The organism is Mycobacterium hubeiense (assembly GCF_002838065.1).
Lineage (GTDB): Bacteria > Actinomycetota > Actinomycetes > Mycobacteriales > Mycobacteriaceae > Mycobacterium > Mycobacterium hubeiense.
On the sequence record NZ_PIZU01000029.1, the window covers coordinates 1 to 56,282 of the forward strand.

Annotated in this window: 59 protein-coding genes and 1 other RNA gene (1 of these 60 running past the window's edge); 21 read left to right on the top strand and 39 right to left on the bottom strand. The window is 65.9% G+C overall.

From position 1 onward, the window contains the following. The 8 genes from CWS39_RS19940 to CWS39_RS19975 all read right to left on the bottom strand — a co-directional run. Positions 1–341 (bottom strand): NAD(P)H-dependent oxidoreductase subunit E (locus CWS39_RS19940; RefSeq protein WP_199178213.1); only part of this gene is annotated, 341 nt, incomplete at its 3' end. After that, a complete protein-coding gene (gene nuoD, locus CWS39_RS19945; protein ID WP_102144659.1) occupies positions 338–1,672 on the bottom strand; it encodes an NADH dehydrogenase (quinone) subunit D in 1,335 nt (444 codons plus the stop codon). The genes nuoD and CWS39_RS19940, both read right to left, overlap by 4 nt. Beyond that, positions 1,672–2,349 (bottom strand): NADH-quinone oxidoreductase subunit C, encoded by a 678-nt coding sequence (locus CWS39_RS19950; protein WP_233213600.1) that lies wholly within the window; start codon positions 2,347–2,349, stop codon positions 1,672–1,674. The genes nuoD and CWS39_RS19950 overlap by 1 nt, the downstream gene beginning before the upstream one ends. Before the next feature lie 626 nt (positions 2,350–2,975). Further along, positions 2,976–3,530, bottom strand: coding sequence for a NuoB/complex I 20 kDa subunit family protein (locus CWS39_RS19955; protein ID WP_102144660.1), 555 nt, complete (start codon positions 3,528–3,530; stop codon positions 2,976–2,978). A 122-nt stretch (positions 3,531–3,652) separates the two neighbouring features. Then, complete coding sequence (locus CWS39_RS19960; protein WP_102144661.1) at positions 3,653–4,024, bottom strand: NADH-quinone oxidoreductase subunit A; 372 nt, start codon at positions 4,022–4,024, stop codon at positions 3,653–3,655. A gap of 175 nt (positions 4,025–4,199) precedes the next feature. Then, positions 4,200–4,613, bottom strand: coding sequence for an Rv3143 family two-component system response regulator (locus CWS39_RS19965; protein ID WP_102144662.1), 414 nt, complete (start codon positions 4,611–4,613; stop codon positions 4,200–4,202). A 147-nt stretch (positions 4,614–4,760) separates the two neighbouring features. Further along, positions 4,761–5,297, bottom strand: a complete 537-nt coding sequence (locus CWS39_RS19970; protein ID WP_102144663.1) for a YceI family protein — start codon at positions 5,295–5,297, stop codon at positions 4,761–4,763. Between the two features lies 1 nt (position 5,298). Beyond that, on the bottom strand, positions 5,299–5,706 hold the full coding sequence (locus CWS39_RS19975; RefSeq protein ID WP_102144664.1) for a nuclear transport factor 2 family protein: 408 nt from the start codon (positions 5,704–5,706) through the stop codon (positions 5,299–5,301). 57 nt (positions 5,707–5,763) lie between these two features. Here CWS39_RS19975 and CWS39_RS19980 point away from each other — a divergent pair, with 57 nt between their 5' ends. Beyond that, a complete protein-coding gene (locus CWS39_RS19980) occupies positions 5,764–6,393 on the top strand; it encodes a class I SAM-dependent methyltransferase (protein WP_102144665.1) in 630 nt (209 codons plus the stop codon). Between the two features lie 17 nt (positions 6,394–6,410). Here CWS39_RS19980 and CWS39_RS19985 read toward each other — a convergent pair whose 3' ends face one another. The 9 genes from CWS39_RS19985 to CWS39_RS20025 form a co-directional block, all read right to left on the bottom strand. Continuing rightward, positions 6,411–6,743, bottom strand: a complete 333-nt coding sequence (locus CWS39_RS19985; protein WP_102144666.1) for a DUF6285 domain-containing protein — start codon at positions 6,741–6,743, stop codon at positions 6,411–6,413. Beyond that, positions 6,740–7,708 (bottom strand): phosphotransferase family protein, encoded by a 969-nt coding sequence (locus CWS39_RS19990; protein ID WP_102144667.1) that lies wholly within the window; start codon positions 7,706–7,708, stop codon positions 6,740–6,742. The genes CWS39_RS19985 and CWS39_RS19990 overlap by 4 nt, the downstream gene beginning before the upstream one ends. Further along, the gene (locus tag CWS39_RS19995; RefSeq protein WP_102144668.1) at positions 7,705–8,943 is read right to left on the bottom strand and encodes an acyl-CoA dehydrogenase family protein; all 1,239 of its coding nucleotides are present in this window, start codon (positions 8,941–8,943) and stop codon (positions 7,705–7,707) included. Before CWS39_RS19995 ends, CWS39_RS19990 begins: the two co-directional genes overlap by 4 nt. 14 nt (positions 8,944–8,957) lie before the next feature. Further along, complete coding sequence (locus CWS39_RS20000; protein WP_199178218.1) at positions 8,958–9,569, bottom strand: TetR/AcrR family transcriptional regulator; 612 nt, start codon at positions 9,567–9,569, stop codon at positions 8,958–8,960. A gap of 7 nt (positions 9,570–9,576) precedes the next feature. Further along, positions 9,577–10,482, bottom strand: coding sequence for a hydroxymethylglutaryl-CoA lyase (locus CWS39_RS20005; RefSeq protein ID WP_102144670.1), 906 nt, complete (start codon positions 10,480–10,482; stop codon positions 9,577–9,579). Then, on the bottom strand, positions 10,479–11,681 hold the full coding sequence (locus CWS39_RS20010; protein WP_102144671.1) for a CaiB/BaiF CoA transferase family protein: 1,203 nt from the start codon (positions 11,679–11,681) through the stop codon (positions 10,479–10,481). Before CWS39_RS20010 ends, CWS39_RS20005 begins: the two co-directional genes overlap by 4 nt. Next, positions 11,678–12,865 carry an alpha/beta hydrolase family protein gene (locus CWS39_RS20015; protein ID WP_102144672.1) on the bottom strand — a complete coding sequence of 396 codons (1,188 nt, stop codon included), beginning with the start codon at positions 12,863–12,865 and terminating at the stop codon, positions 11,678–11,680. Before CWS39_RS20015 ends, CWS39_RS20010 begins: the two co-directional genes overlap by 4 nt. Next, on the bottom strand, positions 12,865–13,968 hold the full coding sequence (locus CWS39_RS20020; protein ID WP_102144716.1) for a homogentisate 1,2-dioxygenase: 1,104 nt from the start codon (positions 13,966–13,968) through the stop codon (positions 12,865–12,867). The genes CWS39_RS20015 and CWS39_RS20020 overlap by 1 nt, the downstream gene beginning before the upstream one ends. Positions 13,969–14,044: 76 nt before the next feature. Continuing rightward, positions 14,045–14,611, bottom strand: a complete 567-nt coding sequence (locus tag CWS39_RS20025; protein ID WP_102144673.1) for a TetR/AcrR family transcriptional regulator — start codon at positions 14,609–14,611, stop codon at positions 14,045–14,047. Positions 14,612–14,929: 318 nt separating this feature from the next. On the opposite strand from CWS39_RS20025, the gene CWS39_RS20030 reads away from it, so the two are divergent. Then, complete coding sequence (locus CWS39_RS20030; protein ID WP_102144674.1) at positions 14,930–15,904, top strand: esterase family protein; 975 nt, start codon at positions 14,930–14,932, stop codon at positions 15,902–15,904. 94 nt (positions 15,905–15,998) lie between these two features. Here the strand turns inward: CWS39_RS20030 and CWS39_RS20035 are convergent, their stop codons facing one another. The 5 genes from CWS39_RS20035 to hisN form a co-directional block, all read right to left on the bottom strand. Then, on the bottom strand, positions 15,999–16,997 hold the full coding sequence (locus CWS39_RS20035) for an oxidoreductase (RefSeq protein ID WP_102144675.1): 999 nt from the start codon (positions 16,995–16,997) through the stop codon (positions 15,999–16,001). A gap of 39 nt (positions 16,998–17,036) precedes the next feature. Next, positions 17,037–18,251, bottom strand: coding sequence for an acyl-CoA dehydrogenase family protein (locus CWS39_RS20040; protein WP_102144676.1), 1,215 nt, complete (start codon positions 18,249–18,251; stop codon positions 17,037–17,039). 17 nt (positions 18,252–18,268) lie between these two features. Further along, positions 18,269–19,654 carry an acyl-CoA dehydrogenase family protein gene (locus CWS39_RS20045; RefSeq protein ID WP_102144677.1) on the bottom strand — a complete coding sequence of 462 codons (1,386 nt, stop codon included), beginning with the start codon at positions 19,652–19,654 and terminating at the stop codon, positions 18,269–18,271. Between the two features lie 173 nt (positions 19,655–19,827). Continuing rightward, positions 19,828–20,907 carry an AmmeMemoRadiSam system radical SAM enzyme gene (gene amrS, locus CWS39_RS20050; protein ID WP_102144678.1) on the bottom strand — a complete coding sequence of 360 codons (1,080 nt, stop codon included), beginning with the start codon at positions 20,905–20,907 and terminating at the stop codon, positions 19,828–19,830. 9 nt (positions 20,908–20,916) lie between these two features. Next, positions 20,917–21,693: a histidinol-phosphatase gene (hisN, locus tag CWS39_RS20055; protein WP_102144679.1), complete on the bottom strand. Its 777-nt coding sequence runs from the start codon at positions 21,691–21,693 to the stop codon at positions 20,917–20,919. Between the two features lie 23 nt (positions 21,694–21,716). Here hisN and CWS39_RS20060 point away from each other — a divergent pair, with 23 nt between their 5' ends. Further along, complete coding sequence (locus tag CWS39_RS20060) at positions 21,717–22,046, top strand: hypothetical protein (protein ID WP_102144680.1); 330 nt, start codon at positions 21,717–21,719, stop codon at positions 22,044–22,046. An 84-nt stretch (positions 22,047–22,130) separates the two neighbouring features. On the opposite strand, the gene CWS39_RS20065 is transcribed toward CWS39_RS20060, so the two are convergent. Continuing rightward, complete coding sequence (locus CWS39_RS20065; protein WP_102144681.1) at positions 22,131–23,510, bottom strand: FAD-dependent oxidoreductase; 1,380 nt, start codon at positions 23,508–23,510, stop codon at positions 22,131–22,133. 165 nt (positions 23,511–23,675) lie between these two features. Here CWS39_RS20065 and prfB point away from each other — a divergent pair, with 165 nt between their 5' ends. The 11 genes from prfB (at position 23,676) to CWS39_RS20120 (ending at position 35,278) form a co-directional block, all read left to right on the top strand. After that, positions 23,676–24,782, top strand: a complete 1,107-nt coding sequence (prfB, locus tag CWS39_RS20070; RefSeq protein ID WP_102144682.1) for a peptide chain release factor 2 — start codon at positions 23,676–23,678, stop codon at positions 24,780–24,782. Further along, on the top strand, positions 24,772–25,752 hold the full coding sequence (locus CWS39_RS20075; RefSeq protein WP_102144683.1) for a mechanosensitive ion channel family protein: 981 nt from the start codon (positions 24,772–24,774) through the stop codon (positions 25,750–25,752). The genes prfB and CWS39_RS20075 overlap by 11 nt, the downstream gene beginning before the upstream one ends. Continuing rightward, complete coding sequence (locus CWS39_RS20080) at positions 25,749–26,201, top strand: Rv3103c family proline-rich protein (protein WP_233213599.1); 453 nt, start codon at positions 25,749–25,751, stop codon at positions 26,199–26,201. Before CWS39_RS20075 ends, CWS39_RS20080 begins: the two co-directional genes overlap by 4 nt. Positions 26,202–26,238: 37 nt before the next feature. Next, entirely contained in the window at positions 26,239–26,928 is a 690-nt protein-coding gene (gene ftsE, locus CWS39_RS20085; RefSeq protein WP_102144684.1) for a cell division ATP-binding protein FtsE, read from the top strand. Next, complete coding sequence (gene ftsX / locus CWS39_RS20090; protein ID WP_102144685.1) at positions 26,929–27,822, top strand: permease-like cell division protein FtsX; 894 nt, start codon at positions 26,929–26,931, stop codon at positions 27,820–27,822. It begins immediately after the preceding gene. A gap of 2 nt (positions 27,823–27,824) precedes the next feature. Then, complete coding sequence (gene smpB, locus CWS39_RS20095; RefSeq protein ID WP_102144686.1) at positions 27,825–28,319, top strand: SsrA-binding protein SmpB; 495 nt, start codon at positions 27,825–27,827, stop codon at positions 28,317–28,319. Between the two features lie 60 nt (positions 28,320–28,379). Then, positions 28,380–29,225 (top strand): maleylpyruvate isomerase family mycothiol-dependent enzyme, encoded by an 846-nt coding sequence (locus CWS39_RS20100; protein ID WP_102144687.1) that lies wholly within the window; start codon positions 28,380–28,382, stop codon positions 29,223–29,225. A 103-nt stretch (positions 29,226–29,328) separates the two neighbouring features. Beyond that, positions 29,329–29,697: a transfer-messenger RNA gene (gene ssrA / locus CWS39_RS20105) on the top strand. A gap of 383 nt (positions 29,698–30,080) precedes the next feature. Continuing rightward, on the top strand, positions 30,081–31,154 hold the full coding sequence (locus tag CWS39_RS20110) for an AAA family ATPase (RefSeq protein WP_102144717.1): 1,074 nt from the start codon (positions 30,081–30,083) through the stop codon (positions 31,152–31,154). Next, complete coding sequence (locus CWS39_RS20115) at positions 31,133–31,534, top strand: hypothetical protein (RefSeq protein WP_102144688.1); 402 nt, start codon at positions 31,133–31,135, stop codon at positions 31,532–31,534. The genes CWS39_RS20110 and CWS39_RS20115 overlap by 22 nt, the downstream gene beginning before the upstream one ends. A gap of 57 nt (positions 31,535–31,591) precedes the next feature. After that, positions 31,592–35,278 carry an AAA family ATPase gene (locus CWS39_RS20120; protein ID WP_102144689.1) on the top strand — a complete coding sequence of 1,229 codons (3,687 nt, stop codon included), beginning with the start codon at positions 31,592–31,594 and terminating at the stop codon, positions 35,276–35,278. Between the two features lie 107 nt (positions 35,279–35,385). On the opposite strand, the gene CWS39_RS20125 is transcribed toward CWS39_RS20120, so the two are convergent. The 3 genes from CWS39_RS20125 to CWS39_RS29250 form a co-directional block, all read right to left on the bottom strand. Beyond that, positions 35,386–35,841: a hypothetical protein gene (locus CWS39_RS20125; RefSeq protein WP_102144690.1), complete on the bottom strand. Its 456-nt coding sequence runs from the start codon at positions 35,839–35,841 to the stop codon at positions 35,386–35,388. Next, on the bottom strand, positions 35,838–36,143 hold the full coding sequence (locus CWS39_RS29245) for a hypothetical protein (protein WP_199178214.1): 306 nt from the start codon (positions 36,141–36,143) through the stop codon (positions 35,838–35,840). Before CWS39_RS29245 ends, CWS39_RS20125 begins: the two co-directional genes overlap by 4 nt. A 117-nt stretch (positions 36,144–36,260) precedes the next feature. Beyond that, the gene (locus tag CWS39_RS29250; RefSeq protein ID WP_199178215.1) at positions 36,261–36,815 is read right to left on the bottom strand and encodes a recombinase family protein; all 555 of its coding nucleotides are present in this window, start codon (positions 36,813–36,815) and stop codon (positions 36,261–36,263) included. A 48-nt stretch (positions 36,816–36,863) separates the two neighbouring features. On the opposite strand from CWS39_RS29250, the gene CWS39_RS20135 reads away from it, so the two are divergent. Further along, positions 36,864–37,292 (top strand): alpha/beta fold hydrolase, encoded by a 429-nt coding sequence (locus CWS39_RS20135; RefSeq protein ID WP_199178216.1) that lies wholly within the window; start codon positions 36,864–36,866, stop codon positions 37,290–37,292. On the opposite strand, the gene CWS39_RS20140 is transcribed toward CWS39_RS20135, so the two are convergent. Continuing rightward, a complete protein-coding gene (locus CWS39_RS20140; protein ID WP_102144691.1) occupies positions 37,280–37,882 on the bottom strand; it encodes a TetR/AcrR family transcriptional regulator in 603 nt (200 codons plus the stop codon). The two genes, CWS39_RS20135 and CWS39_RS20140, sit on opposite strands and share 13 nt — an antisense overlap. 122 nt (positions 37,883–38,004) lie before the next feature. Here CWS39_RS20140 and CWS39_RS20145 point away from each other — a divergent pair, with 122 nt between their 5' ends. Together CWS39_RS20145 and CWS39_RS20150 are read left to right on the top strand one after the other, a co-directional pair. Next, the gene (locus tag CWS39_RS20145; protein WP_102144692.1) at positions 38,005–38,943 is read left to right on the top strand and encodes a metal-dependent hydrolase; all 939 of its coding nucleotides are present in this window, start codon (positions 38,005–38,007) and stop codon (positions 38,941–38,943) included. Continuing rightward, positions 38,936–40,108 (top strand): hypothetical protein, encoded by a 1,173-nt coding sequence (locus CWS39_RS20150; RefSeq protein WP_102144693.1) that lies wholly within the window; start codon positions 38,936–38,938, stop codon positions 40,106–40,108. The genes CWS39_RS20145 and CWS39_RS20150 overlap by 8 nt, the downstream gene beginning before the upstream one ends. On the opposite strand, the gene CWS39_RS20155 is transcribed toward CWS39_RS20150, so the two are convergent. The 3 genes from CWS39_RS20155 to CWS39_RS20165 all read right to left on the bottom strand — a co-directional run bounded on the left by CWS39_RS20155 (position 40,053) and on the right by CWS39_RS20165 (position 45,216). Then, entirely contained in the window at positions 40,053–40,730 is a 678-nt protein-coding gene (locus CWS39_RS20155; RefSeq protein ID WP_102144694.1) for a TVP38/TMEM64 family protein, read from the bottom strand. The two genes, CWS39_RS20150 and CWS39_RS20155, sit on opposite strands and share 56 nt — an antisense overlap. Before the next feature lie 25 nt (positions 40,731–40,755). Beyond that, positions 40,756–43,614: an MMPL/RND family transporter gene (locus CWS39_RS20160; protein WP_199178217.1), complete on the bottom strand. Its 2,859-nt coding sequence runs from the start codon at positions 43,612–43,614 to the stop codon at positions 40,756–40,758. A 99-nt stretch (positions 43,615–43,713) separates the two neighbouring features. Beyond that, entirely contained in the window at positions 43,714–45,216 is a 1,503-nt protein-coding gene (locus CWS39_RS20165) for a PTS transporter subunit EIIC (RefSeq protein ID WP_102144695.1), read from the bottom strand. Between the two features lie 87 nt (positions 45,217–45,303). Here CWS39_RS20165 and CWS39_RS20170 point away from each other — a divergent pair, with 87 nt between their 5' ends. Then, positions 45,304–45,777 (top strand): PTS sugar transporter subunit IIA, encoded by a 474-nt coding sequence (locus tag CWS39_RS20170; RefSeq protein ID WP_102144696.1) that lies wholly within the window; start codon positions 45,304–45,306, stop codon positions 45,775–45,777. Here the strand turns inward: CWS39_RS20170 and CWS39_RS20175 are convergent. From CWS39_RS20175 to CWS39_RS20185, 3 genes are all read right to left on the bottom strand, one after another. Next, positions 45,755–46,348 (bottom strand): TetR/AcrR family transcriptional regulator, encoded by a 594-nt coding sequence (locus CWS39_RS20175; RefSeq protein WP_102144697.1) that lies wholly within the window; start codon positions 46,346–46,348, stop codon positions 45,755–45,757. The two genes, CWS39_RS20170 and CWS39_RS20175, sit on opposite strands and share 23 nt — an antisense overlap. After that, on the bottom strand, positions 46,349–47,530 hold the full coding sequence (locus tag CWS39_RS20180; RefSeq protein WP_102144698.1) for a cytochrome P450: 1,182 nt from the start codon (positions 47,528–47,530) through the stop codon (positions 46,349–46,351). 126 nt (positions 47,531–47,656) lie between these two features. After that, the gene (locus CWS39_RS20185; RefSeq protein WP_102144699.1) at positions 47,657–49,750 is read right to left on the bottom strand and encodes a DUF1214 domain-containing protein; all 2,094 of its coding nucleotides are present in this window, start codon (positions 49,748–49,750) and stop codon (positions 47,657–47,659) included. Positions 49,751–49,828: 78 nt separating this feature from the next. Here CWS39_RS20185 and CWS39_RS20190 point away from each other — a divergent pair, with 78 nt between their 5' ends. Beyond that, positions 49,829–50,419 carry a TetR/AcrR family transcriptional regulator gene (locus CWS39_RS20190; protein WP_102144700.1) on the top strand — a complete coding sequence of 197 codons (591 nt, stop codon included), beginning with the start codon at positions 49,829–49,831 and terminating at the stop codon, positions 50,417–50,419. Here the strand turns inward: CWS39_RS20190 and CWS39_RS20195 are convergent. Further along, on the bottom strand, positions 50,416–50,937 hold the full coding sequence (locus CWS39_RS20195) for a YbaK/EbsC family protein (protein WP_102144701.1): 522 nt from the start codon (positions 50,935–50,937) through the stop codon (positions 50,416–50,418). The two genes, CWS39_RS20190 and CWS39_RS20195, sit on opposite strands and share 4 nt — an antisense overlap. 4 nt (positions 50,938–50,941) lie before the next feature. Next, on the bottom strand, positions 50,942–51,148 hold the full coding sequence (locus CWS39_RS20200) for a hypothetical protein (protein ID WP_102144702.1): 207 nt from the start codon (positions 51,146–51,148) through the stop codon (positions 50,942–50,944). A gap of 19 nt (positions 51,149–51,167) precedes the next feature. Between CWS39_RS20200 and CWS39_RS20205 the strand changes: the two genes are divergently transcribed. Both CWS39_RS20205 and CWS39_RS20210 read left to right on the top strand, forming a co-directional pair. Then, positions 51,168–51,539 (top strand): DUF488 domain-containing protein, encoded by a 372-nt coding sequence (locus CWS39_RS20205; RefSeq protein WP_102144703.1) that lies wholly within the window; start codon positions 51,168–51,170, stop codon positions 51,537–51,539. Positions 51,540–51,580: 41 nt separating this feature from the next. Further along, on the top strand, positions 51,581–52,213 hold the full coding sequence (locus tag CWS39_RS20210; protein WP_102144704.1) for a GNAT family N-acetyltransferase: 633 nt from the start codon (positions 51,581–51,583) through the stop codon (positions 52,211–52,213). Between the two features lie 52 nt (positions 52,214–52,265). On the opposite strand, the gene mbtN is transcribed toward CWS39_RS20210, so the two are convergent. The 4 genes in view from mbtN to CWS39_RS20230 are tightly spaced (at most 56 nt apart) and all read right to left on the bottom strand, a layout consistent with a single transcriptional unit that may run on beyond the window. Next, on the bottom strand, positions 52,266–53,420 hold the full coding sequence (gene mbtN, locus CWS39_RS20215) for a mycobactin biosynthesis acyl-ACP dehydrogenase MbtN (RefSeq protein WP_102144705.1): 1,155 nt from the start codon (positions 53,418–53,420) through the stop codon (positions 52,266–52,268). Further along, complete coding sequence (gene mbtM, locus CWS39_RS20220; RefSeq protein ID WP_199178220.1) at positions 53,417–54,979, bottom strand: long-chain-fatty acid--ACP ligase MbtM; 1,563 nt, start codon at positions 54,977–54,979, stop codon at positions 53,417–53,419. The genes mbtN and mbtM overlap by 4 nt, the downstream gene beginning before the upstream one ends. A 5-nt stretch (positions 54,980–54,984) precedes the next feature. Further along, a complete protein-coding gene (gene mbtL / locus CWS39_RS20225) occupies positions 54,985–55,254 on the bottom strand; it encodes a mycobactin biosynthesis acyl carrier protein MbtL (protein ID WP_102144707.1) in 270 nt (89 codons plus the stop codon). Positions 55,255–55,310: 56 nt separating this feature from the next. Then, positions 55,311–56,282, bottom strand: the 3' portion of a protein-coding gene (locus CWS39_RS20230) for a DUF190 domain-containing protein (protein ID WP_102144719.1). It continues 12 nt past the right edge of the window; 972 of the gene's 984 nt are visible here — the last part of the coding sequence; its start codon lies off the right edge, out of view; the stop codon is at positions 55,311–55,313.

Sequence of the window (56,282 nt, forward strand, 5' to 3'; positions counted from 1 at the left end):
ATGATCGCGCACAGGGTGTTGGTGCAGACACCGACGAGGTATTGCCCGGTCGGGGTGCGCCGGTACATCGAATAGAACGTGGCGACGGCGGTGACCTCGGCGTCGGTCAGCCCGAGTTGGCTTGCGCAGAACTTGATTCCGGCCGGGGTGAGGTAGCCGTCCTCGGCCTGCACCAGATGCAGCAGCGGAAGCAATGCGGACCGGGGCTGCGGGTAGCGGGCGATGATCTGCTGCGCATCCGCCGCGAGTCGCTGCGCCACCTCGGCCGGGTATGAGGCCGGTCCGCTGATCGGCGGACCGGGTTCGTCTGGGCGCTGCCCGAGTTCGAGAAACACCGTCATCTGTCCACCCCGCCCATGACCGGATCAATCGACGCCACCGCCGAGATCACGTCGGCGACCATGCCGCCTTCGCACATCGCGGCCACCGCTTGCAGATTGGTGAATGACGGATCGCGGTAGTGCACGCGGTACGGGCGGGTGCCGCCGTCGGACACCATGTGCACGCCCAGCTCGCCGCGCGGCGATTCCACCGCGATGTAGACCTGGCCGGCCGGCACCCGGATGCCTTCGGTGACCAACTTGAAGTGGTGGATCAGGCCCTCCATCGAGTGACCCATGATGCGCGCGATGTGTTCGGGCGAATTGCCCAGCCCGTCGGGGCCGAGCTTCAAATCGGCAGGCCAGGCCAGCTTCTTGTCCTCGATCATCACCGGCCCGGGCGCCAGCGCATCGAGGCACTGTTCGACGATTTTGATGGATTCGTGCATCTCCTTGACCCGGATCAGGTAGCGGCCATAGGCGTCGCAGCCCTGGTCGGTGATGACGTCGAAGTCGTATTGCTCGTAGCCGCAATAGGGTTGGGACTTGCGCAGATCGTGCGGCAGCCCGGTTGAGCGCAGCACGGGGCCGGTGATGCCCAGAGCGATACAGCCGGTCAGGTCGAGATAACCGATGCCCTGCGTGCGCGCCTTCCAGATGTAGTTCTCGTTGAGAAGATCCTCCAAGTCGCGCAACCGTTTTGGCAGCAGCTTCAGCAGGTCACGGATCTGGGCGATGGCCTCGTCGGGCAGGTCGGCGGCCAGCCCGCCGGGGCGGATGTAGGCGTGGTTCATCCGCAGCCCGGTGATGGTCTCGAACACGCGCAGAATCTCTTCGCGTTCGCGGAAGCCGTAGAACATCGCGCTCATCGCACCGAGCTCCATCCCGCCGGTGGCGAGGGCGACCAGATGCGACGAGATACGGTTCAGCTCCATCAGCATCACCCGGATCACGCTGGCGCGCTCGGGAATCGCGTCGGTGATGTCGAGAAGCTTCTCGACGCCGAGGCAGTAGGCGGTCTCGTTGAAAAACGGTGACAGATAGTCCATCCGGGTGACGAATGTGACGCCCTGAGTCCAGTTGCGGTACTCGAGGTTCTTCTCGATGCCGGTGTGCAGATAGCCGATACCGCAACGGGCTTCGGTGACCGTCTCGCCTTCGATCTCCAGGATCAGTCGCAGCACTCCGTGGGTGGACGGATGCTGGGGACCCATGTTGACCACAATCCGTTCGCCTGCCTGTGCTTCGGCGCTTTCCCGGGCGGCCGCCACGATCTGATCCCAGTCCTGGCCGCCCAGGGTGATGACGGTCTCGCCGGCGTCAGCGCCGGGCCCAGAGGTGTTGTCGCTCATCAGTTATAGGCCCTCCGCTGATCGGGCGGTGGGATCTGCGCGCCGTGGTATTCCACCGGGATGCCGCCCAGGGGATAGTCCTTGCGTTGCGGATGCCCCTCCCAGTCGTCGGGCATTTCGATGCGGGTCAGCGACGGATGGCCGTCGAACACGATGCCGAAGAAGTCGTAGGTTTCGCGCTCGTGCCAGTCGGTGGTCGGATACACATCGAACAACGACGGGATGTGCGGATCGCCATCGGGGGCCGCGACTTCCACTCGTATCCGGCGGTTGTGCGTGATCGACAGCAGCGGATACACGGCATGCAGTTCGCGGCCGGATTCATTGGGGTAGTGCACACCGCTGACGCCCAGGCACAGTTCGAACCGCAACTGCGCATCGTCGCGCAGCGCTCGGGCCACCGTCGGCAGGTGCTCGCGACGGACCTCCAGCGTCAGCTCCCCGCGGTACACCACCACCCGCTCGATCGCCGCGGTGAATGCGTCGTCACCGATGACGGCCTGCAGCCGGTCGACCACCTCGTCGAAATAGCCGCCGTACGGGCGCGGCGAACTGCCCGGCAGCGCGACGGGGCGCACCAGCCGTCCGTAGCCCGAGGTGTCACCGGTGCCGAGGGCCCCGAACATTCCGCGCCGGACGTCGATGACTTCCTGGTCCTTGCCGTCGTCCGCGCTCATCCGCGCCGTCTGTTCTTCGCCCGAGTGGCTCATCCGCGCCGTCTGTTCTTCGCCCGAGTGGCTCATCCGCGCCGTCTGTTCTTCGCCCGAGTGGCTCATCCGCGCCGTCTGTTCTTCGCCCGAGTGGCTCATCCGCGCCGTCTGTTCTTCGCCCGAGTGGCTCATCCGCGCCGTCTGTTCTTCGCCCGAGTGGCTCATCCGCGCCGTCTGTTCTTCGCCCGAGTGGCTCATCCGCGCCGTCTGTTCTTCGCCCGAGTGGCTCATCCGCGCCGTCTGTTCTTCGCCCGAGTGGCTCATCCGCGCCGTCTGTTCTTCGCCCGAGTGGCTCATCCGCGCCGTCTGTTCTTCGCCCGAGTGGCTCATCCGCGCCGTCTGTTCTTCGCCCGAGTGGCTCATCCGCGCCGTCTGTTCTTCGCCCGAGTGGCTCATCCGCGCCGTCTGTTCTTCGCCCGAGTGGCTCATCCGCGCCGTCTGTTCTTCGCCCGAGTGGCTCATCCGCGCCGTCTGTTCTTCGCCCGAGTGGCTCATCCGCGCCGTCTGTTCTTCGCCCGAGTGGCTCATCCGCGCCGTCTGTTCTTCGCCCGAGTGGCTCATCCGCGCCGTCTGTTCTTCGCCCGAGTGGCTCATCACCGCAGCAAACCTTTGAGCTCGATGGTCGGCGGGACCGCCAGCGCCGCCGCTTCGGCTTCGCGGATCGCTTCTTCCCGGTTGACGCCCAGCGGCATCTCCTGAATCTTGTCGTGCAGCTTCAGGATCGCGTGCAGCAGCATTTCCGGTCGTGGCGGGCAGCCCGGCAGATAGATGTCCACCGGCACCACGTGGTCGACACCCTGAACGACCGCGTAGTTATTGAACATGCCGCCCGAGGAGGCGCAGACGCCCATCGCGAGCACCCACTTGGGTTCGACCATCTGGTCGTAGATCTGGCGCAGCACCGGCGCCATCTTCTGGCTGACCCGGCCCGCGACGATCATCAGGTCGGCCTGCCGCGGCGTCGCCGAGAACCGCTCCATGCCGAACCGGGCGATGTCGAATCGCGGCGACGCCGTCGACATCATCTCGATCGCGCAGCAGGCCAGCCCGAACGTCGCCGGCCACAGCGAACCTTTGCGCACGTAGCCGGCCACCTTCTCGACGGTGGACAGCAGAATTCCTCCCGGCAGACGTTCCTCTAGTCCCAATTGAGGCCTCCCCGCCGCCACACGTAGGCATACGCCACGAACACGGTGGCCATNACCTTTGCGCACGTAGCCGGCCACCTTCTCGACGGTGGACAGCAGAATTCCTCCCGGCAGACGTTCCTCTAGTCCCAATTGAGGCCTCCCCGCCGCCACACGTAGGCATACGCCACGAACACGGTGGCCATGAACAGCAGCATCTCCACCAGCGCGAATACCCCGAGGCTGTCGAACGCAACCGCCCACGGGTAGAGGAAGACGATCTCGATGTCGAACACGATGAACAACATCGCCGTCAGGTAGTACTTGATCGGGAATCGCTGACCGGCCGCGTGCGCGGTGGCGGCCTGCGGCATCGGTTCGATGCCGCATTCGTAGGCCTCCAGCTTGGACTGGTTGTACCGGCGCGGCCCGATGACGAGGGCGATACCCACCGAGACCACCGCGAAGGCAGCCGCGATCGCGCCGAGCACCAGGATTGGCGTGTACAAATCCATACCGTGCAAGCGCTCCCTCGTGGGCTGTCGATGTGAGCTAACACACAGCCTAGCGATGTTTGGGGAGCACGCCACACATTTTGGTTAGTATCGCGATTGGCAGCCCGCCGTCATGTCGTCGTGCCGCGAACCGCCAACGGCGACAGGGAAATTCACGCAGATGTGGATTGCGCGGCTACTGCGATTGCGGGCGCAGCAGGGATAGAACCGCGTCGCACAACCGGATCGGGTCGATTGGATGCGGAACCGCCGCTTCGGCAAGTGACCACTTGGCCAGCCAGGCGTCGTCCGGGCGGCCCGTGAGCACCAGGATCGGTGGGCAGTCGGCGATCTCGTCCTTGAGCTGCTTGGCGATTCCCATCCCCCCCGTTGGAGTGGCCTCGCCGTCGAGAATGGCCAGATCGAATCCGCCCTCGTCCATCTGCTTGATCACCATCGGTCCGGTGGCGACGTCGACGTAGCTCAGTTCCGGCAGCTCGGGGTGAATCCGCTTGCCCAGCGCCAGCTGAACGGCTTCGCGGGTGCGGGGATTGTCGCTATAGACCAGGATGCGCAGCGGCGCGTCAGCGTCGTCGGGCTGGCGGGGCACGCAGCCGATGCTACTGCGTCGGGTCCGTCCGCCGTCGAAATTGCAGCCAGGGTTGTGAATTCGCCGGCTGCGCAACCCTGCGCGCAATCTCAACGTGTGCGCGTCGAAGTAACTCGCCGCGGCGGTGAATCCTGTTGTGCCGCTCGGTCACTCCTTGGCGCGGATGAAGACCAGATCGCCGAAGGCCTTGACGGTCTTGCCGACCATGCCGAGCATGTTGCCGGTGACACCGAAATCCGTGCGGTCGACCGTCGTGGTAGCGGTCACCTGAATGGATCCGTCGTCGAGACGCTTCACCGTGGCCGGAAGCTCGATCGGACGGGTGACGTCCTTGACGGTGAGGTCGGCCCGCAGGGTCGCGGTGTCGGGTCCGGTGGGTTCGGCGCCGGTCACCACCACGCTGATGTCGGGGAACTTCTCCACGTCGAAGAAGTCGGCGGCCATCAGGTCGGCATCGCGTTTCTTGATCCCGGTGCGCAGCGACGCCGCGCGGATGTCCACGCGTCCGAACACGGCCCCGCTACCGGTGACCTGCCCGTCACCGCTGATCTCGCTGAATCGGCCCTTGACCGGCATCGCGCCCCACATGGACTTGGCCCTGAAGCCGACCGTGGAGCGGTCGGGGACCAGGTTCCACACCCCCGTCGTCTCGGAGCTGTTGAGAAGTTCTTGAACGCTTGCCATGTCACCTCCGGGGTGAATTCGCCGACCCGAGCAGCGGGGCTATCTCTGCGGGGTCGAAATACTCGTCGATGCGGCTGATCAGCCCGTTGGGCCCCAACTTGATCACGATGCAGACCCGCATGGAGATCGATCCGCCGTCGCGGCCGCGGGCGTGCAGAATGTGCTGCTGGACGAAGCCGTCGTCAAACAACTGCCGGTCCAGGATTTCGTAGCGCCGCTCGGTGGTGGCGTTGATGAACCAGTGCAGGACCCGCAACGCCCGCTCCTTGTCGCGCTCGCGGTCACCGGTCTTCCACACCACGACGTCGTCGTTCCACAGCTCGTCGAGCATGGCGGTGTCGCTGTGCTCAATGGCCTCGAACAGGCGATCGGCGACGTCGGCGATCGCGTCGGCCTCGACGGCGGGCATGGATGCTCCTCACTGCGGTGTTGACCTCAAGCGCAGTTCAGGTAACAGACTGCGCTCATGGATGCCACACCGTCATTGTCTCTGTTCAACGAAGCCTATGAATCCAGAACGGCGCCGTGGGTGATCGGCGAACCGCAGCCTGCGATCGTCGAGCTGGAACGCGCCGGCTGGATCCGCAGCAAGGTGCTCGACGTCGGCTGCGGCGCCGGCGAGCACACGATCATGCTCACCCGGCTGGGCTATGACGTGCTCGGGATCGACTTCGCGCCGCATGCCGTCGCGCAGGCGCGGGAGAACGCGGCCGCCAAGGGGGTCGATGCGCGGTTCGAGGTCGCCGACGCGCTGAGGCTCGGCACCGAGCCCGGCTACCAGACCGTCGTTGACAGCGCGTTGTTCCACATTTTCGACGACGCCGACCGCGCCCGCTATGTTCGCAGCCTGCACACTGCGTGCCGGCCCGGCGGGGTGGTGCACGTCTTGGCGCTGTCCGACGCGGGCCGCGGCCTCGGCCCGCAGGTCAGTGAAGCCGACATCCGGGAGGCGTTCACCGACGGCTGGGAGCTGGAAGCCTTGGACACCGCGATCTATCGCGGGGTAGTGCAGGAGGCCCAGGCCGAGGCGGTCGGTCTGCCGGTGGGTTCCCGCGTCGACGAGCCGGCGTGGCTCGCGCGGGTGCGACGGCTGTAACGAGGCCTTCCCGCGGGCTATGGCTCGTCGTAGCCGGGGTGGGCGACCGCGAGGCGTTGTCGCACGATCGCGCGCAGGGCGGGCAGCAGCTCGCCGGCGCGATCGTCGAACTCACCCGCCCGGATCGCCGCCGCGAGCTGGGCCTCGTCGGCATAGCCCAAGCGGGCCAGGGTCGCGACCGCATCCGTCGACTCAGCGGTCAATTCGCGCTCGACGATGCGCAGAGCATTGGCCGCGACGCGGGCATGGAAATTGACCTGGCCATCGGTCGAGGCGCGCACGTCGGTCTCGAGGAACTCGGCCACCGCCGCCACGAGTTCGGCCGCCGTCGGCCGCCCGTAGATGCTCATTGCGGTCCGCCTCCCTCCAACAGATCGAGCACGTCCCATTCCGTTTCGCTGACGCGCCGGCCGATCGCGGCCAATTCGACCGACCGGGTCTGCCCGCTCAAGTGTCGTTCAGCCTGGTAGCGGCAGATGACGCCCCACCGCAGCGTGGCGACCGTCAGCCACCACCGGAACGCGGCGCGGTCGAGGGCGGTGCCGCTGGCCGCTTCGTAGGCCGACAGGAAGGCCTCGACGCTGCCCAGCCCGCCGGCGCCCAGGTGCTGGGGTGCGCCGAACCGCCACGCCCGGATGCAGAACCAGGCCAGATCCTCGTAGGCCTCGCCGATGTGCACCAACTCCCAATCCAGCACCGCGGCCAAACCGGAACCGTCGACGATGAGATTGCCCATCCGAAAGTCGCCGTGTACCAACACCGGTGGCGACGGCGGCGGTCGGTGCGCGGCCAGCCACCGAAACGCCCATTCGAAGGTGGCCGTGGTGTCACCCATCTCGTCGAGCCGATCGCGCCATTCGGCCAGCTGATTGCTTTCGGCAAGACCGATGCCGTGCGGGTCGGCGCGGTGAATGGCGGCCAACGCCCCCGCGCACTGCTGCAAGAGCTTGTCCCGGCCGGCATCGTCGAGCCCGCGATGGATCCTACGGACGATCGTCTCGCCACTGATGGCTTCGCAGATCAGGTACGGATTGCCAAGAGCTGCAGGGGAATTGTCGGCAGCGAGGATATGCGGGACGGGTGCTCCGGCGGCCGCTGCGCGCTGCTGGACGCTGGCCTCCAGCTCCATGCCGGCATGCACATCGTCGGGTGGGCCCGTGCGCAGGATCAGCGCCCGGCGGGTATCGGAAACCGCGTCGAACGCCCAGGTGGTGCGGCTGGCGCCGCCGGTCAGCGTGTGCAGATTCTCGACGGCGACGTCGCCGAGCACCGGGCGCAGCACATCCGCGAGCGCGGATGCGAGCTCGGCACTCACTTGCGGCCAAAACCGAACAGCCGCTGGGCAACCCGGCGGATCTGGATCTCCTCGGCGCCCTCGGTGATGCGGTATCGGCGGTGATGGCGGTAGATGTGCTCGAACGGCTGGTGACGGCTGTAGCCGACGCCGCCGAATACCTGCATCGCACGGTCGGCGGCCTCACACACCAGCCGGTTGGCGCGATAGTTGGCCATCGACACCTTGTCCGAGACTTCCATGTGGTGGTTGCGGTCCAACTCGGATGCCGCGTAATACACCAGCAGGCGCACCATCTGCGCCTCGGTTTGCAGCTCCACCAGCGGCCACTGCACGGCCTGGTTCACGGCCAGCGGTTTGCCGAAAACCGTGCGCTCTCCTGCGTACTCCACCGCGCGGTCGATGCAGTACTGCGCCGCACCCAAACTGCTCGCGGCCTGGCGAATCCGGTTCTCGTGCAGAAACGTTTGACCGACTTCGAGGCCCCGGTCGACCTCGCCGAGCACCGCATCAGCGGGCACCCGGACGTCGGTGAGTTCGACTTCGCCGTGGTCGGTGGGCATGTTGAACGTCCACCAGTAGTAGGGCACCGTGAAACCGGGGGCATCGGTGGGCACCAGGAACGCGGTGATGCCCCGGGCCTGGCCAGGCTCGCCGGAGGTGCGGGCGAAGACCAGGTCGTGGGTGGCGCGATGCACGCCGGTGTTGAATCGCTTGGCGCCGTTGATCACCCAGTCGTCGCCGTCGCGTTCCGCGCGTGTCTCGAGCCAGGTGGCGTCCGACCCGTGGCCCGGTTCGGTGAGGCCGAACGCCATGGACCGCTCACCGGTGATCAGCGCCTCGGTCCACTCCTTCTTCTGCGCCTCGGTCCCGAAGCGGTCCACCATGATGACTTGCGGGAAATTGCCGACGATCGACGACTCGTCCTGGAGGTCGTTGTGCAGCCCAAGGCCCTTGTGCGCCAAGTGCTCCCGGATCACCGCCATATCGATGTTGGTGCCGTCGCGACCGCCGAACTGGGACGGCAGTCCGTAGCGAAGCCAGCCGGCCGCATCGGCGCGACGCCGCATCTCGCCGAGCAAATCTTCCCACTCGCGCTTGGGGATGCCGCCGTTGTCCCAGTCCGTGCGGGCGTTCTCACGGCGGTGGTCGAAGTACTGGATGTGCTCGCGCTCCAACGGTTTGATCTCGGCTTCGATGAAGGCGTCCATCTCCGCGAGCAGTCCCGGAAGGTGGTCCGGGAGAGTGAAATCCACTGCGTCTCCTATCGTCAGAACCCGTAGAGCGTCTTTTTCCAAATCGTCGACAAGGTGGCGATGGCGTCCTCGTCGCTCAGTTCCATCCCGAGGCCTGAACGGCCGACGAACACGGTGGTGAAGTTCTCGAACAGCAACGCGATGGCAGCCGCGGTGTGTTCGGGATTGAGCTCAAGGCCGTAACCCTGCTCCTGCGCGCGGCGCACCGACGCGGCGACGATATCCATCCCGAAGCGGCGAAACTCGTTCTGCACAGCCGCAAACCGCCGCTGGGTGGCAGCCAGCTGGGCGACGGCGATCATGATGCCGATGTTCTGCTTGAACATGTTCCAGTAGCCGGTGACGACGGACGTAAAGAACTCGCGGTCGTCGGGCGACTCGGCGAGCGGGACACTCAGGCCGGACGGCTCCACCACGTCGTGCAGAAACGACTGGGCCAATGCGGCCAGCAGGTCTTCCTTGTCGGTGAAGTAGCGGTAGAACACCGCCGGTGACTTACCCGCCGCCGAGGTGATATCGGCCAGCGTCGTGCCATGAAACCCGCGCTCGGCGAACAGCTTCCGCGCCGCCTGCTCGATCGCCAGCCGGGTCTGCTGACCCTTTGCGCTCAGCGTTTCGGCGGCCACGGCGCGCTCAGCCCAGGATCCGGTCACCGGCACGCAGCAGCGAGCTCGGCAGTTCATGCCCGACGACACGCTGCGCCACTTCTGCAGCAGCAATCGCGGCCTGCAGGTCGACGTCGACCTCGATTCCACTGTCTCGCAACAGGTACACCAGGTCTTCAGTCGCGATGTTGCCGCTGGCCCCTGGCGCGAACGGGCAGCCGCCCAGCCCGCCGACGGACGCGTCGAGCCGGGTCACCCCGGAGCTGACGGCGGCGTAGGCACTGGCCAGCCCGGCGCCGCGGGTGTTGTGGAAGTGCGCGCCGAACGGGATGTCGCCGATGCGGGGTCGCACCTGCGCGATCAGATCACTGACGCGGCGCGGCGTGGTGGTGCCGATGGTGTCGGCGACCGCCAGCCGGTCCACGCCGGATTCGACTGAGCGGTCGACGATGTCGAGTACCCGCTGCGGCGGGGTGGGCCCGTCGAACGGGCAGTCCCACGCGGTGGCGATGATGACTTCGACGGTCGCTCCGCTGTCGTGGGCGATCGCGACGATGTCGGCGATCTGAGCGGTGGCTTCGGCGCTGGAGCGTCCGACGTTGGCGTGGCTGTGCCCGTCGGCCGCCGACACCACGTATTCGATCGATCGCAGCCCCGCGGCCAGAGCGCGTTTGGCGCCGTTGGCGCTGGCCACCAGTGCCGAGAACTCTACGTTGTCGAACCGCGTCAGCTCGGCGGCCAGCTCGGCGGCGTCGGCGAGCGCAGGCACCTTAGACGGCGACACGAATGCCGTCGCCTCCACCTCGCGCACCCCGGTGGCGACCACCGCTTCGAGCAGTTCGAGCTTGGCGGCGGTCGAGATCGGCTTTTCGATCTGCAGCCCGTCTCGCAGCGAGACTTCCCTGATATCAACCTTTTTCGGCAGTTCTGTCATAGCACCCCCTCGGTGCGCAGCCGCTCCAGCTCCTCGGCGGTCTTGCCGAGCAGCCCGATGTAGACCTCGTCGTTGTGCTGGCCGGGGCGCGCGGGACCGGCATTGCGGATGCTGCCTGGCGATTCGGTCAGCACGGGCACGATGCCGGGTCCGAGGACGTTGCGCGAGACGCGCTCGTCCCAGTGCTCGGCGAGCATGCCGCGGGCGCGCAATTGCGGGTCCTCGACCACCTCGGCGACGGTGTTGATCGGACCCGCGATAACCCCTGCGGCAGAGAGTGTTTCGATGATCTCAGTGGGCGCGCGATCGGCGGCCCAGTCGCCGATGATCTTGTCCAGCTCGTCTTGGTTGCGGCCCCGCGCGACATGGGTGGCGAACCGGTCGTCGGTCGCCAGCTCGGGACGGCCCATCGCTTGGCACAGCCGGCGGAACACGGTGTCCTGGTTCGCGGCGATCACCACCCAGCTGCCGTCGGCGCTGCGGTAGATGTTCGACGGGGCGATGCCCTCCAGCCGGGTGCCCGAAGGGCCGCGGACCACCCCGCCGACGTCGTAATCGGGGATGGTGGATTCCTGGATGGCCAAACAGGATTCGGTCAGCGCAGCGTCCACTACTTGGCCCTCGCCGGTGACGGAGCGTCGGTACAGCGCCGCCAGCGCACCTTGCGCGGCGAACATCCCGGCCAGGGAGTCGCCGAGTGAAAGTGCCAGCCGCGGCGGCGGACCGCCGGGGAAGCCGTTGAGGTGACGCAGCCCGCTGGCGGCCTCGGCGGCCGACGCGTAGCCGGCTTTGTGCGCGTCCGGACCGGTCTGCCCGTAGCCCGACACCCGGACCAGGATGATGCCCTTGTTGCGGGCCTTCAGCGCGTCGTAGCCGAGGTTCCATTTCTCCAGCGTGCCGGGCCGGAAGTTCTCGACGATGATGTCGCAGCGCTCGACCAGCTCCAGAAAGAGCTCGCGGCCACGGTCGGTGCGCAGGTCGAGGGTGACAGCTTTCTTGTTGCGGGCGTGCACCGTCCAGAAGAAGTGATGCCCGTCGAGTTCGGCCTGCCCCCAGGTGCGCAACGGATCCGGCGCGCCGGGCAGCTCGATCTTGATGACCTCGGCACCCATGTCACCGAGCAGCCGGCCCGCGAACGGTCCCGAGATCAGCGTGCCGATCTCGATCACCCGGATGCCGTCAAGTGCACCGTTAGTCATGGGCAGCTCGCAAAGTCATGGCGGGTCAGCCAATCGGTCACGATACCGACCGCTTCACGCAGCTTGTCGCGCTGGTCGGGGCCCGCGTAGTAATGGTTGGCGCCGGGGATCTCGTGCATCTCCTTGTCGGGATGCCCGATCGCCTCGAACAGTCGACGGGTGTGGCTGGGCGTGCACGCGTCGTCGGCGAGATTGCCGATCACCAATGCCGGCACGGCGATATCGCGGCCGCAGGTCACGCCGTCGCCGTTGGCGTCGTCGTAGCTCCATTGCGACAACCAGCTGCGCAGCGTGCAGAACCGGGCCAGCCCGACCGGGCTCATGTTCACCACTTGAGGATCGCCCAGATAGCAGCTTCCCGGTGTGCGTTCGTTGGGATCGACCGTCGGGTCCAGCCACCGCGGGTCGGCCATGGTGCCGTGCACGACGAACGCGAACTCGTCATCGGGGCGGCCCTGCGCCTTCAGGTCGGCTAGTTTCTCTTTGACCCACTTGGTGATTCGCCGGTTGCGGTTGATCTGCGCCTGCCGGTAGCGGTCCAGGAACTCCTGGCTGTACGGCGGCTGATTCGGGTTGTCCGGGTTGTAGAGGTCCAGCTCCGGATCCCGCTTGGCCGGGTCGGACTCGTCGAGGATCGAGGCATCCAGCCACTCGGTCAGCGTGCCGTGGCGACTGATGTGCGCGGCCAGCAGCATGATGCCGTCGGCGGGGATCAATCCCAGCTTCGTCAGGTCGGGCCCGTCGCCGGACGGGCTGGCGGTGACCGTCGGGTGCTGGGCCTGCTGCTGATAGAACATCGACAGCGACCCGCCGCCGCTCCAGCCGGCCAGCACCACCTTGGAATAGCCGAGCCTGTTCTTGGCGTCCTTGATGCACTCGCCGAGATCCTGCACCACCTTCTCCATCAACAGTGCCGAATCGGTGCCGCGGAAGCGGCTGTTGCAGTAGATGACGTGGTGACCGGCGCGGGCCAGCCCGTTGATCATCGGCAGGTATGCGCCGCCGCCGATCGGGTGCATGAACACCAGCACGGTGTCACTCGGCTTGGTCTTCGGCTTGAGCAGATAGCTCTCCAGCACCACCAGCTCCGCCACGCTGCCGTAGACGTCGCGCACCCGTGAATCATTCTGGTAGGCAACCAGATACGGGATGCGGTCGTACTCGTGCTTGACGGCCGTGCTCATCAGTGCTGCCCCAGATCGTTCGCCAAAACTTCGGCCGACGGTGTCAGCCGGCGACGCGTGTCGATCGCAATGACCTGCCAGTCAACCTTGTCGTACTCGTCGAACTTTCGGCGGGCACGCTCGCGGGCCTTCTCCGGCGCGCCGTGGTGAACGCCTTGCGGCGCATGGGAAATCAGGCCGGGCGGCATCGGGATGCCGTAGAGCGAGCCGCCGTGAAAGAACGCGATCTCGTCGTAGTCGACGTTGCGGTGATACCACGGTGTGCGCTCGGTGCCGGGCACGCCCTCGGCCGGCTTGGGCAGGAAGTTCATCACATACACGCCCGTCGCCTGCATGAACAGATGCACCGTCGGCGGTAGGTGCACGCTGTCGGAGGTGACGACGTTGTAGTCGGCGATATTGAAGGTGAACGCGAAGTTGTCGCCGCGCCAGCCTTCGACATCCAGCGGATTGTGTGGGTAATACAGCGTTGTCGTGCCGACACCGTCGATCGGGGAGTGGATCAGGCGGACGGGATACTCGTCGCAGCCGTCATCGTCGAGCGGCGCGGGCTCCGGGATCACCGCCTGCGACGGGTCGAACGGGAAGTGCCGGCCGAGCGCACCCGGCGGCGGAACCCGGAACTCGTCGGTGGCTTCGATCATCAGCAGCGTGCTCTCGGCGTCCGGCAGCTGGCGCCACGTGCACGCTTTCGGGATGTACACCCAGTCGCCCTCGCGGTAGCGCAGCGGGCCGAATTCCGTCTCCAGCAGGCCCGAGCCCTTGTGCACGAACGACAGCAGATCGCCGTCGACGTAGCGGACGAAGAACGGCATCGCCTCGGTGCGCCGCGACAGCGAGATCCGGCAGTCGGGGTTGGAGAACAGCAGCAGCGGCCCGCCGGCGGCGTCGGTGGCATCGGCGGGCTTCAGTTCGGAGGAGAGCACGTCGATCGGGCGCAGCGGTCCCTCCGAGCGGTAGGTCGTCGGATCGTTGCGGCGATACATGGTCGCGGTGCGGCCGGTGAACCCCCCGCGGCCCAGCTCGTCGTCCTTGAGCCCGTCGAGATCGGCGTGCAGGCGTTTCGGTGTCTTGCCTTTGCGCAGGTGAATGAACGATTCCATGAGCAGCTCCAAGGGCTCGAGGGCAGCAGAACTGAAAGTGACGTTACTTTTATCTCTGCCGCGTTTCAAGGGCCCGTCACGGCTTGAGCATCAGATCGATGAACCGTTCGCGTTGCGCGGCCTCGCGGGGGCTGGGCGTGGGACCTGAGAGGTGAATAAAGCCGACGCCTGCGGCGAAGGTCGCGTTCGCCCGCAGCTCCGCCTCGTCGGGACTGAAGCCGTGGTCCAGAAACGCCTGGCGGACGACCTGCAGCAGCCGTCGATCGGCCGCGCGCATGCTGGCCGCGACGGTGTCGTCGGTTCGGGCCCATTCGCGCATCGCGCGCTCCATCGTCCAGTGGTGCGCGCTCACCAGGGCGGACATCATCTGCGAAAGCCGCTCTTGAGGCGGGACGTCGCCGAGCTCGTCGAATTGGCTGTGCTCGCTGTCGCGAAGGTGCTCCCATGCCCGCACCAGTCGGGCGCGATAGCTTTGCATATCGTCGAAATGCCAGTAGAAGCTGCCTTTTGTGACGCCCAGGCGGTCACACAACCGGTCGATCTTCAGCGATTTGAGGCCTTCTTCGGCGATGATCGCGAAACCCTCTTCAATCCAGTCATCCACCGACAGCCGGCTGCTGCCGGTTGCGCGAGGCGTAGCCATGATCAGCAGCCTACGGTGAGGCCATTCTTTACCCAGGTGACAGGCCCATTCGGGGAGTCGCCAATCGATAGAAACAAAGGCGGGCTTACCTTTTGTTTATCGGCCGAAGCGCCCTTGGTGCGCCGTCCCCGGGGTTTTGGAAGCTTGCAAGTGCGTGTTTTACTCATGGCGCGACAACTGAATTCTCTCGGTCCGCTCTTCCCCGTACCGGGCACAGTAGAGCGGGCGCGACAGCGCAGTGAAGACGCTGCGGTGCCGGTGGGCGATCTTCGATCGCGGGGTGTGGCGTGATAACCGAAAGATGGATGGATTTGGAGCATGACATTCGTTGACAAAATTCGTGGCCATTGGGCGCGCCGTTTCGCGGTTGCAGCCATAGCGGCCGCCCTACTGCCTGGCGTGGTGGGTCTGGTCGGGGGCTCAGCGACAGCGGGAGCGTTCTCTCGGCCGGGTCTGCCGGTCGAGTACCTGATGGTCCCGTCACCGTCGATGGGTCGTGACATCAAGGTGCAGTTCCAGTACGGCGGTCCCCACGCGGTCTATCTGCTCGACGGCCTGCGCGCCCGCGACGACTACAACGGCTGGGATCTGGAGACCCAGGCGTTCGAGTGGTACTACGAGTCCGGCCTGTCGATCGTGATGCCTGTCGGCGGTCAGTCCAGCTTCTACACCGACTGGTACGGCCCGGCCTGCGGTAAGGCCGGCTGCCAGACCTACAAGTGGGAGACCTTCCTGACGCAGGAGTTGCCGCAGTGGCTGGCCGCCAACAAGGACGTGTCGACCACGGGCAACGCAGCGGTGGGTCTGTCGATGTCCGGCAACTCCGCGATGATCCTGGCGGCCTATCACCCCGACCAGTTCATCTACGCCGGTTCGCTGTCGGCGTTCTTGAACCCGTCCGAGGGCAGCTGGCCGTTCCTGATCAACATGGCCATGGGCGACGCCGGTGGCTTCAAGGCCAACGACATGTGGGGCCCGACCGAGGACCCGAACAGCGGGTGGAAGCGCAACGATCCGATGCTGCAGATCCCCACACTGGTGGCGAACAACACCCGCCTGTGGGTGTACTGCGGCAACGGCAAGCCCAACGAGTTGGGTGGCGCCAACTTGCCGGCTGAGTTCCTGGAGGGTCTGACGATCCGGACGAACCGTACGTTCCAGGACAACTACATCGCCGCGGGCGGCAACAACGCCGTGTTCAACTTCCCGCCCTACGGCACCCACAGCTGGGAGTACTGGGGCCAGCAGCTGCAGGAGATGAAGCCTGACCTGCAGCGGGTGCTCGGCGCCTGACCGCTGACACAAAATCCCCTGCCGCACACGTGGCAGGGGATTTTGTTATCTGCTCAGCCGCGACTGTGGCTTCACGCTCGCGGGCTGTCGGGCGTCAGAACCCGTCGGCCACCCGCACCACCGCCCGACCCGAGTAGTTGCCGGCGCGGACCGCGTCGAGCACGCCGACCACGTCCTTGGCGTCGATGTCGCGGGAAATGTCGGCCAAGTGCCGCGGCTTGAGGGGGCCGCCGAGCTGCTCCCACAGCGCCCGCCGGGGCTCGATCGGCATCTGGACCGAATCGATGCCCAGCAGGGCGACACCGCGCAAGATGAACGGCATCACGGTGGTGTGCAGGGCGGCGCCGCCGGTGAGGCCACTGGCCGCGACGGCGCCCCCGTAGTTCACGGTGCTCAGCACGTCGGCCAGGGTGGCGCCGCCGACGCAGTCGATCGCCCCGGCCCAGCGCGCCTTGCCCAACGGCCGCGGCTTGGCGTCGGGGTCTTCGGGCAGCCTGCCGATCACCTCGCCGGCGCCCAACGCGCGCAACCGCTCGGCCGCGTCGGGTTTCCCGGTCGAGGCCACCACCTCATAGCCCGCCGCGGCCAGCAGGTCGACGCTGACCGAGCCGACGCCGCCGGACGCCCCGGTCACCACGATCGGCCCGTCCTGCGGTGTGACGCCGTGCCGTTGCAGCGCCTGCACACTCGTCGCCGCGGTGAACCCGGCCGTGCCGATCGCGGCACCCTCGCGTGGCGTCAACGAACCCAGTGCCACCACCCAGTCGGCGGGCAGCCGGGCGTACTCCGCGTACCCGCCGTGCCGCCCGGTGCCGATCTCGTAGCCGTGTGCCAGCACCGCGTCGCCGACTGCGAACTGATCGGATGACGACGCCACCACCTCACCGGTCAGGTCGATGCCGGGCACGATCGGATAGTCGCGCACCACACCGCCTTTGGGCGTCAGCGCCAGCGCGTCCTTGTAGTTCACGCTGGAGTAGTGCACCCGGATCGTCACCTCACCGGGCGGAAGATCGGATTCCTGAAGCGTCTCGACCGCCGCCGCGATGCGATCCCCGTCCTGTCGTGCCACCAACGCCTGAAACGTGTCCATGTGCTCCGACGCTAGTCGGACGGGCGCAGCCTGTGAAAGCTACTTCAGTTCCGACGATGACAGCCCGAGCAGGCGGCGGGCGACCACCAGCTGCTGGATCTGCTGCGTGCCCTCGAAGATGTCGAGGATCTTGGAATCGCGGGCCCACTTCTCCAGCAGCGTCTCCTCGGAATAGCCTGTGGTGCCGGCCAATTCCACCGCCTTGAGGGTGATATCGCTGGCCACCCGGCCAGCCTTGGCCTTGCCCATCGACGCTTCCTTGGAGTTCGGGATGTCGTTGTCGGCCTGCCACGCCGAGCGCACCATCAGCAGGTAGGAGGCCTCCCAGTCGGCTTCCATCCGCAAGAACTCCGCGGCCGGGGCGCTCTGCGCATGCGACGGCTTGTCATAGGAGATCTCCACGCCGGCGTCGGTGAGGATCTTGCGCAGTTCCTCCAGCGCGGCGCGGGCGATGCCCACGGCCATGGCCGCGACGACCGGGCGGGTGTTGTCGAAGGTCTCCATGACCCCGGCAAAACCCTTCTCCACCTCGATCTCCGGGCTACCGAGCAGGTTCTCCTTGGGGATCCGGACGTTGTCGAACCGGATCACCGCGGTGTCGGAGGCCTTGATGCCGAGCTTGTCCTCGAGCCGTTCGACGGTGACACCGGGATGCTCGCGCGGCACGATGAACGACTTGATGGCCGCGCGGCCCTTCGACTTGTCCAGCGTCGCCCACACGACGATGTGCGTGGCGCGCGACCCGGCGGTGACGAAGATCTTCTCGCCGTTGATGACGTACTCGTCGCCGTCGAGCTTGGCCGTCGTGGACACCGCGGCGGAGTCGGAGCCGAAACTCGGCTCGGTGATCGCCATCGCGGCCCAGACGTCCTTACCGAGGCGCTCCAGCTGCTCGCGGGTGGCAACGCTGCTGATCGCCGCGTTGCCCAGCCCCTGGCGGGGCACCGACAGCATCAATGCGACGTCGCCCCAACTGATTTCCATCACATTGAGGACTGCCGACATGTTGGCGCCGTTGTGGTTGGCATCCTTGGGCTCGTCGCCACCGGCGAAGGCTTCCGCGCCGGCGAACGCGAAAGTTTTTGCCTCCGAGATGCCTTCGAACAGGGTGGCCAGTGTGTCGAGTTCCACCGGATATTCGTGTTCGCGTAGGTCCCACTTGCGCGAGATCGGACGCAGCATCTCGGCGGCGCCTTGGTGGGCCTTGTGGATGACCGCTTCGAGCTTGCGGGGAAGTTCCAGATTGATTGCCATGATTGACCTTTCGGGCCCTAGATAACGACGACGCCCTCGGCGACGCCGATCGCGCGCAGGTCGCGGTACCAGCGTTCGACCGGGTGTTCCTTGGTGTAACCGTGACCGCCGAGCAGCTGTACGCCGTCCAGGCCGATCTGCATTCCTTTGTCGGTGCCCATCCGCTTGGCCAGCGCCGCCTCCCGGGCGAACGGCAGTCCCTGCTCGGCGCGCGACGCGCCGCGCCAGGTAATCAGCCGCAGCCCGTCGAGCTCGATGGCGATGTTGGCGCACATGAAGGCCACCGCCTGACGGTGCGCGATCGGCTCGCCGAACGCGTGGCGCTCCTTGACGTAGGGCACCACGTGGTCGAGCACCGCGTGCGACGTGCCCACGGCCAGTGCGGCCCAGCCCAGCCGCGACAGCGCGACGGCCTCCGAGTAGTCGTCATCGGTGGCGCCGTCCTCACCGAGCCGGGCGCTCAGCGGCACGGACACGTTGTCGAGGTTGATGCGGCCGAGCGCCGCCGCCCGGATACCCATGCTCGGATCGGGCGTCACCGACAGGCCCTGCGACGAGGACTCGACGATGAACAGCGCAGGCTTGCCGTTGAGTTGCGCGCCGACGATGAACAGCTCGGCGTCGGCGGCGGCCGGCACCAGCGACTTGACGCCGTTGAGCCGATACCCGCTGGGCGTGCGCACCGCCGTGGTCTTCAACGCCGTCGGATCGAACAACGGGTGCGGTTCGGCGATCGACACGCACGCCTGCGGGACGTTCTCGCCGGCGAACTCGGGCAGATAGGTGGCCTGCTGATCCGCGCTGCCCCAGTTCGTGAGTGCCGCCGCGACGCCGCCGGGCGCCAGGATCGGCAGCGCCAGGCCCATGTCGCCGTACGCCAGCGCCTCGGCGACCAGCGCGTTGGTCACTGCCGAGCGGTGGGCGGCGATGCCGTCGAAGTCCTCGGGGATGTTGATGGCGGTGATGCCCAACTCCGACGCCTTGGCGATCAGGTCGGGCGGGTAGGTGGTGGCCTCATCGGCTTCGCGGGCCGCCGGGCGCAGGATCTCGGCGGCGAATTCGCGTACCGTGTCGAGGATCATCTGCTGGTCCTCGTCGGGGGTGAGGTCGAAATAATCGGCGCCGCTGGTCTTCAGGCGGGTCGGTGCCTTGCCGACGCCTTGGATCCGCTTGAACTGGCGAGTTGTCGCGCCGGCCGCTGAAAATACTTGTTTGACACCGTATTTCAGGCCGCGGTTGAGCGGGTCGCGCAGGTTGTAGCGGTCCAGGAACTCCTGCCCGACGATCGGCGTGATCAGCGCCAACCCGATGTCGGTCGCTGTCCGCTTGTGCTTTTGCAGGCCGACGGCGCTTTGGTGGCCCGCGTGCTTGGTTCCGTTCTTCGACGGAAGGGTGTTGGTCATATCAGCAGCCTCACTTGGTCAGGGGCGATGCCCATGACCGTATCTTACTCCGGAGTAAGGTACGGCGACTCTGTTAGGTAATTCACACCGGCATCCCCCCGCCGTTGAGATTGCACTCAGGGTCGCGATAGCCGGAAATCCGCAGCCCTGGGCGCAATCTGAACGCGTGGCGGTCACGCGATCAGCACCGGCAGCCGCCGGGCGCCCCAGCTGCCGACCGGCCCGTCGTAGACCCCGGGCAATTGTGTGCCGCAGCCGCGGCAGCGGCCGTCGTCGGTCAGCGCGTACCGCCTCATCACGTACCAGTCGCGCACCACCACTGCCATCCCGCAGCCGGGGCAGAACGTCGTCCCGCCCTCCGTGTCGTGGACGTTGCCGGTGTAGACGAACCGCAGTCCTTCGGCCAACGCGATCCGCCGCGCCCGGGATAGCGTCTCCGTCGGAGTCGGCGGAGTGTCGAGCATCTTGTAGTCGGGGTGAAAAGCGGTGAAATGCAGCGGCACATCGGTGCCCAGCTGTTCGCGGATCCACGCGCATTCGGCGGCGATCTCGGCGTCGCTGTCGTTGTGTCCGGGGATCAGCAGCGTGGTGATCTCGAGCCAGACGTCGGTCTCGTGGCACAGGTAGACCAGGGTGTCGAGGACGTCTGCGAGGTGGCCCACGCAGACACGGTGGTAGAAGTCCTCGGTGAAGGCCTTCAGATCGACGTTGGCCGCATCGATGTGGCGGTAGAACTCCGCCCGCGGGGCCGCGCACATGTAGCCCGCGGTCACCGAGATCGCCTTGATGCCGCGCGCGTGGCAGGCGTCGGCCACGTCGGCCGCGTACTCCCAGAAGATCGTCGGATCGTTATAGGTGAAAGCCACGCTGCGACAACCTGTTTCGTCGGCCGCCCGGGCCAAGTCCTCAGGCGTCGCCCGGCCGGCAAGCGTATCGATCTCACGGGATTTCGAGATGTCCCAGTTCTGGCAGAACTTGCAGGCGAGGTTGCAGCCCGCGGTGCCGAAGGACAGCACCGCCGAACCGGGCAGGAAGTGGTTGAGCGGCTTCTTCTCCACCGGGTCGATGCAGAATCCGCTGGAGCGGCCGTAGCTGCTCAGCACGATCTGGTCGTCGACGCGGGCACGCACGAAGCACAACCCGCGCTGGCCCTCGTGCAGCTTGCAGGCGCGCGGGCAGACATCGCACTGGATCCGGCCGTCGTCGAGGCGATGCCAGTGGGTGGTGGGGACGGTAAACGGGTCGCCTTCGATACCGCCAGGCTACGCCGGGGAAAGCCTGGCCAGCACGTCGTGATGCAGCAGTCCGTTGGTCGCGACCGCGCTGCCGCCATGCGGGCCCGCGGCGCCGTCGAGACTGGTGAACGTCCCGCCCGCCTCGCGCACCACGACGTCTAGCGCGGCCAAATCCCACAGGGACACTTCAGGTTCGGCGGCGATGTCGACCGCGCCCTCGGCGAGCAGGCAATAGGACAGGAAGTCGCCGAACGCGCGCACCCGCCACACCGCGTCGGTGAGATCGATGAAGCGGTCGCGCAATCCGAGCTTGGCCCAGCCCGACAGACTGGAGAACGACAGGCTGGCCGAGGCGAGATCGGCGACCGAGGACACCGAGATCCGGCGCGTCGACCCACCCGCCACCGCCGCGAACGCCCCGCCGCCCGCACCGGCCCACCAGCGCCGCTGCAATGCGGGCGCACTGATCACGCCGACGATCGGGACGCCGTCGAGCAGCAGCGCGATCAGCGTGGCCCACACGGGGACGCCCCGGACGAAGTTCTTGGTGCCGTCGATCGGGTCGATCACCCACTGGCGTCCACTGAAAGTCGTTGTGCCGCCGTATTCTTCGCCCAGCACCGGGTCCTCGGGCCGTTGTGCGGCCAGCGTCTCGCGCAGGGCCGCTTCCACCGAACGGTCCGCGTCGGTGACGGGCGTGAGGTCGGGTTTGGTGTCGACGTGCAGGTCGATTGCGCCGAAGCGGTCGACCGTCAACGCGTCGGCCTGATCAGCCAACTGCAGCGCGAGTGCCACGTCATCCATGGCTGCAGTCCTACCATGAGCCTGTGTGGGAATTCGGCGTGCTGTTGTTGTTGATCGGGGCGATCGTGCTGCTGGCGGCACCGTGGATCATGCGGCGGCGCGGCATCAGCGGTGAGCAGGCCCGCGGCACCTTGCTCGTCACCGGGGTGAGTCCACGCCCGGATGCGACGGGGGAGCAGTTCGTCACGATCACCGGTGTGATCAACGGCCCGACGGTCAACGAGCACGTCGTCTATCAACAGATGGCTGTCGACGTCGACAACTGGCCGACGATGGGCTCGCTGTTCCCGGTGGTGTACTCGCCGAAGAACCCGGACAACTGGCGGTTCGCCCCGCCGGAGCCGCCCGCCTAGGCGCGTCCACCGCGAGGCTGTCGTTACCGAGACAAAGTGCGAGTGCGGTGCCCGATAACTACAGTCTCGCGTCGCGATGACACGTCAGCCGTGGGCGATGCGCAAAAGCTCCGCGACGCTGCACACCTTGACCCGTGGCCGGCCCGCCGACTGACCGGCGGCGCGCTCGTAGTCGTCGATCTGCTTCCAGTGGTCATCGGTGATCAGCTTGGGCTGGCGCTCCAGCAGCCATTCGACCAGCTCTGAGGAGTGGTCTGGGCCGAAGTCGGCCAGCTGGGCGCCCGCAAGATCGCGGACCAGCGTGTCGACGGTTTCCTGCGAGTCGCTCTTGTTGCTGCCGATGACCCCGGTGGGCCCACGCTTGATCCAGCCGACGACATACTCATTGCGGCTGCCCTCCACCCGGCCGGCGGTATGGGGGATCGTGCCGCTGCGATCGTCGAACGGCAGACCCGGCGTGGGCACCCCGCGGTAGCCCACCGCCCGCACCACCAGCTGCGCGGGCAGTTCCTCGCGGGCGCCGGTGTCCTTGGCGACGACGCGCCCGGAGTCGTCGGTGACCAGCTCGTTGCGGCCCAGCACGATCGATTCCACCCGGCCTTCGCCGCGCAGCTCGATCGGCGACGTGCGGAACCGGAATACGATCCGGCGCTTGGCGCCCTTGGGCTCGCGTTCGGCGTATCCCCGCAGCACCTTGATGTTGTTGCGCACGGTCTTTCCCGCCGCGTCCAGGTCTTCGTCGGTGATGTCGGCGAAATCGGCCGGGTCGACGATCACGTCGACGTCGCCGAGCCCCTCCAGATCGCCGAGTTCGCGCAGCTCCAGCGTGGTGAACGTGGCCTGCAGCGGCCCGCGCCGGCCGATGATCAGGACCTCCTCGACGCCGCGGTCGTGCAGCACCTGCAATGCGTGATCGGCGATGTCGGTGGTGGCCAGCACGTCAGGGTCGGTGACCAGGATGCGCGCCACGTCCAGGGCGACGTTGCCGTTGCCGACCACTACGGCCCGCCCGGAGGAGAGGTCGGGGGTGATCTCCTCGAAGTGCGGGTGGGCGTTGTACCAGCCGACGAAGTCGACGGCGGCGATGCTGCCCGGCAGGTCCTCGCCCGGAATGTTCAGCGACTTGTCGGACTGCGCACCGACGGCATAGATCACGGCGTCGTAGCGCTCGGCGAGCTCGTTGGCCTTCACATGCTCGCCCACCGCGATGTTGCCGAAGAACCGAAAGCGTGGATCCAGCGCCGTCTTCTCGAACTGCGCGCTGATCGACTTGATCTTCGGATGGTCGGGGGCGACGCCGGAGCGCACCAGGCCCCACGGTGTGGGCAGCATCTCGAGCATGTCGACGCGCACATCTCTTTTTTGGCTGGCGTCTTCGTTGGCGTCGGCGAACTTCAGCAGCGACGCAGCCGCAAAGTATCCGGAAGGGCCGGCGCCGACGATCGCCACGTGGTACGGGCGCATTTGGGGCATATATACAGTGCCTTCTGTCGCTGCCTTGTGTCGCTTGCCCGGCCGCACGCAAGGGCTGTCGCGCATCGCCGGGCGGGTTACACCCCGATGCTAAACGTGTGCCAAGTCAACTGCCGGAAGACGCAGTGAAGTCGCAAGTCGGTAACGTGGACGATTGTGGATCCTGACCGTCAAGCCGATATCGCCGCCCTCGACTCCACCCTGACCACGGTGGAGCGGGTGCTCGACGTCGACGGTCTGCGCGCCCGCATCGAGAAGCTGGAGCACGAGGCGTCCGATCCCAACCTGTGGGACGACCAGGCCCGGGCCCAGCGGGTGACCAGTGAACTGTCCCACGCGCAAAACGAGCTGCGCCGTGTCGAAGAGCTTCGCCAGCGTCTGGACGATCTGCCTGTGCTCTACGAGCTGGCCGCGGAGGAGGGTGGCACCGACGAGCTCGCCGAGGCCGAAGCCGAGCGCAAGAAGCTGCGCGAGGACATCGAGGCGATGGAAGTGCGCACTTTGCTGTCCGGCGAGTACGACGAGCGTGAGGCGCTGGTCAACATCCGCTCCGGCGCGGGCGGGGTGGACGCCGCCGACTGGGCCGAAATGCTGATGCGGATGTACATCCGCTGGGCGGAAAAGCACAACTATCCGGTCGAGGTGTTCGACACCTCCTACGCCGAAGAGGCCGGCATCAAGAGCGCGACGTTCGTCGTGCACGCGCCGTTTGCCTACGGCACGCTGTCGGTCGAGCAGGGCACGCATCGGCTGGTGCGCATCAGCCCGTTCGACAACCAGGGTCGGCGCCAGACGTCGTTTGCCGAAGTGGAAGTGCTGCCCGTCACCGAGACCACCGACCACATCGACATCCCGGATTCCGACGTGCGTGTCGACGTGTACCGGTCCTCGGGCCCGGGCGGTCAGTCGGTCAACACCACCGACTCGGCCGTTCGACTCACCCACATCCCGACCGGTATCGTGGTCACCTGCCAGAACGAGAAGTCGCAGCTGCAGAACAAGGTGTCAGCGATGCGCGTGCTTCAGGCAAAACTGTTGGAGCGCAAGCGTTTAGAAGAACGCGCTGAGCTCGACGCATTAAAGGGCGACGGCGGCAGCTCGTGGGGCAACCAAATGCGGTCCTACGTATTGCACCCCTACCAGATGGTGAAGGACTTGCGCACCGAGTACGAAGTCGGCAATCCGGCTGCGGTACTGGACGGAGACATCGACGGATTCCTCGAAGCCGGGATTCGGTGGCGCAACAGACGTGATGACGAATAGCACCGTATTAGCAGTATCGGCGGGCGAACGCTGGGATAGCTTCTGGCTCGGCACCATCGGCGAATGGATCCTGACCAGGGGGGTGCCGATCGCGCTCTACCTGATTGGCGGCCTGCTGGCCGCCCGGTTTATCAATTGGGCGGCGCGCAGAATCGTCCGGCGCATCGACGCTGAATATCAGGAAAGCGACCAGTTGGTGCGCTCGGAGAGCGCCAAGCACCGCCAGGCTGTCGCGTCGGTGATCTCGTGGGTGTCGGTCGCGCTGCTTTTCGTCATCGTGATCGTGCAGGTCACCTCCATCCTCGCCATCCCGGTCGGATCGCTCGTCGCGCCCGCCGCGGTGCTCGGTGCCGCGCTCGGCTTTGGCGCCCAGCGCCTGGTCCAGGACCTGCTCGCCGGCTTCTTCATCATCACCGAAAAGCAGTACGGCTTCGGTGATCTGGTGTCTTTGACGGTCGCCGGCATCGCCGCGCCGGCGGAGGGCACGGTGGAAGATGTCACTCTTCGCGTCACCAAGCTGCGCTCAACCGAGGGCGAGATGATGACCATCCCGAACGGTCAGATCGTCAAATCGGTGAACCTGTCGAAGGATTGGGCCCGAGCCGTCATCGACATTCCAGTGCCGGCGTCTGCGGACCTCAACCTGGTCAACGATGTGCTGCACGAGGTCGCGGAGAAGGCCATCGAGGACCGCGACCTGTCCAAGCTGCTGCTGGATGCGCCCCAGTTGATGGGTGTGGAGAGCATCCAGCTGGACACCGTCAATCTGCGCATGGTGGCCCGCACCCTGCCGGGCAGACAGTTCGAGGTCGGTCGCAGGCTGCGGGTGCTCGTGGTGCGTGCGTTGCGCCGGGCGGGAGTCGTGACCACCGGTGACGGGTCTGCCCCGATGGTGGGCGCCATTGTCCATCCCGCTACGGCCGGCGGTGCGGAGGAAGAGACCCAGGGCCCGCCGGAGCAGAAGAAATGAGGTCCTGGTTCACGGCCAAGCTCGGCCGCATGCGGGTGTCGACGGTGGTGCTGCTCGTCGCGTTCATAGCGCTGTTCTGGGTGTATCACAACGTCGAGCCCCCGGCGAAGCCACCCGAGGTGCCGGCCACCCAGGTGGTGCCGCCGGGCTTCGTCCCCGACCCCAACTACACGTGGGTGCCGCGAACCAATGTGCGGCGGCCGCGGGAACCCGTCGTCACGACCACCACGCCGACGACCAGCCCCACCGAGACCACGACAACGTCGCCGACGTCGCCGACCAGTCCGACGTCACCGACCAGTCCGACCTCGCCGACCAGTCCGACGTCACCGACCGAATCGCCGACTGACACGCAGCCGCCTGCCGAGGCGCCCGACCAATCGCCGACTCCGTCACCGACGACGGCCCCGCCGGGAGGGGCGCCCACCACGCCCGCTCCCCAGCAGTGACCGAGCCTCCCCAAATGCACCGCTACACTGGCGAGCCGTGATCACCCTCGACCATGTGACGAAGCAGTACAAGTCGTCGGCGCGACCCGCGCTGGACAACGTGTCGCTCAAGATCGACAAGGGTGAATTCGTCTTTCTCATCGGGCCGTCGGGGTCGGGCAAGTCGACGTTCATGCGGCTGCTGCTGGCCGAGGAGACCCCGACCGCGGGCGACATCCGGGTGTCGAAGTTCCACGTGAACAAGCTGCCGGGCCGCCACATCCCCAGCCTGCGCCAGGTGCTGGGCTGTGTCTTCCAGGACTTCCGGCTGCTGCAGCAGAAGACGGTGTTCGAGAACGTCGCCTTCGCACTGGAAGTCATCGGCAAGCGCACCGAGGTGATCAACCGCGTGGTGCCCGACGTGCTGGAGATGGTCGGGCTGTCGGGTAAGGCCAACCGGCTGCCCGCCGAGCTGTCCGGCGGCGAACAGCAGCGGGTGGCCATCGCGCGTGCCTTCGTCAACCGGCCGCTGGTGCTGCTGGCCGACGAGCCGACGGGCAACCTGGATCCCGAAACCAGCAAGGACATCATGGATCTGCTCGAGCGCATCAACCGCACGGGCACCACGGTGCTGATGGCCACCCACGACCATCACATCGTCGACTCGATGCGGCAGCGCGTCGTCGAACTCGAACTGGGCCGGCTGATTCGCGACGAGCAGCGCGGCGTCTACGGAATGGATCGCTAAGTGCGCTTTGGCTTCCTCATCAATGAGGTTCTGACCGGGCTTCGTCGCAACGTCACCATGACGGTCGCGATGATCCTGACGACCGCCATCTCGATCGGCCTGTTCGGCGGTGGCCTGCTGGTGGTGCGGCTGGCCGACCAATCGCGCGACATCTATCTGGACCGGGTGGAGAGTCAGGTCTTTTTGACCAACGACGTGTCGGCCAACGACCCGACGTGTGACGCCGACCCGTGCAAGGCGCTGCGGGCGCAGATCGAGGACCGCGACGACGTGCAGTCGGTCCGGTTCCTCAATCGCGACGACGCCTACAACGACGCGATCAAGAAGTTCCCGCAGTACAAAGACGTCGCCGGCAAGGAGGCGTTTCCGGCGTCGTTCATCGTCAAGCTCGAAAACCCCGAGCAGCACCAGGATTTCGACGAGGCGATGGTCGGCCAGCCCGGTGTGCTCAATGTGCTCAACCAGAAAGATCTGATCGACCGGTTGTTCGCCGTGCTCGACGGGTTGAGCAACGCGGCGTTCGCCGTGGCACTGGTGCAGGCCATCGGCGCAGTTCTGTTGATCGCCAACATGGTTCAAGTCGCGGCGTACACCCGCCGCACGGAGATCGGCATCATGCGACTGGTCGGCGCCAGCCGCTGGTACACGCAGTTGCCGTTTCTGGTGGAGGCTATGGTGGCGGCGCTGGCCGGTGTGATCATCGCGATCCTGGGGCTGATCGTGGTGCGGGCGGTATTCCTGGAGAACGCGCTCGACCAGTTCTACCGAGCCAATCTGATCGCCCGGATCGACTACGCCGACATCCTTTACATTTCACCGATCCTGCTGTTCGTGGGTGTGGCGATGGCCGGTGTCACCGCGTACGTCACGCTGCGGCTCTACGTTCGAAGATAGCCGTGTCCAAGAAAGCCGACCCGTCGAGGAACAGCAACAACCGAGTCGTTGCGACCAATCGCAAGGCGCGGCACAACTATTCGATCCTCGAGACCTTCGAGGCCGGTATCGCGTTGATGGGCACCGAGGTCAAGAGCCTGCGCGACGGGCAGGCGTCGCTGGCCGACGCGTTCGCCACCGTCGACGACGGCGAGGTCTGGCTGCGCAACCTGCACATCCCCGAGTATCACCACGGCAGCTGGACCAACCACGCGCCGCGGCGCAACCGCAAGCTGCTGTTGCACCGGCGCCAGATCGACATGCTGATGGGCAAGATCCGCGACGGCAACCTGACGCTGGTGCCGCTGTCGCTGTACTTCTCCGAAGGCAAGGTCAAGGTCGAATTGGCGTTGGCCCGCGGCAAGCAGGCCCACGACAAGCGTCAGGACCTGGCCCGTCGCGACGCCCAGCGTGAGGTGACGCGCGAACTCGGCCGTCGCGTCAAAGGGATGCCCTAGCCCGAGGTAATTCGCGGCATTTGCGGTCGCTCGCGGCTTGCGAGCGCTACCGTCTGCCCGGTGAGTAGCCGCCCCTTGACCCTTCTGGACAAGTCCGCCGTCCTCGACGGCCTATTCGCGGAGTGGGACGACATCACCGCGCTGGCGGCCGGGTTGTCCGACGGCGAGTGGACGGCGCCGACGTCGCTGCCGGGCTGGTCGGTCCATGACGTGGTGGCGCACCTGGTCGGTGTGGAGTCGATGCTGCAGGGCGTCGAGACCCCGGAGGTCGACATCGACGTCTCCACGCTCGAGCACGTCCGCAACGATTTCGGCGCGTTGAACGAACGCTGGGTCTGCAAATTTCGTGGGGTCAGCCACGCCGAGCTGCTCGACCAGTTCCGCGCCGTGACGACCGACAGGCGCCGGGCGCTGACGGGCATGTCCGACGACGACTGGAACGCGGTGACGCCCACGCCCGCCGGGCCGGACAGCTACGGACGGTTCATGCGGGTGCGCATCTTCGACTGCTGGATGCATGAGCACGACATCCGCGACGCCGTCGCGAAGCCCGCCGCCGACGCCGAGCTGGCCCGGCCCGCGGCGAACTTGGCGCTCGACGAGATGGCCACCGCGATGGGCCGCGTCGTCGGCAAACTGGGCGGGGCACCGGACGGGTCCCGGGTATCCATCGAGCTGACCGGGCCGCTGGCCCGCACCATCAACGTGGCGGTCGACGGACGTGGTCGCGTCGTGGCCGACTTCGGCGGCGCGGACGCGACGGCGACGATCCGGCTCGACGGATTTTTGTTCACCCGGTTGGCGGGCGGGCGCACCACGCTGGCGGAGCATCAGGACGCCGTGTCATACGGCGGGGACGAGGCCGTCGGCCGGCGCATCGTCGAGCACCTCAACTTCGTGATTTGAGGCTGTGACCGGCCGGGAAGAAACTGCCGTGACCCGCGGTTACACAATCGGTAGAATGAAGGGTCCTGTCCGACGGGCAGGGTGATGTTGGACAACTGAACATGGGGCTGAACGGTTTCGACTTCGAGCGTCGAATCAAGGGAAGCGTGCCGGTGCAGGCAAGAGACCACCGTAAGCGTCGCTGTAACCAATTAAGCGCCGATTCTCATCAGCGCGACTACGCCCTCGCTGCCTAAGCGACGGCTAGTCTGTCAGCCCGGGAGCGCCCTCGACCCGGTGTCTGGCATCAGCTAGAGGGATCAACCGCTAGGTCCGGTCGCGGGACCTAGCGGGACACCAAACAGCGACTGGGATCGTCATCCTGACTTGTTCGCGTGATCAGGAGATCCGAGTAGAGGCATAGCGAACTGCGCACGGAGAAGCCTTGAGGGAATGCCGTAGGACCCGGGTTCGATTCCCGGCAGCTCCACCAATACACAAAGGTCAACAGTTCGCTGTTGGCCTTTTTTCTTGCGCGCTCCCGCGTGTTCGCGGGGACTCCTGCGGATTTCTGCGGACTTCCTTCCCCGGCCGTCTCGCCCACTTCGGGCAACATTCTGCTCTCTCCGCGCCGTTATTCTCTCCGGCATCGCTCCCCGGCGAAGGGCCGAAGTCCGCAAGGGTCGTCGGCGGCCCCTTTAAATATCAACAAGTTACGTGCTGACCGTTCAAGCGGTTGGATGAAGGCATCGCTTGTCCAGAGGAAACGGCACGCCGGCTTACTTGCTGCTTGCGTAAACAAACTAGCCGATCTGTTGACACAATAAACAAACGCGCCTACGATTGGTTCAACTGAAACAAGTCGTGGGGCACATCATGGATTCGAGCAACCTCGTCGGCATCAGCGAGATCGCCGATCTCGCCAAGGTCACTCGCCAAGTCGTCAGCAACTGGCGCCAGCGCTATGACCACTTTCCGCGCCCGGTGAAAACGCTCCAGAGCGGCCCGGTCTGGGATCGAGAGGTGGTCGAGGCCTGGGTCAAGAACTTCAAGGGCGAAGCCACGCACGTCCTGAGTTTCATCAACCTGAAGGGCGGCGTCGGCAAGACCACGACCGCGGTCGGCGTCGCTGAAATCCTTGCGCAGGAAGAGCGCAAGCACGTTCTGGTCGTGGATCTCGACCCGCAGACCAACGCCAGTGTCACGCTGATCTCCGAGGAACGCTGGGCGGAGATGGACAAGGCGGGGCAGACGGTCGCCCAACTGTTCGCCGATCGGCTGAACCCCAACGATCCGCCGAAGTTCGAGATCGAGAAATCCATCGCCCGCGGCGTCTCCACCATCAACGATGGCATTGCGCGTCTCGACCTGCTGCCGTCGAGCATACGTCTGATCGACATTCAGGACCGCATCCCGATGATCGCGTTGTCGGGCAACTTCACCGTCAACCCGCTGGACATCCTGAAGCACGCCCTGCAGCCGGTCATCGACCGGTACGACTACGTGATCATCGATTGCCCGCCGAGCCTCGGCACGGTCACCAAGAACGGCCTGCGCATTTCCACGGGATACGTCATTCCCACCATCCCAGACATCCTCTCCACCTGGGGCATCTACCAGATCGTCGACAACGTCCAGCGTTTTGCCGACGACATCGATCGGCCCATCCCGTCGCTCGGCATCGTCGCCACCAAGGTTCAGGGCAACAATCTCCATCGCCGCGTCATGGATGACCTGGGCGCCGGGCGTCTCGGTCGTTTCGGCGAAGCGGGTGCGCTGCCCCAGCCGCCCCTCTTCGCCAACAGCATTCCACAGACCGTGAATGTCGCACGTGGCGCGGACGTGGATGCCGACATCCGCACATTCAAGGGAAAATACGGCACGGCATACGAATCCATCCGCGGGCTGGCCAAGGAAATCAAAACACTATGCGAAACGAGAAAGCCCTGATCAAGCTGCTGCGCGGGCTGGTCGATCTCCTTGCCGACGAAGCGGGGCGCAACCCCGACTTCGCCGCGCGCCTGGATGATGTGTTGACCAGTCTGCCGGCAGGGTCAGCCAAGCCCCCCAAACAACGCGCCACGCCGCCCGCCGAACTGCCGGACATTCATGCTGAATGGAACCAGCGCAGCGAAACCGACTTCCGCCTGTGGCTGCGCGACCAGCCGATGCCGGTGCTACGCGCCCTGGTTCGAACCCACGACTTCGACCCCACCCGCCGCACGACCAAGTGGAAGGAAGCTGAAAAACTCGCCGACTTCATCGCTGACGGCCTGAAGGCCCGCCTGGCGCGTGGCTCGTCATTCCTCGGGCGGGGGACAACGTCATGAATCTCAGGTCCATGAGTCCGTGTAACCACTGTCAGACCCAGGAAGAGTGAACAGCCCATGTTCCACCTCACTGCACGTGTTGCTTGGCACGATTCGCGTTGGAATGGAGCCGTCTGCCGCAAGCCTTCCTGCAATTCTTTCTGCGCGGCTCTCGACCGCATCCGCCTGGAGCGCGATGACGCCCGTGAGGATGCTCTGGCAGGGAAGCGATGGAGCACTCTGGACCCGGACGAGCTGCCCGCGTGCAAGGCCGAGTCGGGCGCGTTCATGAACGAAGATGAGTGGTCGCGGCGCTTCGTTCACCCCTACGCCGGCATCAAGAAAGCCGAGGAGACGCACGGCCACCTCAAGCCGACGCTGGTCAGGGTCCCGTCCTACGCCACGTTCGTGGTGCCGTTCGCGTGGATGCTCCGTAGCGAGCAGGCGGTGATCGACGAACGGCTTCCGACACCGCTTCCGCCCGACGAGGAGTCCCCGTTCGCGAGTCCTTGGGTCTTCGGCCGCGAGCGACAGGAGGCGATCCTCAAGCTGTTCTCGAGCAGGCTCACGCCAGAGCGGTCGCTGGTGTTCTTCTACTGCAAGGAGGGTCAGCCGCTCGGCGACACCATCTCGCGGCTCGTGATGGGCGTCGGGAGGATCGCGACAGTCGCACAGCCGAAGGCCTACGACGTCACAAAGACGAAGCCCACGCACCTCATGTGGGACCTGCTCATTCGGCACACCATCCGACCCGACGGAGAGGACGGCTTCCTGCTCCCGTACCACGACTACCTCGAGCCGACAGGCGACGCCGCTGAAGACGCTCGGCGTGAACGCCTCCTACGAGAGATTGCGGTGCCCGCCGACCCGGCACACGTTCGCGTCTTCTCCTACGCCGCGGAGCTGGCACCTGCCGACATCGCACTGTCGACGCTGGTCCGTTGCCTCGAATCGGTGCGCAAGATTCGAGAGCACGGGATCGCGAAAGGGCCGTGGGAGCGCCGCGAGGAGTGGCTCAACCAGCAGATCGCGCAGGCATGGCAAGACCGAGGGCCGTTCCCTGGACTCGGCCCCGCCCTTGAGGCACTCGGGATGCGACTCGGCACAGCCCTTGCGCTGGAATTGCGGTCGTCGGAAATGGTCAAGGCCGACGCCGACCCGTGGCCGACCGTGGATGCGATCCTCCGAGGGAAACAGAAGCCGCCGCAGCCGGCCTATGCGAACGATCTGGAGGCAATCCGAGAGACGTGGACAAGCCTCCCTGACGAGCGCCGCGCTCTGCTCAAGCTGCTGTCGCGGTTCGCGCTCACGTCGGCGCAGGCGCTTCGCTGGTTCGACCCGAAGGAGAGAACCAAGGGCACGGCCGCGAAGGTGAGCGACGAGGAGATCCTCGCGAACCCGTATCGGATGAGCGAAGTGGACCTCGGCGACTGGAACGATTCGCCGGTGTCCGTGGGGCTCATTGATCGCGGCTTGCTCCCTGACGCGACCATTGCAGCAAAGCACCCAGTCCCGGAACCCTCGAAGGTGGGCTCGCCGAACGACGCGCGACGTCTTCGCGCCGCGCTGGTCGCGGTGCTGCGTGAAGCATCGGAGAACGGCGACGCGCTCCTGAGCGTCCCCGAGGCGCTGCAGCGCGTCGGCTCGCTGGACCTTATTCACCCTTGCGTGATCGGTTCGGACTGGCCGAACACGAACCGCAGCACGCTATCCGGCGTCATCGAGCTCGTGGATGTCGCCGGCGCCGGCGCTACATCGACCGCTGCGCTGCAGCTCACGGAGCTGAAGGGACGTGAGGATCGACTCCGCTCGGTCCTGGGCAAGCGCGCCGGCAAGCCTGCTGCCCCCGTGAAGGCCGATTGGCAGAAGCTGCTCGTCACCGCGATCTCGGAGGCAGGCGGCAAGTTCGACAAGAGGAACGAGCTGCATCGCCAGGCGATCGAGGAACAGGCGGTTGCGCTCGAACGGCTGCTGTCTCGACGGCTGAGCGTTCTCGTCGGCCGGGCCGGCACGGGCAAGACGTCGGTCATGGGTGCGTTGATGTTGTCCGAGGCACTCACGAAGGACGGCATCCTCCTTCTCGCGCCGACCGGAAAGGCGCGCGTGCGCCTCGGCAAGGCGACGAATGCCGAGGCGATGACCGTCGCACAGTTCCTTCACCGGCTCGGTCGGTACGACGGCGCCCGCCAGCGACCGAAGTTCGACGGCAAGGACAAGTATCGGAAGGAGAAAACCGTCGTCATCGACGAGTGCTCGATGCTGACGATGGACGATCTCGTCGCGGTGCTGGAGGCGCTCGACCTCGCCCACGTGCAGAGACTCATCCTGGTGGGCGACCCGAACCAGCTTCCACCAATCGGCGTGGGTCGCCCGTTCGCCGACCTCGTCTCGTATCTCGAAACCACCGATGCGCAGAGCGATGACGGTTCACCCCTGGGGCACGCCCTCGCTCGGCTCACCGTCGAGGTGCGCGCAGCGGCTGCGGCCTCCGCGGCGTCGGACGCGCTGCGCCTGGCATCATGGTTCACGCGCGAGCAGCAGCCCGTCGATGCGGATCGCGTTCTCAGCGATCTCGAGCTCGGCGAGAAATTCAACGACCTCGAGATCGTGTTCTGGAAGACGCCCGGCGAGCTACGCTCGCAACTGCTCCAGACCTTTCAGAAACACCTCGGGCTGAAGAATGGCAGCGACGTGGCGGGCTTCGACGCTTCGCTCGGGCTCGACGATCGCGGCTGGGTGCCCTTCGATGCGCCGGAGGGCTCAGAACGTTGGCAGATCCTGTCCCCGGTTCGGATGCACCCGCACGGCGTGTACGACATCAACCGGTGGGTGCAGCGACAGTTCCGGGCGAAGGAACTCGAAGCGGCGTCGACCGCATGGGGCGTCAGTCTTGGCGACGAGAGCATCGTAGCCAAGGACAAGGTTATCCAGACCACGAACCAACGCCGCAAGGCGTACAACTGGAGCGATCGAGCAACCGAGGAGCACTACATCGCGAACGGCGAGGTGGCACTGATCGCGAAGGTGAAAAACATGCTCAAAGGCGTATTTGCCGGACGGCCGAACCTCACTTTCGACTACTGGCCCAACCAGTTCTCCGACGGCTACGCGCCCCTCGAGCTGGCCTACGCACTCACCGTGCACAAGTCGCAAGGCAGCGAGTTCAAGAAGGTCTTCGTCATCCTACCGAAGAACTGCAGGCTGCTCTCGCGTGAGCTCGTCTACACGGCGCTGACGCGCTCACGCGAGCAGCTCGTGCTCCTCATCGAGGGCGACGACGCAACGGTCCTCTTCGACCTCACGCGACCGGAGCGCTCGGAGACGGCGCGCCGGAACACGAATATCTTCCAGGGCGTCATTCGCGTCGCTGACGACACTGTGCCGTTCGCAGAGCACCTCATCCATCGAACCGAGAAGGGCCACCTGGTTCGCAGCAAGTCGGAGCTGGTCATCGCCAACATGCTGTTCCAGCTTGGTATCCCTTACGAGTACGAGCGCGTCTGCGAAGGCACCGCAGCACCGGGCCGCCTTCGCCCCGACTTCTCATTCGTGACGGCCGATGGCGACCTGATCATCTGGGAACACCTCGGGATGCTGAGCAGGCCCGACTACAAGCGGGGCTGGGACTGGAAGCGCGAGTGGTATGCGCGCAATGGCTTCGTTGAGGGCAAGACCTTATTCATCTCGACCGAGGATGCCCAGAAGGGGCTGGACTCAGCGCTATTGAGGGAGACGGCAAACGCCATCAAGACTCTCATCGAGTAATCTGCCTCTAACATCCGGTTCGCGGCCCGCGAATCGGAGTGTTGAACGTCTGCCTGCTTCGATTGGCTGCAAAGGCCGAAAACGGATTCTGGACTCGCCTCCGTTTCTTAGCGTGGGACTCGCGCTTTCACCGTACCAATGAGCCGATCCCGCTGCTCCTCCCACAACAACGGCGTCCCCGACGCCAGATCGAACAGGGTCACCTCCGGCGGCAGGGTCTCGTCGAGGATGGCGGCGACGATGTCCGGCGCCAGGGTGGTGAGGTTCACCATCCGACTCACATAGGCCCGATCCATCCCCTCGCGTTCGGCCACCTCGGATAGCGTGCGCGCCTCGCCGGACTCCACCATCGCCAGCCAACGGTGGCCGCGGGCGAGCGCGAGCTGGATCGGCGTCGGCGTGTCGTCCCAGGGGCGCGGCTGCATGGTCTCGCCATCCGGCAGGGTCACCGCCTTGCGGCTGCCGCGCCGCTTGATCCGGATCGGCACCGAGACGGTGAGGCTGCCGTCGCTCGCGGTGATCACCTCGGCCTGGCCGGTCTTGTCGATCAAGATCTCGTTCATGCCACGGCCTCCTCAAGGGTTTCCGGGGCGGGCTCGGGGCGCAGCTCCAGGGCGAGCACCTCGATGCCGTTGGGCCGGAACCGCACCTCGATGTCGTCCGGCGAGACGATCACCTTGTCGATGAGGAGCCGCACGATGCGCTGCTGCTCGGCCGGGAAGAGCTGATCCCAAATCGCATCCAGCCGGGTCATGGCCACCGTGACCTGGGCCTCGTCCAGGGAGGGGTCGAGCCGGGCGGCGCGCTCGGCCACCCCGGCGACCATGGCCGGGGCGCGCAGCACCCGGCGCATCTGCTCCAGCACGGCGGCCTCCAGTTCACCGGCCGGCAGGCGCGGCAGCCCGGAGGCGCCGGCGTGCTCCTTGTTCTCCCGCGTCGGCAGGTAGTAGCGGTAGATACGTCCGTTCTTCTTGCGCGTGGACTAGGGCGTGAGCGCCCGGCCATCGATCCCCACGACGATCCCCTTGAGCAGGAACGGCACCCGGGCGCGGGTGTTGTTGCCTCGCACACGCGAGTTCTGCGCGAGGATCGCCTGGGCGGCATCCCACAGCCTGCGCTCGACGACGGGCGGGTGTTCGCCCGGATACCACTGATCGCGATGGCGGATCTCGCCCAGGTAGACGCGGTTGTTGAGGATCTTGTAGACGAGGCTCTTGTCGATGGGCTTGCCATCGCGCACCCGCCCGTCTTGGGTAGTCCAGGCCTTGGAGGTCACGCCGTCGAGGCGCAGCTCCTTCACGAGCAGGGTCGAGGACCCGAGCTCGACGAAGCGCTGGAAGATGTGGCGGACGATCTTGGCCTCGCGCTCGTTGGGCGCCAACCGCCGGTTCTCGACGTCGTAGCCGAGCGGCGGCACGCCACCCATCCACATGCCCTTGCGCTTGCTGGCGGCGATCTTGTCGCGGATGCGCTCGCCGGTAACCTCGCGCTCGAACTGGGCGAAGGAGAGCAGGACTCGGGGATCAGGTCGCAGCATCCGGCCTCGGTCGCCGGTGCCGATGATCCGACCGGTGACTACCGCTGGATGCAGGGCGCGTTCCCCGACGAACTCGCCGCGATGCTGGCCACCCCGGAGGCGCGGCGGCAGTGGGTCGCGGCCATGTACACCAACCGGCTGTGGGGTTCGCCGTATACGTTCAGCCAAGACGATGTGGACTTCATGACCGAACCGTTCGCCGACGAGGCTCGGCTGCGGGCGGGCTGGGCGTCCTACCAACTGGCTTACGGCCGTCCGATGTCCGAGATTCCACTCATGGATGCGGTCGACGTCCGCACGCTGGTGCTGTACGGCCCGGACGATCACGCGCTCGGCGAGGACTTCGTGCCGAAGTGTGAGCGTGCGTTTCGCAATCGCATTGGTCCGCTGGTGATTCCCGGTGCCGGCCACTTCCTGCAGTGGGAGCGGGCCGACATCTTCAATCAGTTGCTCCCAGCGGTGTTTCAGCGGGGCTGAGCCAGGATCGCGCCGCCCAGCCAGCGTTTGATGAAGCGCCGCAACTCATCTCGATCGCGGTCCGCATTGGGTGCGACAAAGAACGACAGCATCGTGCGCAGCGTGAACTCGACCAGCTCCCGCTGGGCTGACTCGTCGTAGCCGTACTTGTCCCAGTCGACATCGAAGCGCGTGAGCATTCGCATGCCGAAGGCCTGTGCTTCGTCCGAGGTCATGCTGCCGGAGTGGGCGTGCAAATACGGTTCAGACAGCATGATGCCCAGATGCGGTGTGCGAGTGACTTCCTCAAGTGTGAACAGCACGCCTTCAGTCATCGCCTCCGCCGGATCGGTGATGCCGCGAACACACTCGGCCAGCCGGTCGAGGAATCCGTCCACGGAGGCGATGGCCGCGGCATGCATGAGGGCGTCGGCGGTGGGGAAGTAGCGGTAGACCGTCTGCCGGATGACGCCCAGTGATGCGGCGACGTCAGCGATGCTGACATCGGAGCCCGTCTCGGAGATGAGCTTGACCGCGGCCTCGACAATCCGCGCAGAGGCTTCCTCGTCGCTGGCCGGCGGCCGGCCATCCCATCCGCGTCTACGCGCCACAGTTTGGCTCCTTGGCCAGCGACATTCCTGGAGGATATCGCCCATTGTTGACAGTCCACGGCTCGTAAAGTAATCATACATTGATTGCAGCAACTGTATGATTACTCGAACGAGGGCACTCAATGACCGAGCTGATAGTGCGCAAGATGCGCTTTGCGTTCGCAGACCACCGCGTGCCGTTCCTGTGGAACGAGACCAACCCGGCGTTCTCGAGCATGGCCAACGCGGTGTCGTTCCTGGCCATTGCGTTCGAGAAGATGATCGGTCAGATGATCCCTGAGGCGATGCCGTTGATCACCGACCCCGCGGTCGCCGAGGAAGCCCAGGCGTTCGTGCGACAGGAGGGCCAGCACGCCATGGCCCACCGCCAGCACGCAAAGGGGCTGATCAAGAGCTACCCGGGGCTCAAGGAAACCCTCGACGAGGTGATCGCGGCATTCGACGACCTGACCGCCAACACACCACTGAAGTACCGGCTGGCCTATACCGCCGATCTTGAGGCGACGTTCACCCCGGTGTTCAAACTGATGCTCGATCACGACGACACCCTGTTCGCGCCGGGTGACGATCGGGTGGCATCGCTTTTCCTGTGGCACTTTGTCGAAGAAGTCGAGCACCGCAGTTCGGCATTGATCATCTACGACGCTGTGGTCGACGATCCCTGGTATCGCATGCGGGTGGCGCCGTCGATCTTCAAGCACGTGTGGGGGGTGCTACGGATGGCCTGCGAGGGCTTCAACAAGCACGTTCCGCTGGAGGAGCGCAAGGTCGACGCGTTGTCGATGTTCGGCATGCAGGCAAGGAAAAAGGCGCTGATGCAACGGCTTCCGTTCTTCAACGTTCCCGACGACGGGCCATTCGAAAACGCCTTCTCTCACTTGCCCATTCGTGAGCAGCTCACGGCGCTGACCGGCGTCGTACGTAGTCAGATCCCAGGACACAACCCCGCACACGAGAAGCTGCCCGCACTGGCCGACGAGTGGTTCGCCCGTTATGAGGCCGGCTATGACGTCACCCAGTGGTACACCGCTTCTCAGAAGGTGGACACCGCACATGTCTGATCTGTGTACCCCCACATTCGCCGATCTTGCGGCGCGGCTGGGTTTTTCGTGCGATACCGCCGGCGGCCTCGTGGAGTTCCGCAGTCCGTTCGGACTGGAGAACTGGACGCTGCCGGTCCTGGAGATCACCGTGATCGTCGGCGCGGTGCTTGCCCTCGTTTACGCGATCACCAGATGGCGCCGTCACAACGACCCAACCAATCTGGTGCTCTGGTTCGGCGCCATCGCCTATCTGCTGATCATCGAACCGCCACTGTATTTTCCAGGGGCGTTCGGCATCAGCGAGTACGTCGACACGATGTTTGCGCACAACGTGTTCACCGTCGACTTCCTGTGGGGGCGGCTACCGCTCTACATCATCGCGATCTATCCGATGATGGCGACAGTGGCGTTTGAAATCGTTCGGATGCTCGGCGTCTTCCGCCGCTACGGTGTGCTCATCGGCGCGGTCTGCGTCGGGTTCGTCCACCACGCGTTCTACGAGATCTTCGACCACCTCGGACCGCAGCTGCGGTGGTGGGAATGGACGTTGGACCATCCGATGAACCAGCCGTTCTTCGATTCGGTGCCGCTGCCCAGCGTTGTCGTGTTCGCGGCCTTGTGGCCGATGTCGTTGGCGTTCTGTGTCCAGCTCTTCGTCGGCCGCCACGTGGACGACGGCAGGACCTTCACGGGTATCGAGATCCTGTGGCGCACTGTCGTCGTCGGCATTCTGGCGTCGATCGGCACCGCCGTGCTGCCGATGCCCGCCACGATCGGTGGATCCGTTTCGGGCAGTACCACCGTCGCGGGGGTGATCTATGCCGCCGAGCTCGTCGTGCTCAGCGTGGTGGCGATAGCGGTGCTCGTGCGGCAGTGGTCGACGATTCGCCGCAACCCCGTCGATGTCACCTACAGCAATCCGCTCATCCTGCGCTACGCCGCGGTGTATCTCGCGGTCATGACGGTGCTGTGGGTGACGGCTCTGCCGGCGTACTTCGGAGCTGTCGACGGCCTCACCGCCGACGGCGATCCCGTCGGCAGCCTCTGGTACACCATCGTCTGCCTGGTGATCGCGTGCTTGTCCATAGCTGCGGCGGGCACGGCGACCCGGCGCGCGTCGCTGCTCTCTACGTCAGTCGACGCCAATGCCGGTAGCCGCGATGCGCAGCGAACGCCCCGATGATCGCCGTCACGCACCACACCGCGATCGCCGCGAACGCCAGCGGCGATGACAGGTCAGCGATCGACGCGCCCAGCGCGGTGTAGACGAAGCCCCGTGGCGCCGAGCCGATGAACGCGCCAACGGCCAACTGCCACAACGGAACTCCGAACGCGCCGAATGCGTAGGACGCCAGCGCGTCGGAGATGCCCGGGACGAACCGCTGACCGACGACGGCCCACAGGCCGCCGCGTTCGATCAGCCGGTCGAGGCGCTCCGCGCGTTCGGATCCGAGCAGTGCGCGTGCACTGTCGCGGCCGGCGCGGCGCCCGACAAGACCGGTGATGACCGCGGTGCCGACCGACGCGCCGAGTGTGACGAACAACCCGAGCACCGGCCCGAAGAGCACGCCGCTGCCCGCCGCCAGAATCGGTCCCGGGACGAAGATCGCCCCCAGCACCGCCGAGACCACGACGTAGGTCAGCGGCGCCACCGGTCCCGTCGCCGCAACGGTGCGCCGGACATCCTCGACATCGACGACGTCCGTGCCGGCCACCAGATAGAACAGCCCCAACAGGAACGCCGCGAACAGCGCGAGCCGCACGATGTGGCGCCACCGCGGGGTCGAGCCGTCGCTGTCGGTCATAGTGGACGCGATTGTCCCGCATCGCCTATGCGCGCGGCGCGGGCCACCTCGAAGGCACCGGCCGCGGCCGCACCACCTGCGGCCACCAGAACCACCGGCCGAGCAGCGCCGCGATGGACGGCGTCATGAACGCGCGGATCACCAAGGTGTCGAACAGCAGACCCATCCCGATCGTCGTGCCGACCTGCGCGACCACCGTCAGCTCACTGACCACCATCGACATCATCGTGAACGCGAACACCAAACCTGCTGCGGTCACCACTGATCCGCTGCCGCCCATCGCGCGGATGATCGCCGTGTTGATGCCTGCGGGCAACTCTTCCTTCAGTCGCGCCACCAACAGCAGGTTGTAGTCGGCACCGACGGCCAGCAGGATGATCACCGCCATCGCCATCACCATGAACTGCAGCTCGATGCCCAAGATGTGCTGCCATACCAGCACCGACAGGCCGAACGACGCGCCCAGTGACAGCACCACCGTGCCGACGATGACGCCCGCCGCGACGAGACTGCGGGTGATCAGCAGCATGATGGTGAAGATCAGTGCGAGCGCGAGGATGGCGGCGATCAGCAGGTCATAGTTGTTGCCTTCCTGCATGTCCTTGAATGCGGCCGCGGTGCCGCCGACATAGATCCGTGAGCCCTCCAGCGGCGTGCCCTTGATGGCTTCCGCCGCAGCGAGTTTGATGTCGTCGATGCGCTCGATGCCGTCGGCGGACAACGGATCGCCTTCGTGGGAGACGATCATCCGCACCGCGTGGCCGTTGGGCGAGATGAAGCTGTCCATGCCGCGTTTGAATTCTTCGTTTTCGAAGATCTCCGGCGGCAGGTAGAACGTGTCGTCGTTCCAGGAGTCGTTGAACGCATCGCCCATCGCCGACTGGTTCTTCGACAGCGCGGCCTGCTGATCCTGCAGTCCCGCCTGGGTGGACTGCATCGACAGCATCATGTCCCGCGACGATTTCATCGTCTCGATGGTTTCGGGCATGAGCGCCAACAGCTGTGGCATCAGCGCGTCGAGCCGCTCCAAATCCGGTACCAGATCCTGGATCTGGTCGGTCATCAGGTTCAGGCCGTCGATCGATTCGAACAGCGACCGCATAGACCAGCACAGCGGGATGTTGAAGCAGTGCGGTTCCCAGTAGAAGTAGTTGCGGATCGGACGGAAGAAGTCGTCGAAATCGGCGATGTGGTCCCGCAATTCGGCGACGTCCTCGGTCATCACGCGGGTCTTGCCGACCATGCTGTGCGTCGTCGCGCTCATCTGCTCCATCAGCGCGATCATCTGGTTCATGTTGTCGATGGTCGACTGCATCTCATCGGCCTGCAGCTTCATGTTGGCCGTGAGGTCTTCCATGTACTTGCGGGTCATGTCCTGCGTGACGCCGCTCATGCTGAGTTGCGCCGGAATCGTGGAGAACTCAATGGGTTTGCCACTCGGGCGGGTGATGGTCTGCACCCTGCCGATGCCCGGCACCCGGAACACCGCCTTGGCGATCTTGTCGATCACCAGGAAGTCCGCGGAGTTGCGCAGGTCGTGGTCGCTTTCGATGAGCAGCAGCTCGGGGTTCATCGTCGCCGGCGAGAAATGCCGTTCGGCCGCAGCGAATCCCTGATTGGCGGGCAGGTCGGCGGGCAGATACTTGCGGTCGTTGTAGTTGGGCTGATAGCCGGGCAGCGTGAGCAGCCCGACCAGCGACAGCGCGATCGTGCCCAGCAAGACCGGGGCGGGCCACCGGACGATGAGGGCACCGATCTTGCGCCAGCCGCGAATCCGCATGGCGCGCTTGGGTTCCAGCAGCCCGAAGCGGCTGGCAACGGTGATCGCGGCGGGCCCCAACGTCAGCGCGACGAGCACCGCGACTGTCATCCCGACGGCCAGCGGGACGCCCAGCGACTGGAAGTAGGGCAGCCGGGTGAACGACAGGCAGAACGTTGCGCCCGCGATCGTCATGCCCGAGCCCAGCACCACATGCGCGGTGCCGTGGAACATCGTGTAGTAGGCCGATTCTCGGTCTTCGCCGATCGTGCGGGCTTCCTGATATCGGCCGATCAGAAATATCGCGTAGTCGGTCGCTGCGGCGATCGCGAGTGTGACCAGCAGGTTGGTGGCGAACGTCGACAAGCCGATCAGCTCGTGATAGCCCAGGAACGCCACCACGCCGCGCGTGGCCGACAACGTCAAAAAGACCAGCACCAGTACGAGCAGCACGGTCCGTATCGACCGGTAGACCAGCAGCAGCATGGTGATGATGACGGCGAACGTGACCAATTCGATGATCCGGACGGTCCGGTCGCTGGCGATCTGCTGGTCGGCCACCAGGGCGGAGCCGCCGGTGACATAGACCTTGACGCCCTGTGGGGGAGGAAGCCCGGCGACGATCTCGTTGACCGCTTCCACCGACTCGTTGGAGAGCTGTTCGCCCATGTTGCCGGCGAGATACACCTGCACGTAGGCGGCCTTGCCGTCGCTGCTCTGCGCGCCGGCTTCGGTCAGCGGGTCGCCCCAGAAGTCTTGAACGTGCTCGACGTGTTTGGTGTCGGCTTCGAGCCGGTCGACGAGTTCGTCGTAGAACCGGTGCGCGTCCGCGCCGAGCGGCTGGTCGCCCTCGAGCAGGATCATCACCGCGCTGTCGGACTTGTACTCCTCGAACACCTCGCCGACGCGCTTCATCGCAATCACCGACGGCGCGTCGGACGGACTCATCGACACCGACCGCATCTGGCCGACGACCTCGAGCTGCGGCACGGCCACGTTCAGGACGGCGACCAGCAGAATCCAACCGAGGATGATCGGGATGGCCAGCCGGCGGATCCACTTGGCCAAACCGCCACGGTGTTGCTGAGCGGCGGCGTGGCCGGCGTCGATGGTCGGGGTGCTCACGAGCTGGGCACTTCGACGGAACTCCCTCGGGACGGCATTGGCTGCGCCTCAGTCTTACCAGATTGGGGCGAGCACGTGGGGCGTCCGTCCCCGAGTTGGTTAGAGGCGCTCGGTAATGGCGCTCTTCAGCGCCTCGGACCCCGTTCCGAACACCGCCTGGACACTGTTGCCGACCTCGACGACGCCCGCCGCGCCCAGCGCCCGCAGCCGCGCCTGATCGACCTTGCTCGTGTCGGCGACGTCCACGCGCAGGCGCGTGATGCAGGCATCGACGTTGACGAGATTGTCCCGGCCGCCGAATGCCGCGATGACCTGCTCGGCTTGGCTGTCGCTTGCGGCGGCCTGCTTGTCGCCCTCCGACGCCGTCTCCGGCTCACGTCCCGGCGTCGGCAGGTTCCACTTCGTGATTGCGAACCGGAACAGCAGGTAATAGACGACGAAGAACACCGCGCCCATGCCGATCAGCAGCGGGATGTTCTTGGCGGCCGGCGCGGTGCCGTACAGCAGCAGGTCGATGAGCCCCGCGGAGAACGAGAAGCCCAGATGGATGTCGAGCAGGTAGGCGATGGCCAGCGAGAGACCGGTCAGAAGCGCGTGGATGACGTACAGCGGGAAGGCGACGAACATGAACGCGAATTCCAGCGGCTCGGTGACGCCGGTGAGAAACGCCGTCAGCGCCGCTGCGGCCAGGATGCCGACCGCGAGCTTGCGCTGTTTCTTGTTGGCCACGTGAATCATGGCCAGCGCGGCGGCGGGCAGCCCGAACATCAGGATCGGGTAGAAGCCGGAGGTGAGGATGCCGGCGGTGGCATCGCCGGAGGCGAAGCGGGTGAGTTCGCCGGTGACGGTTTCCCCGTCGGGGGTCTGATAGTCGCCGTAAAGGAACCAGACGTATGAGTTCGGGATGTGGTGCAGCCCGAACGGGATCAGCATGCGATTGGCGAAGCCGTAGACGAAGGCGCCGACTGCCCCCGCGCCGCCGATGAACTTGCCGAGTGCGGTGAGGCCCGCGTCGAAGACCGGATAGAAGTAGCTCATCGCGAACGCGAGGAACAGGCAGACCAGCGACACCACGATCGGGACGAAGCGGCGGCCGCCGAAAAAGCCTAGATACGACGGCAATTGGATGGTGTGGTAGCGGTCGAACAGCCATGCGGTGACCAGGCCGACGACGATGCCGGCGAATACGCTGTAGTTGATCTGGGCCTGCTCGCCGGCCTTGTCGACCTCGCCGGCCAGCACGATGGGCGACATGGTCTTGAACACCGCGTCCACCACGAGGTAGCCCACGACGGCGGCCAGCGCGGTCGACCCGTCGGCCTTGCGGGCGAACCCGATGGCGACACCGACCGCGAACAGCAGGGGAAGGTTGGTGAACAGCGCGTCGCCGGCCGCACTCATCGCCTTGAAGAACGAGCCGATGACGGGAGCGTCGATCCTGCCCAGCAGGTCGGGCTGGCCCAGCCGAAGCAGAATGCCCGCCGCGGGCAATACCGCGATCGGCAGCATGAGGCTCTTGCCCAGCCGCTGCAACTGGGCGAAACCTGGCACGCGCAGGCCCGACTGTCCCTGTGCTGCTTGCGTTTTCGCGGTCTCGCTCATCCTGGTGGACCTCCTCTGCTCAGCGGAAGCCTAGACGAGAACCTTGGCGGCTGAGACGATCTTTCGCAACGCTCGTATGGTTGATGCGTGAGTACGGCGGTCCTCGCCCCGGTCGTCGGTCGCGCGCTGGCGCTGGCCGACGTCCCCGACCCTGTGTTTTCGGCGGGCATGGTGGGCTACGGCGCCGCGATCGATCCTCCGCGGGGCGTGATCGACGCGGTCGCACCGGTCAGCGGCAAGGTGGTGAAGCTGATGCCGCACGCCTACGTCGTGATGACGCCGGATGGCGTGGGCGTACTGGTGCATCTGGGCCTGGACACGGTCCGGCTGGAAGGCGTCGGCTTCACGACCCACGTCAGCCAGGGCGACGACGTCGCCGCGGGCCAGCTGGTCATCACCTATGACGTGCCGTCGGTCGAGGCGAAAGGCCTCAATCCCATTGTGCCCGTAGTGGTCATGGACGAACGCGAGCCGGCGAACGTCGTCGTCGCCGATGCGGTGAATGCCGGTGCGGAAATCTCCTGCGGAGCAGTACTTTTCACCGCGCTCGGCGGTCGTTAGCGAATCCGCGCACCGCAAAGGAGCGCACGAACTCGGCGACGACGTCGTCGTCCTCGATGTCCAACGTCGCCGACGGTGTGCTGAACAACGAGAAGAGCATCCGCGCGAACCACTCGCCGGCGCTGACCACGTTGAGGTCTTTGCGCACTTCCCCGGTGAGCTTCGCGGCCGCGAGATACGGCGCAAGGAATTCACCGCATTCCCGCAGCAGCACCGCGGCGTTCTTCGTGAGCAGCAGGCTCACCTCGGCGGCGTCGAAGTACTTTTCGGGTTCGACGAACCGCCGTGCTCTGGTAACGAACACCGCCGCGTGAACCAGCTTGTCTTCGAGCGACTCTCCCTTGCCCATCGCCCTGGCCATCTCGCGGTAGAACTGTTGCGAGGCGTGCTCTGCGCACGCCTCGACGATCTCCTCCTTGTCCCGGAAGTATTCGTAGACGGTGCTGCGCGAGACATCGGCCGCCCGGGCGATGTCGACGACGGTGGTTTTGTTCAGGCCCTGCCTGCGGAAGCAGTCGAACGCGGACTCGATGATGAGTTCACGGGTGTCGGTGACGGTTTCGGCGCTCACTCAGCATCCTGTCCCGAGGCGCACCGGCATCCGCTTGACCCCGGGCACCATGGTCGCCCGCACCCGGTCGACGTCGCCGACCAGTTCGAGCTCGGGGTATCGCCCCAGTAATACTTCGAAGAACACCCGCGCCTCGAGACGGGCCAGCTGCGCCCCGATACATGAATGCTCGCCACACCCGAACGCGATGTGCGGGTTGGGATGCCGCGTGACGTTGAATTCCTCTGCATCGCAACCGAAGATCTCCTCGTCGCGGTTGGCGGAGCCGTAGAGCATCACCACCGTGTCGCCCTCGCGGATGAGCTGTCCGCGCAGCTCGACGTCGGCCATCGCGGTGCGCGCCATGTGCGTCACCGGCGAGGTCCAGCGCAGCATTTCCTCCACCGCGCCGGGAATGCGCGTGGAATCATCGATGAGCCTGCGGCGCTGGTCAGGATGCTCGATGAGCGCCAACGTGCCCAACGCGATGAGGTTGCGGGTGGTTTCGTTACCCGCGACGAGCAACAGGAATGCGAAGTTCAGCAGGTCGTCGTCGGTGAGCTTGGTTCCGTCGATCTCGGCTGTGGTCAACACCGACAGCATGTCGTCTCGCGGCTCGCTGCGCCGCGCGGCGATCAGCTGCTGGAAGTACTCGAACAGCTCGCCGATGGCGACAAACGAATCGAGTTCGATCTCGGGATCGTCAACCCCGGTGCACGCGTCCGACCAGGTGCGGAACTGCTCCCAGTCGTCGGCCGGGGCGCCGAGCAACTCGGCGATCATCCGCGTCGGCAGGGGAGCGGCGAGCCCTTCGGCGAACTCGAGGGTGGTTCCGCACCGGACGTCGTCAAGAATCCCCACGACGATGTCACGCACCTTGGGTTCGAGAACCGCCACCTGCCGTCGGGTGAATCCGGTGTTGATCAGCTTGCGCAGCTGACGGTGTCGCGGCGGGTCGGTGAAGATGAGGTTGCCCTCCTGCACCGGGTTTGGAAAAACAGGATCGGGGATGGTGATGCCCTTGGCCGACGAGAACATGTCCGGGTTGGTCGACACATACCGGATGTCCTCGTACTTCAACAGCGCCCAGAAGTTCGTGACGTCGTTGAAGCACACCGGCGCCGTCGCGCGCAATTCCTTATAGGCCGGATAGGGATCGCCGGTGTAGAAGTCGGGGGAGTGCAGCGGGAACGTGGTCGGCAAGGTCGGACTCCCTCGCTGGTCTCGGACACATCAGTCGATTATGTCCGATTCCTGTGTCTACGCGACGCCAAATCTGTTGTCAACGCATAGCATGATCCGACAGATATCGGCTGAGTGTTTGGCGCCTTACACCTGCGGGTAGGGCGCCCAACGCTTGTCGTAGCCGGCCTTGCGTTCCTCGAGTTGCTGCTGGCGCTCCTCGGGCGTGACCGCCGGGTACAGCGCCTGCACCTCGTCGTGCGTCATCACTTCCCGGCTGACGATGCGGGGGGCCTCGTCGCCCAGCTTCTGGAACCGGATGGACACCAGACCCTGGTTCAGGCCGCCCGTCGAAACCCAGTTCTGCACACCGGGATCCGTCGGCGAGATGACGAACGTGTAGGTGCCGTCCGGGTTCGCGATGGCCTGCTCGTTGTTCAGACTCGTCGGCTGGTCCCAATAGTTGTCGGTGATCGTCCAGTCGTTGTAGGTGGGCACGATGAAGTAGCCCGCGTCGCCCGGATCGATGGTGACCACCAGGGCTTCGTCGTCGGCCAATTCGTACTGGCCGTTGCTCTGCAGCTGGTTCGCCAGGAACTCGGCATTGCTTGCCGGCTGGCTGATCTCATTGGGGTTCTCGGCCGTTGCCAACTCCATGTACTTGGCCTGCTCGTTCACCCCGCGGACCACCAAGATCACCGCGGTGACCGTGCCGCGCAAAACCGGCGGCATATAGGGCAGCGGCGGGATGACGGACACCAGTGAGACCAGCGCCGGGTTCTGGTTCACCACCGACCCAAGGAAGGTGAACCCGCCCAATTGGGCGAACAGGCTGTCGGGCGGGCCACCGACGCGCTCGATATCCAACGTCATCGGCGCCTCGGCGTTCCAGTCGCCCAATGTATTTCGCGACGCGATGATGGTGGAGCCCGGCGTGAGTTGCAGGTGATTCTTTCCCGGTTCGCCGGGTTCGGAGCTGACGGTGATCTCGAATGTGCCGTCGTCGTTGATCTCGAAATCCTCGTCCACGACCAGGATCTGCGACGTCGTTCCGGCCGTGCCTTCCAGCACGCTGAAGCTGGTGTCGGCCGGCATGTCGTCGCGGAAGTCGCCGTCGCCGTCGACGTCGTGGAACTGGCCGGTGATCACATACTCCGACGATGCGCTGACACCCGTGAAACGGTAGATGGTGTCGGGATTGTCGTAGAGGATGCGGGTGCCGCCTACCGATTGCCCGTACCAGGTGTGTGGCGGGGCGACCTGCGTGATGAACTTCGGGTTCATCGAGTCGAGCAATTGCTGCTGAAACGCTGCCGCCAAGGCGAATTCGTCGACGGCTTCGTCCAACGCCGCCAGGTTCTCGGCGTCGGGACCGCCGGGGAACTGCTGATACGCCGCGGCCAAGAACCCGGCCTTGAGAACGACTTTCATCAATCGCACGGGGACGGTGTTGACGGTTTCGGTGGCGATCCGCTCGGCTTCCAGTTGCTCCGGGGTTCCTAGCGGACTGTCCATGACAGCAGTGTGTCCGAGCTCGCGGCGCGCAAATCCCAGCATCGCCCACAGTGCCGGGGACTGCGCGGGTGCGACCGGCTCGCTGTTGGCCTGCGGCGCACCTCCCAGCACCGACAACACCTTCACAGCAACTCTGCTCGGCGGCGGCTGCGGCGTGCGCTGGGTGGTCACGCTCGCCGGAACCTTGGCCACCGCTACCGACGTCGTCTCGATAGCTTGTGCCGCGCGCTGCGCCACCTCCGCGCCCGTCGACGCGACGTGCGAGATCGTCACCTGGGCGGTCGGCTTCCCAGTGTCGTCAGCAGGTGTGCCGGCGGCGTCCGGCTCCGGTGTGGTCACGGTCCGCGACGGCCGCGTCGACGGTGGGCGAGACGTGTTCTTTCTGCGGTGAGTTGACGACGCGGCCGACTTCTCGTCGTCATCGTCAGTGATCGCGCCGACGGCCGCGGCCACCGCGGAGCGCAATCGTTCTTGTCGCGCAGCGGATTTCGACTGAAGCGAATCCAACACCCGCTTGCGGGAGGTCTTGGCCGAATCCTCGCTGGGCGAATCTGCGCTGGGTGAGGTCGCGGAATCGGTTGACGACTCCGAGCTTGCCGATTGGCCGTCATCGGCCATTGCGACCCCGGGACTGTTGGCGATCGCGGCGCCGATTCCCAGCGCGACGGCCAGCGCGCCGACCCTTCCGACAAAACGTCCGTACTGCGGGTTCGGCGTCATTGCCATGGGCGAGTCCTTTCGTGAACTCTCCAGGTGAGCATGTAGTCGACTGACTGCACGCTCGTGTGCCGGTACCGTAGTCACATGACTACGGCCAGCGCAAGAGGTGATTCGCGGCCCGCCGACGCGCCACTGGGCCGCGATGAGGTCGTCGCGGCGGTGCTGCAGTCCGCCGCGGAGCTGTTCGCGCAACGCGGGCCCGCGGCCACCTCGATCCGCGACATCGCGGCGCACTCGCACGTCAATCACGGCTTGATTCATCGCCATTTCGGCAGCAAGGACAACCTCGTCGGCGCCGTTCTCGACCACCTGGGCCAGCACCTCGCCGCACTACTCGCCGAGGGGGCCGACGGAATCAGCATCGCCACGGCGGTCGACCGCCAGCTTCGTGTCCTTGCCCGGGCCTCGCTCGACGGGTATCCGGTCGGCGAACTGCAGAGCCGGTTTCCGACGATGGAGGTGCTGTTGGACAGTGTCCGCCAGCGGCATTCCGATGAGCGCGGTGCACGGCTGGCGGCAGCGCACGCCATCGCGCTGCAACTCGGGTGGGTGATGTTCGACGGGTTCTTGCGCGCGTCAACCGGTTTGGAGGATCTCGACGATCGCACCTTTGCCCGCTCGATCGGGCGCACGGTCGCGTTGATTCTGGAACCGCCGGAGCATCCGTCCAGCTAGGTCTTGGTGATCGCCAGCACTTCCCCGTTGGGCAGCGCTGCCAGAACATCGGTGGAGACAAGCAGTTTCGAGCCGCGAATACCGCTGCCGACAATCACATGTTGCTGATCGGTGACGCTTTGGTCGATGAGCACGGGCCAGTCGGCGGGCAGCCCGATCGGTGTGATGCCGCCGTATTCCATGCCGGTGAGGGTGACGGCCGTATCCATCGGCGCGAACGAAATCTTGCGGGCGCCCAGATGTTTACGGACGATGCCGTTGACGTCGGCGCGGGTGGTGGCCAGCACGACACAGGCCGCGTACCATGTCCGCTCGGCGCGTTTGGCCTCGACGACAACGCAGTTCGCCGAGATATCCAGGCTGATGTCGTAGTGCTCGCAGAAGGCCGCCGTGTCGGCGAGGTCGGGGTCGATCGCGCTAACCCACAGGCCGTCGTCAACGAGGTGCTGCCGCGCGGGCCCGGCGACAAGGTCGGTCGCGTCGGCGACGGGAACGAACGTCAGCTTTCCTACCTGCATGCTCTCAGTCCTCACTACTGCACCGGTCGCCGATGAATTCCAGCAGCCGTGGATCGGCGGAGGTGAAGCGGTCGACCTCCTCGCCGCCGTCGCAGCGCAGTAGCGCGACAGTCACGCCGGCGCCCGCGCGTGACACCACTTGCCACACCGCGCCGGAGTCTTCCCACCGCTGCAGGTCGGCGACCCGATCAACCGAACTCTTGTCACTCACGCTTCTACCATGGCATTCGATGGGTAACCCGCGCCGCGTGCGGGTCGCGCGCGTGTATCAGGATCAGGAGCCGGCGGACGGCGAACGGGTGCTGGTCGACCGGCTGTGGCCGCGAGGCTTCCGCAAGGACGATCCCCGCGTCGGCCGCTGGCTGCCGAACGTCGCGCCGTCGACGGAGCTGCGCCAGTGGTACGGCCACAAGCCGGAAAGGTTCGACGATTTCGTCGCCCGCTACACCGCCGAACTGCAGACTCCGGATGGCGCCGCGGCACTCGACGAGCTCAGACAGCTCGTGCGCGCCGGCCCGGTCACCCTCGTGACGGCCGCCCGCGACGTCGACCGCAGCCAAGCCGCCGTCCTCGCCGACCTGCTCTCGCACCAGGGAGGGTAGGTAAACCTACCCTCACTTTCTCCGGTAGGCTCGGCGGTCAAATGACCGACATCGATGAAGCGCTCAGGCCCGTCCTGCCGCGTGAGCTGACGGAGATCTCCGACGCGGTGCGCGCGGTGGGCGCGCCGCCCACGCCGATCGTGGCCGAGCCGTACGCACTGCGATCCACCGACCCCGACGCCGATGCCGAGATGGTGTCGGAGTGGATGAACCGGCCCCATCTCGTCGAGGCGTGGGAATACGACTGGCCGCCGGAACGCTGGCGCCGTTACCTGCAGGCGCAAGTCGACGGCGAGTACTCGCGACCATTCATCGGCAGCTTCCGCGGTAAAGACGTCGGCTATATCGAACTGTACCGCGCAGCAAAGGATTCCATCGCACCGCGCTACGACGCCGACCCCTACGATGTCGGCCTGCACGCGGCGATCGCCGACCTGCGGTTTGTCAATCGCGGGATCGCGCCGATTCTGCTGCCGCGCATCGTGGCCAGTGTCTTCGAGCTCGAACCTCGTTGTCGGCGCATCATGTTCGACCCCGATCATCGCAATGCCGGAGCCCGACGGCTCTGCGAGTACGCCGGGTGCGTGTTCCTCGGCGAGCACGACATGGCGAACCGGCGGATGGCGCTCTACGCGCTGCCGCGCACCCCGGACGACGTGCCCGCCGCTTTGTGATTTGGGCGTGATTAGTGGCGCTGACCGCCACTAATCACGCCCAAATCGCGCGTCAGGAGCCGATGAGCTCGTCGTAGCCGTCGTAGTCGGGCTTCATCGCCGCCGCCACCAACTCCCACAACACCTCGTCGGTGCCGCCGCCGACGCGGGCCAGCTTCATATCGCGCCACCAACTGCCCAGAGGCGTCTCATCGACGAGATAGCCCGAGCCGCCGAAGATGTGCATGCACTCCGAGAGCACCTCTTCGCCGAGCCGGGCCGCGGTCACTTTGACCGCGGCCGCCGCGCGCAAGTCGAGCCGGCCCTCGGCGGCGATGCCGGCCAGCCCGTAGCGCAGCAGATCGACGCGGGCCTGCAGGTCGGCCATCCGCATGCGCAAGGCCTGGTGCTCGAAGAGGGTGGACCCGAATTGGCGGCGTTTCATCATGCGGGCCAACGTGATACCGATGACGCGCTGACAGGCGCCGGCGACCTGGCCGGCGATCGACAGCCGTTCGTGGGCCAACCCCCACGAGATGGCCGCCAAGCCGGTGCCCGGCCGCGCGATCAGCGCATCGGTGGGGACCCAGGTGTCGATATGCACCGCGGCGGTGTCCAGCGGCCCCGCGCCGACCTTGCGGTACGGCGTCTGCACCTCGACCTGCGAGGCGGGCACCGAGATCACCACCACGTTGCCGTGCCTGCTGGTCGGGTCGTGGTCGACGCTGCGCGCCACCACCATGATGTGGTCGGCGATCGGTGACAGTGACACGAACTTCTTGATGCCGCGAACTTCGAATCCGTCTCGCGCAGAACGAACTTCGGTCTCGACGATCTGCAGATCCGAGCCGCCCGACTCTTCGGACGCGCCGATGCACAGCACCGCCTCGCCGCGAATCGCTTGCTCACAGATCGTGCGCAGGTAGTCGGACTTGCCGAACCGGCGCAGCAAAGCGATCGCCGAATCATGCAGGCTCACACCGACACCGATGCCCGCCGAGCCCAGGCGGCCCAGGGCGGTCGCGAGTGCGATCAGCTTTGCGACGTCGGGATGTTGGCCGTCTCCCCATTTCTCGGTGAACACGCCCGACCGGCCGAGGTGTTCGATGAGTTTGCGCGGAAAGCGTTCGGTCTGTTCGGCTTCCGCGGTCCACGCCGTCACCTGCTCGTCGAAAACCCGGTCGAGCAGCGCTTGGTAATCCTCGATGGGCGGTGCCGCGATCGTCATTGGTTCACCGCCTCCAGGTTCCGCTTGACTTCCAGTCGGCGCAGCTTGCCCGACGACGTGCGGGGTAGCGACCCCGGCGCAAAAAACACCACATCCGCCGGCACCACACCACATTCCGACGCGACCCGCTGGACGAGTTGGCTGCGCGCCCCGGGCTCGTCGGGACCGCGGAATTCGGCCGCGATCACCAGGCCTTGCCGCACGCTGTCGCCGTTGGTGCCGACCGCGACCACCGCACCCTCGCGAACCCCAGGCACTTGGGCCGCCACCCGCTCGATCTCCGCGGGGAATATGTTGCGGCCCGCGACAGTGATCAACTCCTTGGCCCGTCCGCACACCACGAGACCGCCGTCTACGAAGTAGCCCAGATCGCCTGTGGGAAACCAGCTCTCGGCTTCGAGCGGTTGCTCGCCGAGGTAGCCCGACATCATCGAGGACCCGCGGATCTCGATCTCACCGACCTCGCGCCCCGCGATGTCATGGTCCTGACCGTCGACCGGGCTGACCCTGACCTGCATGCCGGGAATGGCTTCGCCGAGGATGGCGTGCCGCCTGCCGGAATCGTCGGCGGATATCTCATCGACCCGCAATCCCGAGCCGGGCAGCGGAACCGTCACCGCACAGGTCGATTCGGCCAGTCCGTACGACGGGGCCAGCGCCGCAGCGTCGAAGCCGAAGCGGGCCATTTCCGTTGCGAAGCGCAATGTTCCGTCGCAGTCGACGGGCTCGCCGCCGTTGAGCGCGAACCGCAGATTGCCGAGGTCCACATCGGTGATACGACGCGAGTACTTGCCGATCAGGCCGTAGGCCATATTCGGAGCCGCGGTCACGCTGGCGCGGCTCTCTGACAGCCAATGCAACCAACCGAACGGCGACGCCGCGAACGCCGCCGTGGGCGCCTGCCACACGTCGATCCCGGCGAGCGCGGCGCTGAGCAAGAACGTCAGCCCCATATCGTGATAGAGCGGCAGCCACGAACACCCCACGTCAGCGGGCGAAACGCCGACGCGCGCAAGCAGTCCGCGCATATTTGACAACACCGCATCCGGCGAAAGCTGCGCCGTCCGCGGCGTGCCCGTCGACCCGGCGGTGCCCTGCAGCACCGCGAAGTCGCCCCGGTCGCCGGGGGCCGCGAACGTCGTCGACCGGCGCGCATCGGCGACCGTGCCGACGTCGTGCACCGCGACGGGACTGTCGACGGCACGCAGCTGCGCCAAGTGCTCACCGTGGCTGAACACGGTCTGCACACCGATCCCGGCGAACCGGGCCAGCGTCGCCTGCGCCCACTGCTCTGCATCGGCGCCGCGCACCGGTCCAGGCAGGATCGACACCGCGGCCCCCGCAAGGAGTGCGCCGGGGATGGCCGCGATGAACTCGACGGTCGGTTCGCCGACCAGGCCGACGGCGGCGGCGTCGTCGTCGAGGATTCGGGCCGCGACGTTCTCCGCACGCGCATAGACCTCTGCCCACGGGTGCCGGTTCCACACCCGGGTTCCGGTGTCGAGGACGACGAGGTCACGGCCGGACGACGTCATCGCGTCGGAGAGCGCGGAGGCCAGAACGTTCACGACTTGCTCTGCGCGGCAGGGACTTTGGCCAAGATAGCCGCTTCCAGGTCGCCGACGGTCTCACAGCTCAGCAGGTCTTCTTCGGAGAGCGCCACGCCGAGCTTGTCCTCGATCGCCACCATGCCCACCGCGAACGCGACCGAGTCGAGGCCCACGTCGTCGACCAGCCGGGAATCACGGGTGACCCGGCGAATGTCGACGTTCATATCGTCACGCAAGATCTCGGTGAGGGCAGCGCTGACCGCTTCGGGGGTAGGGGTCTTCATGGCCGGAAACCTTATAACGACGAGTTAGCCTAGGCTAGGCTTACCTCCGGCAGGCGTCAGGACCAATGCGCGGTCGGAATCCACTCGCTGGTGAGCAGCCCGTGGCGCCCGGTGAGCTCATCGACGATATCGAAGGCGGCCGCGATCCGCTCGGGTGTATCGACGAGGATGGTGGTCACCGGAACCTGGCGTCCGAGCTGAATCAGCTTGTCGCCGTGGGGTGCACCGTCGCCCTGAAAACCCCAGATTCCGCGCAGCACGGTTGCCCCGCTCGCGCCGGATTCGCGCAGCCGCCGCACGATTGCGCGGTGGATCGGCGCGCCGTCGTGGCGGGCCGCCTCGCTGGTGTGGATCATCAGCTTCTGCCACGGCGCGGAACCGTCAGTGGGCGGTCGGGCGAGGAGACGACCATCGCGCTTACACAGCGCCACCCGCTCGACGGTCAGCAACGGGCGGACCAGCAGGCTAAAGAGCTCGTCGATCGCCGCGGCCACCTGCGGGCCGTTGCCGACCGCGACGATCATGACCGGGACGTCGGCGTTGCGGCTGAAGAATCGGGCGCGGCAGCGTCGTCCGTGCACGGTGCCGTCGACGCCGAGAAACACTGTGGCACCGGCGAATCCGTGGCGGTAGAGGACATCACACACCGCAATGTGCGCGGGCCGGCCGGATATCCGGTGTTGCCGACCCACGTAGACGGTGAGCTTGGCGTCCTCCGGCGGTGTTGCGGTGCCACCCAACTGCGCGCGCTCCAGGGTGACCAATCCTCGCGTCGTCATCGAAACCGCCTGCTCGGCGAGTGCAGCAATCTTGTCCGCGGTGTCGACGGCGGCGACCGCCACCGACGGATCCTCGGACAGGCTCAGCTGCTCGTCAGTGCGCAACTGCCGGTGTCCTCCAAAGCCGGCGATGCCGCGCAGCATGACGCTCGTCGCCACCCCGGCAGAGCCGTACAGATCGAGTAGCGCGTCGGCGACGAAACCATCGCCGGTGCGCAAGCGTTCACCGAAGTAGGCGGTGAGTTTGAG

Bases quoted from the DNA above. Each gene is read 5' to 3' on its own strand.
- CWS39_RS20020 (WP_102144716.1), bottom strand. From the start codon at position 13,968: ATGGAATCGTTCATTCACCTGCGCAAAGGCAAGACACCGAAACGCCTG.
- CWS39_RS20045 (WP_102144677.1), bottom strand. From the start codon at position 19,654: ATGACCAACACCCTTCCGTCGAAGAACGGAACCAAGCACGCGGGCCAC.
- mbtN (WP_102144705.1), bottom strand. From the start codon at position 53,420: ATGACGATCGCGGCACCGCCCATCGAGGATTACCAAGCGCTGCTCGAC.
- CWS39_RS20035 (WP_102144675.1), bottom strand. From the start codon at position 16,997: ATGGACACGTTTCAGGCGTTGGTGGCACGACAGGACGGGGATCGCATC.
- CWS39_RS20080 (WP_233213599.1), top strand. From the start codon at position 25,749: ATGAGGTCCTGGTTCACGGCCAAGCTCGGCCGCATGCGGGTGTCGACG.
- CWS39_RS20195 (WP_102144701.1), bottom strand. From the start codon at position 50,937: ATGCAGGTAGGAAAGCTGACGTTCGTTCCCGTCGCCGACGCGACCGAC.
- CWS39_RS19975 (WP_102144664.1), bottom strand. From the start codon at position 5,706: ATGCCCGCCGTCGAGGCCGACGCGATCGCCGACGTCGCCGATCGCCTG.
- mbtL (WP_102144707.1), bottom strand. From the start codon at position 55,254: ATGAAGACCCCTACCCCCGAAGCGGTCAGCGCTGCCCTCACCGAGATC.
- CWS39_RS20125 (WP_102144690.1), bottom strand. From the start codon at position 35,841: ATGAACGAGATCTTGATCGACAAGACCGGCCAGGCCGAGGTGATCACC.
- CWS39_RS19960 (WP_102144661.1), bottom strand. From the start codon at position 4,024: ATGGATTTGTACACGCCAATCCTGGTGCTCGGCGCGATCGCGGCTGCC.
- CWS39_RS19950 (WP_233213600.1), bottom strand. From the start codon at position 2,349: ATGAGCGCGGACGACGGCAAGGACCAGGAAGTCATCGACGTCCGGCGC.
- CWS39_RS20150 (WP_102144693.1), top strand. From the start codon at position 38,936: ATGTCTGATCTGTGTACCCCCACATTCGCCGATCTTGCGGCGCGGCTG.
- CWS39_RS20015 (WP_102144672.1), bottom strand. From the start codon at position 12,865: ATGAGCACGGCCGTCAAGCACGAGTACGACCGCATCCCGTATCTGGTT.
- CWS39_RS20110 (WP_102144717.1), top strand. From the start codon at position 30,081: ATGGATTCGAGCAACCTCGTCGGCATCAGCGAGATCGCCGATCTCGCC.
- CWS39_RS20005 (WP_102144670.1), bottom strand. From the start codon at position 10,482: ATGACAGAACTGCCGAAAAAGGTTGATATCAGGGAAGTCTCGCTGCGA.
- CWS39_RS20145 (WP_102144692.1), top strand. From the start codon at position 38,005: ATGACCGAGCTGATAGTGCGCAAGATGCGCTTTGCGTTCGCAGACCAC.
- CWS39_RS20025 (WP_102144673.1), bottom strand. From the start codon at position 14,611: ATGGCTACGCCTCGCGCAACCGGCAGCAGCCGGCTGTCGGTGGATGAC.
- CWS39_RS19980 (WP_102144665.1), top strand. From the start codon at position 5,764: ATGGATGCCACACCGTCATTGTCTCTGTTCAACGAAGCCTATGAATCC.
- CWS39_RS20115 (WP_102144688.1), top strand. From the start codon at position 31,133: ATGCGAAACGAGAAAGCCCTGATCAAGCTGCTGCGCGGGCTGGTCGAT.
- hisN (WP_102144679.1), bottom strand. From the start codon at position 21,693: ATGGATGACGTGGCACTCGCGCTGCAGTTGGCTGATCAGGCCGACGCG.
- CWS39_RS20040 (WP_102144676.1), bottom strand. From the start codon at position 18,251: ATGGCAATCAATCTGGAACTTCCCCGCAAGCTCGAAGCGGTCATCCAC.
- CWS39_RS20065 (WP_102144681.1), bottom strand. From the start codon at position 23,510: ATGCGCCCGTACCACGTGGCGATCGTCGGCGCCGGCCCTTCCGGATAC.
- CWS39_RS20030 (WP_102144674.1), top strand. From the start codon at position 14,930: ATGACATTCGTTGACAAAATTCGTGGCCATTGGGCGCGCCGTTTCGCG.
- CWS39_RS19970 (WP_102144663.1), bottom strand. From the start codon at position 5,297: ATGGCAAGCGTTCAAGAACTTCTCAACAGCTCCGAGACGACGGGGGTG.
- CWS39_RS20155 (WP_102144694.1), bottom strand. From the start codon at position 40,730: ATGACCGACAGCGACGGCTCGACCCCGCGGTGGCGCCACATCGTGCGG.
- CWS39_RS20120 (WP_102144689.1), top strand. From the start codon at position 31,592: ATGTTCCACCTCACTGCACGTGTTGCTTGGCACGATTCGCGTTGGAAT.
- CWS39_RS20135 (WP_199178216.1), top strand. From the start codon at position 36,864: ATGCAGGGCGCGTTCCCCGACGAACTCGCCGCGATGCTGGCCACCCCG.
- CWS39_RS20190 (WP_102144700.1), top strand. From the start codon at position 49,829: ATGACTACGGCCAGCGCAAGAGGTGATTCGCGGCCCGCCGACGCGCCA.
- CWS39_RS20165 (WP_102144695.1), bottom strand. From the start codon at position 45,216: ATGAGCGAGACCGCGAAAACGCAAGCAGCACAGGGACAGTCGGGCCTG.
- CWS39_RS20205 (WP_102144703.1), top strand. From the start codon at position 51,168: ATGGGTAACCCGCGCCGCGTGCGGGTCGCGCGCGTGTATCAGGATCAG.
- CWS39_RS20185 (WP_102144699.1), bottom strand. From the start codon at position 49,750: ATGGCAATGACGCCGAACCCGCAGTACGGACGTTTTGTCGGAAGGGTC.
- CWS39_RS19985 (WP_102144666.1), bottom strand. From the start codon at position 6,743: ATGAGCATCTACGGGCGGCCGACGGCGGCCGAACTCGTGGCGGCGGTG.
- CWS39_RS29250 (WP_199178215.1), bottom strand. From the start codon at position 36,815: ATGCTGCGACCTGATCCCCGAGTCCTGCTCTCCTTCGCCCAGTTCGAG.
- CWS39_RS20075 (WP_102144683.1), top strand. From the start codon at position 24,772: ATGACGAATAGCACCGTATTAGCAGTATCGGCGGGCGAACGCTGGGAT.
- CWS39_RS20210 (WP_102144704.1), top strand. From the start codon at position 51,581: ATGACCGACATCGATGAAGCGCTCAGGCCCGTCCTGCCGCGTGAGCTG.
- CWS39_RS20010 (WP_102144671.1), bottom strand. From the start codon at position 11,681: ATGACTAACGGTGCACTTGACGGCATCCGGGTGATCGAGATCGGCACG.
- nuoD (WP_102144659.1), bottom strand. From the start codon at position 1,672: ATGAGCGACAACACCTCTGGGCCCGGCGCTGACGCCGGCGAGACCGTC.